Here is a 56334-nt window from a genome sequence, read left to right as displayed (position 1 = left end):
ATCGTTCAAACTATTACTTTAAATGGTACGAATATTGACTTCGAAGAGGCAGGTGGCAGTGGAACTGATAGTGCTTGGGAACTTAATGATGTAATTAGTAAAATTAATGAGTCTACTGAAAATACTGGCGTAACTGCCAGCGCCGACAACGGCAAGCTGAAACTGACTTCGAACGAAAGCTTCGAAGTCAGCGGCGCGAAGGCCTTGGGTATTAGTGGGGATGATAAAGGTAATTATGTTGCTGTAACTGGGCGGGCTAGCGTCACTGCGAGCGATGCCTTTGGTGAGAACGGTATCATTAGCACTACTGCTAACACTATTAACCTTGGTGCTACAGGCTACACCGCAGACAATATCGCTTTCCAAGTTGGTGATGATCTTGATGCCATCGTTACCCGTATCAACGACAAGGCTACTACTACTGGCGTGACTGCTAGTAATGTAGATGGAAAGCTCAAGCTCGAAGCTAAAGGTGATATTACAGTCAACGGCGGCACTGCTCCTACTAATAATGCTGCTTCAGTGCTCGGGCTGACTGCTGACACTACTAAAGCTGATATCTTGGGTGAGGCCAAGATAACTTCGACAGGGTTTACCATGCCTACTGGAAACTCGTCTATTAGTATTAATGGCACGAATATCTCGGTTCTGACTGGTGATACTCTGTCTATCATTAAAGATCGAATTAACAATGCTGGGCTTGGTGTGACTGCTGATAATTCCAGCGGTTCGCTGGTCCTAACCTCCAACTCCAAAATCACCATCGATGGCGAAAGTGCTGGTCTGACTGCCCTGGGCCTTGAGAAAGGTACTACGCAGGTAGCAACCGGCAATGCTGAGAAGAGCTTTACATTTGGTGCTATCGCGGCTGGAAAAATATCCATCAATGGTACGGAAATCGAACTTTCTGCATCTGACACTCAAGACTCGATCATTGACAAGATCAATGCCGCCGGTGTTGGGGTAACTGCTAAAGCTGTCAGCACTACAGGCATTAACCTTTCTTCGGAAAGCGGGTTCTTGATTGATGGTGATGCTGCTGGTCGGACTGCGTTGGGGTTGGGGGCTGACACCGGCGGTGTGGTCAAGGTCAAAGGCGCTGATGCAGTAAATAGCGGCACTATCTCCGGAGATGCCTCCATTCGTCTTAATGGCGAAACCATCAACTTTCAGGATGGCTCGGATCTCGACGATATCACCAACAAACTCAACCAGAGCACTGATTCGACGGGCGTGACCGCCAGTGTCAATAATGGTCGTCTACAGTTGACTTCCTCTGATGGCAAGGCAGTCAAGCTGGAAGATGCTACCGCCGGCTCGCTGTCCAAACTGGGCCTTAGCGCCGGAACCACTGATGCCAAGCTGGTTACCGGCACTTCGCTCAGCCTGAACGGTACCGAAATCAAGCTCGGTGCGGGCAGCAGCCTCGATACCATCGTCACCTCCATCAACACCGCCAGCACTGGCGTTACCGCCGCCAAGAACGACGATGGCTCGCTGAGCCTGAGTTCGAACAAGAACTTCTCCGTCGCCGACGGTGCTGCCGGTACCGGCCTGGCCGCCCTGGGCCTGACCGCTGGCACCAATACTGCTGTCACCCAGGAAACCAGTGTCAGCGATCTGAGCATCACTTCCGCCGAGGGAGCGCAGATCAGCATCCAGACGCTGGACGGCGCCATTCAGCAGATCGACGGCGAGCGGGCCAAGCTGGGTGCGGTGCAGAACCGCTTCGATAACACGGTCGCCAACCTGCAGAGTATCTCGGAGAACGCCACGGCCTCCCGTAGCCGTATCCAGGATGCCGACTTCGCCGCCGAAACCGCCAACCTGACCAAGCAGCAAACCCTGCAACAGGCGTCCACGGCGATTCTGGCACAGGCCAACAAACTGCCACAGTCTGTCCTCAGCCTGCTGCAATAACTGGCCAAGGGGTAAGCCGAAGGGGGAAAGCACTTGACGAGCTTTTCCTCTTTTTCCGTTAGAGGTGGGTTTTTATGAATATCACGGTACAAGCCTTGCAACCCGGCACCTCATCTACCCATACAACTGCAACGACGGCGCAAGGTATGGCGGCTTCCAAGCCTCTGTCTGGCTTGGGCAATACGGACGCTGCTACGCCGCTTGTCGATCCCGCTACGCTGAGCGCCACTCGCACAACGCTCGACTCGGCTGTCGCGAGCATGCAGGACTTCGCTCAATCCATCGGTCGAGACCTGAGCTTTCGCCTTGATGATTCCACAGGGCAGGTCGTGGTTCAGATCATGGCCAGTGGTTCCGGCGAGCTGATTCGCCAGATACCTTCGGAGGAGGCACTGAAATGGGCGGCCAATATGGATGATTTGCGCAGCCTGCTGCTTCGTGACGAAGCGTGAGTGGCCTGTAATTTGCCATAAACGGAGTAGCCGTCAAAAATCAGTCAAGTGAGGAGTGGTCCATGGCTGTCAGTTCAATTACCGGTCTCGGTTCCGGGATGGATATCGATAAGCTGGTCAGTGCGACGGCTGATGCCGAAAAAGCCCCCAAGCAGGCGCAGATCGACCGCCTGACGAACCAGACGAAAACGACGCTGACGGCCGTGGGGACCTTGAAAAGCGCCCTGGAAACCTTTGAAGCGTCGCTCTCCAGCCTCAAGGCGACATCCGGTAGCTTCGCCAGTTTGAGTGCCAGTTCTGCCGATCCCAAGGTCGCGTCGGTAAGCGTTGGCAAAGGCGCGGTAGCCGGTTCCTACAAGCTGGAGGTCACCAGCCTGGCGTCTGGTTCGAAAGTGGCTTCAGCCAGTATGAGCGGCGGTTCTTCGACGACTTTCGCTTCCGGTGGAAGCTTGAACATCGCTATCGGTAATGCTTCTTACGATGTGGCTGTCAATGCGGGAGCTTCCCTCACGGATATTCGCGATACCATCAATGCCCGGTTATCCAGCGCCGCGGGAATCAGCGCCAATATCGTGAACGATGCCAATGGCTCGCGGCTGGTGCTGTCTTCAGAAACGACGGGCGCTGACACTGACCTGTATGTGACGGGATCTGGCGATCTCGCCGCGCTGAATATCAATGTCGATGCGGCGGGCAATCACAGCCTGACGCAACAAAGCGGTACCGGTGCCGGTTATATCACCAAGGCCTCGAATGCGGCGTTTACGCTCGACGGCCTGGCGATGAGCACTGCCACCAACACCACGACCGCGCTCAGTGGCCTCAGTATCAAGCTGGAAGGGACGGGCAGTTCAACCGTATCGGTTGCTGCCAATACCGATGGGTTGAAAACCTCCGTCGAAAGCTTTGTCACGGCCTACAACACGCTGATTACCGTCACGAATGCCTTGACTAAAGTAAGTGCTTCCGACGACGGCAGTTCCACGAATGCGGCGGCACTGGCGGGCGATGCTTCGGTGCGCACGCTGTTGAATTCTGTCCGCAGTGCCTTGGTGCAACCTTCCAGCGATAGCGGCGGTTTGAGCATCCTTTCCCAGCTTGGCGTATCGACGAGCCGAGATGGCACACTGGCTATCGACGATGACAAGCTGTCCAGTTCCCTGGCCGAGCATTATCAGGACGTTCAGGCGTTTTTCTCCGGCGACAAGGGGCTTATCAAGCGGCTGGGCGATGTAACCAGCGTGTATACCGGCTCGGGTGGCTTGATCCAGATGCGCGAGAACAGCCTGGAAACGACGCAAACCAGCCTGACCAAGCAGCAGGAGGATCTCAATCGCCGTATCGACACGCTGACCACCTCGCTTTATAGCAAATACAACAAGATGGATAGCCTGGTCTCTCAGTTGACGGCAACCAGCAACAGCATCATGACCACGCTCAATGCGTTGAACAAAAAGGATGACGATTGATTGCTGGGGGTGTTGGCGTACCATTCAAAGGCTAGTCATTTCTGCTGTGGAGTACGCCATGACAATCCGTGAGGTGGAAGCTGCCCTGGAGCCTTATCCCGATCTTGTACTGGCTTATGTATTCGGCTCTGTTGCCCGTGGCCGGGCTCGGCCCGATAGTGATGTGGATGTGGCGGTACTGGCGGATGCTCCGCTTGATGCAACGTATAAAGCCCGCTTGATCGAGGATATTGCCTCGGCTACCGGACGACCGGTGGATTTGATCGATCTTGCTGGCGTTGGCGAGCCACTGTTGGGGCAGATCCTGCGCTATGGCGTGCGAATCCGCGGCGATGCTGCCCGGCATGCGCAATGGGTAACCCGTCATATTTTCAACAACGAGGACTTTGTGCCCTATATTGAACGCATGCTGGCCGAGCGCAGACAACGATGGATAGGTTGATTATCGAGAAAAAGCTGGATTCGCTCCAACGTTGCCTGGAAAGGATTCGTAGTAAGGCACCCTTGGATGTCGCAAGTCTGATCCGCGATTTGGATCTTCAGGATGTGCTGGTTCTCAATCTGACTCGTGCTGTTCAACTGTGTGTCGATATTGCTGTACATATCCTTACCGAACGCAGGCAGCCGCCGCCTGAAACCATGGGTAGAGCCTTTGAGTTGCTTGCGCAGGAAAATCTGTTGGACCCGGCACTGGCTCAACGATTAAAGAAGTCGGTAGGTTTTCGCAATCTTGCCGTTCATAACTACGAAGCCATCAACTGGGCGATAGTGCATAGCATTGCCACGCGCAATCTCAAGGATTTCGACGACTTTGCAAGGAGTGTGATCGCCACTGCGCTGACAGGCTCCGGCGATCGGGATGGCTGATGTGCTGTCAGGCGGTCTTGCCTGCAGGCCTTTTGATCGTCCTGGGTGTGCATCCTGAGGTACGGCAACAGCAGGCGTTTCCGAATATCCCGTTTTCCTCGTGCACCAGATCACAAAATCGAGCGTTCGACTTTGCTATCAAAATAATGACTCGGGCAGCAAGACTGGCGACCGTTCGAGCAGCGCTATGCTGCCACCGGGTGCGCTCCTAGCGGGCTTGATTAGGCGGTGAGCCGAATAGCCGGCACAATCAGCTCATATAATGAGCCGAATAAAATCGTTAATCGGCTCACCGATGAGCGAATTCCATGAACGAGCCCTTCTGGATCTGGCAGCAGCTCGACTGGCCACACTTCAGTTGGCAAGCCGAACCGCTTGCCCTGTTGCTCCGCACCTGCACCCAGGCTCAGGGGCGCTTGCTCGGCATGCTCGATGCCGTCGGTGGTGATACTGAAGCACAGAGCAGCCTGGATGCCCTGCTGCAGAACATCGTCACCTCATCAGCCATCGAAGGTGAACCGTTGCCGCGGCCAAGTTGGCGGGATAAGCTTCTCCCAAATCGGGAGATATGTGGCGATGAGAATTATTGCGCGAAGTACATTGCGCGCTTTCTGGGAAGGCAGCCCCGCCTATGCAGACGCCATGACACCTCTGGTGGAGTGGTATCGGCACATGGAGAAAGCCACTTACCGCACGCCGCAGGAGGTCAAGGCAGAACTGCGTGCAGCAAGCATCCTGAAAGGTGGCCGTGTGGTTTTTAACATCGCTGGTAACAAGTATCCGGTAATCCTGGCAATTGACTACGAACGACAGCTTGGTTTCGTGAGATTCGTAGGCACTCATGTCCAGTACGACCAGATCAACGCGGAGGCAGTGTGATGAACATCAAGCCGATTCGCTCCGAGGAAGACTTGGCAGCGGCTTTTGCACGCCTGGAAAAACTGTGGGGTGCCGAAATCGGCACGTCGGAGGGCGATGAGCTGGAAGTGCTGGCGATCCTGATCGAGAAATACGAGGATGAACACTATCCGATCCCGCCGTCCGACCCCATCGAGGCCATCAAATTCCGTATGGATCAGCAGGGGCTGACCCCCCGCGACTTGGAGCCGTACATTGGCTCTAGCGGTCGGGTTTCCGAGGTATTGAACCGGAGGCGCAAATTGAGCCTGGCGATGATAAAGCGCCTTCATGATGGGCTGCGCATTCCCTATGAAAGCCTACTGGCTGGTGCTGGGTGATAACACTTTTTCCGGAATACCTGCTATCTCTTGCTCGGCTAGGTGTGCAGTCCCGGAGTGTGATGGTTCATCATCGGTACCTTACTCCCATGCCTTTCAACATCTTCGAGAAGCGCCCGTTATCCGTGGAAAACCGCGGCGCGGATTTTCCACCCTACCTTGAAGTTTGGTTTCCGTAGGGTGGACAACGCTTGGCTTGTCCACCATAAATCTCTGCACGACCCCACCACGCTCAAGGATGAGCCGCTATGTCCCGTTACCGCCGCGCCCGGGTACCAGGCGCTACTTATTTCTTCACAGTCACTCTACGGGATCGTCAAAGCGATCTGCTGACTCGACACATCGATTTATTACGTTCAACAGTCAAGGCCACCAAAGCCCGTCACCCTTTTTATATCGATGCCTGGGTCGTACTTCCTGAACATATGCATTGCCTGTGGACCCTGCCGGCGGGCGATGCCGATTTTGCCCTGCGTTGGAAAGTCATCAAATTCGCCTTTGCCAAACGACTACCGATCACCGAACCCCGCCCTGCGGCGCTTATCAAGCGTGGGGAACGTGGTATCTGGCAACGTCGCTATTGGGAGCATCTGATACGTGATGAGCGCGACTATGAGCGCCATTTCGATTACATCCACTTCAATCCAGTGAAACACGGCTACGTAACACGGGTCGGTGATTGGCCGTACTCCAGTTTTCACCGTGCAATTCGCGAGGGCATTTACCCGGTGGATTGGAGCTCTGACCAGGCAGAGGAACAAAGCGATTGGGGCGAGCCGATATGATGGGTCGGATGTGGTGCCCGGCGGAAAACGCTGCGCGGTTTTCCGCCCTACCTTGAAGTTTGGTTTCCGTAGGGTGGACAACGCCGAAGGCTTGTCCACCGAGCGAGCGGCGAACTGCCGGACCTCCCCGGTGGAAAACCGCTGCGCGGATTTTCCACCCTACCTTGAAGTTTGGTTTCCGTAGGGTGGACAACGCTTGGCTTGTCCACCGAGTGAGCGGCGAACTGCCCGGACCTCCCTGGCGGAAAACGCTGCGCGGTTTTCCGCCCTACAACTTGACTAGAGCATTTTTGATTTAAATATATACGTCATGTAAAGTGACCTCCAGCGTTGACGAGGAGGCGAAGATGCATGCGTATTCGCAAGACCTACGTGATCGAGTTTTGGGTGCCTTGGAGCGAGGCGAAGGCCCGACAGCGATCGCCCAGCGCTACGAAGTAAGCCGCCTATGGGTATACCAGGTGCGCCGGCGCTGGGAGAAGGAAGGCAAACGCCAGAGCTTGCCCGTGGGCGGACATCGACGATCACGGATAGCGCACAAGGAAGCGGTGATTCGCGGGTAGATTGAAACGACGCCGGATCTGACGTTGGCGGAGTTGAGTGATCGTCTGGCCGCGGAAGGCATCGGGATCAAGGTGCCGGCGCTGTGGCACCCACTCAACAAGTGGGGTTTGAGCTTTAAAAAAAACGCTGCACGCCAGCGAGCAGTCGCGCGCGGACGTGCAGCAGGCAAGGGCTGAGTGGAGGTGCGATCAGCCGCGGTGGCATCGAGGCCAGTTGGTTTTTCTCGATGAAACGGCCATGACCACCGGCATGACCCGGTTGCGGGGCCGTTCGCCACGCGGTCAGCGCTGTGTTGCTTGGGCACCGTATGGCCACTGGAAGACCACGACGTTCATTGCCGGCTTGCGTCACGATGCGATTACCGCCCCGCTGGTGCTCGATGGTCCGATGAACGGCGTCGCGTTTCTCGCCTACATCGAAACGTGCCTGTGCCCCACGCTGCGGCTCGGTGACATCGTGGTCGCTGACAACCTGTCCTGCCATAAGGTCGCCGGTGTCAGGGAGGCCATCGAAGCCGTCGGCGCCACGCTTCGCTACCTGCCGCCGTACTCGCCTGACCTCAACCCCATCGAAAAGATGTTCTCCAAGCTCAAGGCTCTGTTGCGCAAGGCGGCCAAACAAACCGTCGAGTCTCTCTGGACCGAAATCGGCAGACTGCTCGACGTGTTTACGCCATGCGAATGTTCCAACTACTTCGCCTCGTGTGGATATGTAAACGTATAAATTGAAAACGCTCTAATATCTACGGGCTGATAACGAAGTGTTTTTTCTGAGATTGAGTGTCCTGTCATTCGCCTTCGGCTAGCGGGAGAAGAGAGCAACTAAAGCCTCTCAAACATTTATCCCGTTTTCCTCGTGCACCAGATCACAAAATCGAGCGTTCGACTTTGCTATCAAAATAATGGCAGCTAAATTTCTTTGGCGTCTTGTGAAATTCTTGTGTCAATTCGTTCACTTATCTCGAAAGGAACTCGAAATATGATCAAACCGTTTTTGCAGGTTGCCGCCCTGGTGTTTTCAGCCAGCTTGTCGGTGATTTCTCTGGCGGCCCAGCCCGCTCCGGCCCACCCGGTTGCCGCCGTGGCTGCACCGGCCAAGCCAGCCCGGGCTGTCGATGTACCGGGGGTCAATCTCAATACCGCTGATGCCGATACCCTGAGCAACTCCCTGGTTGGTATTGGCGCTGTCAAGGCCCAGGCTATCGTTGCCTATCGCGAGGTCCATGGCCCGTTCACTTCCGTGGATCAGCTACTGGAGGTCAATGGTATCGGTGCCGCTACACTGGACAAGAATCGCTCCAGGCTGAAGCTCGATTGATCTTTCCCCGCTGATACTCCTCTCATGACAGATTCTGCCCACAAGCAGGCAGAATCTGTCTGCTACTCCTGTTAACACCCTCTTTTTTGCGAACCATATTTCTTGTTTTTCGTCCAAAAAAAACAGGGTGGAAAGCATTGACAGAATATGGTTATGCACATCCGGCCTTTACTTTTTCCTGTTGCAACACGATTGCAACAGGTTTTCTGTGTGCTTGTAATTGGCTGATTTATCAAGTGTTTATTTTTGGGCAAAAAAGCGTCGATCCGTATGCAGGCCCTATCAGCCGTGCCATTGCCGGATTCATACAGAATCTGTACACATAGATATCCACAGGTTCGGTGGATAAACTTTCCATTCCAGGCACAGCAGAATTTTTGAGAGGTATGTATGAAGGAATTCTGGGGGCTGATTCGTTATCTGCCCATGGCGAGAGCTGTGTTGGCGAAGGGGCGCCTGCCCGCATTGCTGCTGGCGGTTGCCCGTAAGCGTTCATCGAGCAAGGGCATGCTGAGCGGAATGAAGGAGAATCTGCGGCTGTTGCAGGCGCTCTGCGTGGCCTGGTGGCGTGGAGAGTATCGGGCGGTCAGTCCGCAGGCGATGATTGCGGTCGTGGCAGCGCTGATCTATTTCCTTTCACCGCTCGATATTTTGCCCGAAGTGATTCCAGTGCTCGGCTTTATCGATGATTTTGCCGTACTGAGCTGGGTAATGCGCAAATGGTCCGTCGAGCTGGACGCCTTCCGGGCCTGGCAGGAGGCACAGAGTCCAGAGCGCCAGGCGGATCTGGAGCGTCTGCCGCTGCCGGAAGAGCCCAAGGCTTGATCTCTACGGCTGGCAGCTGGGATGAAAGAAAAAGGCCGCTTTTCAGCGGCCTTCGTTTGGCTCAGCGTCTCGCCTCATGCCGGGGCGGGTTGGTGTTGAGCCCAAGGTAATCCAGAAGGATTTTGCCGCTTTCCGAGAGGAAGGCGTCGTCTTCCGGTTTGGTTTTTGGCTCGTCGATACGCGGCAGTGAATCGTCTTCCTGCTCGAGCTTGTCCAGCACTTTTTCCCCTTTGGCGGTCCGCAGGGCGTTTTCCAGAGCCAGCTGGCGTTTTTCCACGTCGGCCTGGTGGGCGCGGCGTTTCGCTTCGTTCAGGGTAACGGTGGTTTCCTTCATCAGCTCTTGGGACAGTGCCATTCGCTCACGCGTGTAGACGAAGTCCGGGTTGTTCTGGGTGCGTGCCTCGTGGCGTGTCTTGAGCTCAGTGAGGAAGGGTTTGAACGGGTCCTTTTCGGGCTCGATCGCCGGACGGATGCTGTCCCACGGCATGGCATGGGGCAGGGCGCTTTCACCGATTTCCTTGGTGTCCATGTTGGCGGGATAAGTGATATCCGGAATCACGCCCTGGTGCTGGGTGCTCTGGCCGGATACCCGGTAGAACTTGGCCAGGGTCAGCTTCAGCTCGCCGTGATTGAGCGGCTGGATGCTTTGCACCGTGCCTTTGCCGAACGTCTGCCCGCCAAGGATCAGCGCGCGATGATAGTCCTGCATGGCTCCGGCGAAAATCTCCGAAGCGGAAGCGGAGAGGCGGTTGACCAGAACGGCCATGGGGCCCTTGTAATAGACTTCTTCGCTTTCGTCGGCCAGAACGTCTACGCGGCCGTCGCTGTTGCGCACCAGGACGGTCGGGCCTTGTTCGATGAACAGGCCGGTCAGTTCGGTGGCTTCCTGCAACGAGCCGCCGCCGTTGTTGCGCAGGTCGATGACCAGGCCGTCGACTTTTTCCTTCTGCAGTTCGTCGATCAGCTTCTTCACGTCGCGAGTGGTGCTCTTGTAATCGCTGGCACCGGCGCGCAGGGCCTTGAAGTCCAGATAGAAGGCGGGGACTTCGATCACGCCCAGCTTGTAGTCGTGACCATTCTGCTGCAGGTGCAGGATGGATTTGTGGGCGGCCTGTTCTTCGAGCTTCACGGCTTCGCGAGTGATCGGGACGATCTTGCTGGTCTGGTCATTCGGTGCATTGCCGGAGGGAATCACTTCCAGGCGCACCACCGAGCCTTTTGGTCCACGGATCAGCTTGACGACTTCATCCAGGCGCCAGCCGACCACGTCGACCATTTCGTCGTTGCCTTGGGCAACGCCGATGATCTTGTCTGCTGGTTTGAGCTGTTTGCTTTTCTCTGCCGGGCCGGCCGGGACGAGGCGGGCGACCTGGACGTATTCGTTGTCGTTCTGGAGCACCGCACCGATGCCTTCCAGCGACAGGCTCATGTTGATGTCGAAGTTTTCCGCGTTTTCCGGCGACAGATACTGGGTATGCGGGTCGTAACTCTGGGCGAAGGCATTGATGTAGGCCTGGAAGACGTCCTCGGAACGCGTCTGGCTGAGGCGGGTGCGCTGGTTCTTGTAGCGCTTGAGCAGCAGCTCCTGGATGGCTTGCGGTTCCTTGCCGGTGATCTTAAGGCGCAGGATTTCGTCCTTGAGGCGCTTGCGCCAGAGGTCGTCCTGTTCAGCAAGGTCCTTGGCCCAGGGGGCTTTTTCCCGATCGATCAGCAGGTCTTCGTCCTTGGTGAAGTCGAGCTGGTCGATACCTTTGTCCAGCATGCCGATGGCGTAATCCAGTCGCTGTTCGAGTCTGTCAAGGTGGCGTTTGTAGATGGTGAAGCCCGGCTCGAGATTGCCGTTTTTCAGGAAATCGTCGAACTGGGTGCGCCATTTTTCGAATTCGGCGATGTCCGATGCGATGAAATAGCTGCGCGAAGGATCGAGCATTTCGATGTAGCCATTGAATATTTCAGCGGAACGGACATCGTTGAGCGGTGGTTTGTTGTAGTGGTGCCGCTTGAGCAGTTCGACGATATTGAGGCTGGCGATAACCTGCTCTCGGTTGGGCTGAAGGTATTCCCAATTCTGGTCGCCGTTGGGCTTGGCCAGCAGGGCGGAAGACTGGAGGCCGATCGTCAAGGCGAGAATGGAGCCGGTCAGCAGGCTTTTCATGGCGGAAGTCTTAAGCATAGTAGGCCATTGGGTCAGGGCGCCGGTACATTATCGGTCCGACGGAGGAGTGAATCGGCTCGATGGTAACAAAGAGCCGACCAAGCCAGTGAGCAATTAGCTCAAGTGTAAGCGAGACTCAATATGGAGGCAGCATGAAGGCATTGCAAGCGATTGACGGACAGTTGGCATGGAGCGAGCGACCGGCGCCAGCCTGTGCTGCAGGGCAGATCCGGATCAAGGTCGCTGCGGCCGGTTTGAACCGGGCCGATTTGTTGCAGCGCGCCGGGCATTATCCGCCACCGCCCGGGGTTACCGATACGCTCGGCCTTGAGTGTGCCGGGGTGATTGTCGAGGCAGGGGCCGGCAGTCGCTGGAGCATGGGGGACCGCGTGTGTGCCTTGTTGGCCGGTGGAGGAATAGCCGAGGAAGTGGTGGTCGATGAGCGGCATGCGCTACCCGTTCCGCAAGGCTTGTCCATGGTTGAGGCAGCGGCGATTCCCGAGGTGTATGCCACGGCCTGGCTGAATCTGTTCGTGCTCGGGGAGCTGCAGCCGGGGGAAAAGGTCTTGCTGCACGCCGGTGCCAGCGGGGTGGGGTCGGCAGGTATCCAATTGTGCAAGGCTTTCGATAACCCGTGTTGGGTGAGTGTCGGCTCGGCCGAGCGTCTGGCCTATTGCGAATCCTTGGGAGCCGAGGGGGGTGTGTTGCGCGGCGACGGGTTGGAGTCCTTGCGCGATTTCGCCCCGTTCGATGTGATTCTCGACCCGGTGGGCGCCAAGTACGCCCAACTCAATCTGCAACTACTGGGGCAGGATGGGCGCTGGATCATGATCGGTCTGATGGGCGGACGTGAGGCTACCTTGGATCTGGCCAAGCTGTTATCCAAGCGCATACGCTTGATTGGCTCCACTTTGCGTAGCCGGAGTGCCGATTCGAAAGCGGCATTGCTGGCCGATCTGGAGAAGAACGTCTGGCCGCTATTCGAAAGTAAGCGTATTGCTCCACGCCTGGAGCGCAGTTTCCCCATCGACGATGTGGAGGCTGCATTCGCTGCTCTGGCAAGCAATACCGTTTCCGGAAAACTTGCACTGGTGATCGACAAGGACCTGAATTGACTGAGGTAGAGATACACAGCGAAGAGGGCCGATAAGTCCGGTTGGGTGGAAAACCGCGCAGCGTTTTCCACCTTTTCGAAAGGGGGGATAAGCCACAAACGGCGTTACCCAACCTTATGCCATGGCGCACCGTCGTACAGATCTGCCTGGCCATTTTAAGCTTCAGGGCAAGCCCCGGCTGTTGTAGAAGGCTGTGAGTACCTTGACCAGGTGGGTCAGGTCGTGACTGCCGGCCAGTTCGCGGATTGAATGCATGGCGAAGGTCGGTAAGCCGATATCCACGGCTCGGACTCCCAACTGACTGGTCGTGATCGGGCCGATGGTCGAGCCGCAACCCATGTCGCTGCGACTGACAAAGCTCTGGACCGGGACCTCTTCGGCAAGACACAGGTGGCGGAAGAAACCGGCAGTCTCGCTGCTGGTGGCATAGCGCTGGTTGCTGTTGATCTTGATTACCGGGCCGGCATTGAGTTTCGAGCCGTGGTTGCTGTCGTGCTTGTCTGCGTAGTTGGGATGTACGGCGTGGGCATTGTCGGCAGAAATCAGCAGCGATCTGCCGATGATGCGAGGGAAGGCATCGCCCTCGGGCAGGCAGCGTCGCAGCACCTGTTCGAGGAAGGGGCCGTCTGCGCCGCAACAGGATACCGAGCCGACTTCTTCGTGATCGTTGCAGACCAGGATGCAGGTTTCTTCGTTGCCGGCCTTGAGCAAGGCCTGTAGTCCGGCATAGCAGGACATCAGATTGTCCAGGCGGGCACCGGCGATGAAGTCACCGTGCAGGCCTACCACGGCGGCGGCCTGGGTGTCGTAGAGACTGAGTTCGTAGTCGAGCACCACATCTGCGACCAGGTCGTGTTCGCGGGCCAGTTGGTCGGCGAGCAGGGCGCGAAAGTCCGGATTTTCCTGGCCGGTGAGCTGCGCGAGGATTGGCGGCAGTTCGTTTTGTGCGTTGATCGCCCAGCCCTGGTTGGCTTCCCGATGCAGATGGATGGCCAGGTGTGGGATAACGGCGATGGGTTGGCGAAAATCGATCAAGCGGCTTTCGATTCTGCCGTCGCGGCTGAAGGTTACGCGCCCGGCCAGGGACAGGTCGCGGCCGAACCAGGGGGCGAGCAGAGCGCCGCCATAGACTTCCACGCCCAGTTGCCAGAAGCCCTGACGTTGCAGTTCCGGTTGTGGCTTGACCCGCAGGCAAGGGCTGTCGGTATGGGCTCCGACCAGGCGGAGGCCGCTATCGAGGACCGGTTTGCTACCCAGTTGAATGGCTATGATCGCCGAGTCGTTGCGTGTGACGTAGTAGCGGCCTCCGCTTTCTACGTGCCAGGGATCGCGCTCATCGAGCCGCTTGAAGCCTGCAACTTGCAAGCTATGTGCCAGGTTTGCCGTGGCATGGAACGGAGTGGGAGAGGCCTTGAGAAAATCGATCAGGCCCTGGTTGAGTTCTTCGCGCATGAGTGGACTCCAGACAGCAATGCCGGGAGTTTATCGAATTCCGCAGGCGTCGGCAGGTTGCTGGCTATGGGGGCGATCATGCTGCGAGCTTTCAGAAGGGAGCCGGGCACTCGAAGCGCAAGCGCTCGCCGCTGCGTGGATGGGTGAAGGCAAGCATGCAGGCATGCAGGCAGAGGCGTTCATGAGCAGCCATCGCCTGCTCATGTGCATAGAGGCGGTCTCCCAGTAGGGGATGGCTGATGGCGAGCATATGTACGCGCAATTGGTGCGAGCGACCGGTAATCGGTGTCAGTTCGACTCGGCTGAACGTTTCGTGACGTTCGAGCAGACGCCAGAAGGTCAACGCGGATCGCCCCTGTTCGTGATCGACCACATGGCGTGGCTTGGTCGGTGGGTCGTAGCGCAAGGGGAGTTCGATGCGACCGCTGGCTTGCTCGGGATGACCCCAGCACAGGGCGGTATAGGTTTTTTCCGTTTCCCGGTCGTGGAATTGGCGAGATAGCTCGCGGTGACTGTCAGGGTCGCGGGCCAGTACGAGCAGGCCGGAGGTTTCCCAATCCAGTCGATGGACGATGCGTGCTTCCGGATAGCCGTTTTCCTGTAGACGGGTGATCAGGCAGTCCCGATTGTCTTCGGCCCGGCCAGGTACCGACAGCAGCAGGCTGGGCTTGTCTACCACGAGTACGGCAGCGTCCTGATGAACGATCCGGATAGTGCTCAAGGGCATTACGAATATCCACAAATGAAAAGCGGCGATTCACCGGGAATTGCCGCTTTCAGGTCTGTTCGATCAACGATCTGGCAGGGTGACGTTGAGTTCCAGGATGGAGTAGTTACCCTGGTTTTCCAGGGCGACTTGTACCTGATCGCTGTCGATATTGACGTATTTGCGAATAACTTCGACCAGTTCCTGCTGCAAGGCTGGCAGGTAGTCCGGCGCCGTGCGTTGGCCGCGTTCGTGCGCGACGATGATTTGCAGGCGCTCTTTCGCGATGGCGGCAGGGGTCTGCTTCTTGCGCTCACGAAAGAACTCTAGAAGATTCATTCACGACCTCCGAATAGTCGTTGCAGGAAGCCTGGCTTCTTCACATCGAGGAAGCGGTGGTCGACTTCCTTGCCAAGCAGGCGGTCGACGGCATCACTGTAGGCCTGGCCGGCATCGCTCTGTTCGTCAAGGATGACGGGAATGCCCTGGTTGGATGCCTTGAGTACGGATTTGGATTCGGGGATGACGCCTAGCAGGCGAATGGCCAGGATTTCCTCGACATCTTCCACGCCGAGCATTTCACCGTTGGTCACCCGTTCGGGGCTATAGCGGGTCAGCAGCAGGTGTTCCTTGATCGGTTCGAGTCCTTGTTCCGCCCGGCGAGACTTGCTGGCCAGCAGCCCGAGCATACGGTCGGAGTCGCGTACCGAGGAAACTTCCGGGTTGGTCACCACGATGGCTTCATCGGCGAAGTACATGGCCAGGTGTGCGCCTTTCTCAATGCCGGCCGGGGAGTCGCAGATGATGTACTCGAAGCTGGCCGACAGTTCGGTAATGACTTTCTCCACGCCTTCCTGGGTCAGGGCATCCTTGTCGCGGGTCTGGCTGGCGGCCAGGACGTAGAGGTTTTCCAGGCGCTTGTCCTTGATCAGTGCTTGGGCAAGCGTGGCATCGCTATGGATGACGTTGACGAAATCGTATACGACGCGGCGTTCGCAACCCATGATCAGGTCCAGATTACGTAAGCCGACATCGAAATCGATGATCACGGTCTTGTGACCGCGGAGCGCGAGTCCGGTGCCGATAGCTGCGCTGGTAGTGGTTTTGCCGACGCCACCTTTGCCGGAGGTGACTACGATAATCTTGGCCAAGGAGATTTACCCTAAATTTTGAGATGGCGAAGATCCCTGCCACTGCGACAGGAACGCTCGATTGGTCTTGAAAATTGCAAAAGTATCCGTTAAAGACGAGTGATATTCAACATTTGGCCAGACAGGCTGATTTGGGTCGCTTCACCCCATAACGGTTCCCGGCGCAAATCTTCCGCAACCTTATATTGCCCTGCAATCGATAGCAGCTCAGCCGCAAGTTGCTGGCAGAAGATGCGGGCGCCGGTATCGCCCTTGATGCCGGCCAGTGCGCGGCCACGCAACGGAGCGTAGACGTGGATATTGCCATCGGCGAGCAATTCTGCCCCGGGGCTCACTGCGGCCATGACGATCAGGTCGCCACCCGGAGCATAGACCTGCTGGCCACCACGAACGGGGGTCGTGATGATCCGGGTGGGGCGGTGGACTGGCCCGACAGGGGGTGACTGTTCTCTGGCGCTCGGGTCGATCTGGCGGGTACGGGCGCCTGATGGCGGCAGTACCGGCAGGTCGAGTTTGCTGGCAGCGGCGATATGAGCCCGCTGAGTCGCGCGTATTGCCAGGGGATGCAAGCCATGCCTGCGACACAATGTCATCAGTTGGTCCAAGTCGAGGTCCGACTCGGTTTCCGGCAATTTGTCGAGGGCTACGACGACTGGCGTATTGCTGAAGAACTGTGGGGCCTGTCCGACCTTGGCCGCCAGTTGGGTATCCAGGCTCTTCAGGTCGTTGTGCTCCAGCTCCAGCACGGTGATAGCCAGCATGCTTCCCTTGAGCTGGAACATGGAATCGAGTTCGAGGCGATCAGCTTGGCTCATGTTCTGCCTGTTCCGGTAAATGCCGAGAACTTATAGCGCTGCAAGCTGCAGGACGCAATCTGAAAAGGCAAGTCGGTCGTGCTGACGATGCGAGGCTCGTCATGAATAAAATGGTGATTTTGTTTCGATCGGTAACCCCGGTGGGGGCGTTATCGTTAGAATTCAGCTCTTTGCCGTTTTGAGCGTATTGATGGATCGACCCCGTTTTCGTCTGGCTTTTCTGCATCCCCGCTTCTGGCTGTTGTGGTTCGGTATAGGTTTGCTCTGGTTGGTGATCCAGTTGCCCTATCGGGTGCTGCTGGTATTGGGTCGCTGGCTTGGTCGGTTGATGTATCGGGTGATTAAATCACGTCGGCACATCGTTATGCGCAACCTGGCGCTCTGTTTCCCTGAATGGTCGGCGAATGAGCGCGAACGTCTGGCGCAGGAAAACTTCGCATCCATGGGAATTGCCTTTTTCGAGATGGCAATCAGTTGGTGGTGGCCAAAACAGCGTCTGTCCCGGCTTGCCCATGTGCAAGGATTGGAACATCTGCGACAAGCCCAGGCCGAAGGGCAGGGCGTGATTCTCCTGGCCCTGCATTTCACTACGCTGGAAATCGGCGCGGCATTGCTTGGCCATTGGCATACCATCGATGGCATGTATCGCGAGCACAAGAATCCGGTGTTCGACTACATCCAGCGCCGTGGCCGGGAACGCCACAACTCGGATGCCACGGCCATCGAACGCGAGGATGTCCGTACGATGCTCAAGGTTTTGCGTGCCGGTCGGGCGATCTGGTATGCCCCGGATCAGGACTACGGCCGTCGGCAGAGTCTGTTCGTGCCGTTTTTCGGGGTGCCGGCTGCAACCATTACCGCCACCACCAAATTTGCCTTGTTGGGCAAGGCCCGGGTCATTCCCTTCACTCAGGAGCGGTTGGCAGATGGTTCGGGATATCGGTTGGTCCTGCATCCTCCGTTGGAGGATTTTCCCGGCGAGACCGAAGTGGCCGATTGCCGACGTATAAACCAATGGACCGAGCAGATAGTGCTTCGATACCCCGAGCAATATCTCTGGGCTCACCGCCGTTTCAAGACACGTCCCGAAGGGGAGCCGAGCCTGTATGGGCATCAGGAACAGGTATGAGTTGTCATGCCTGTTGCCCGATATCTGTTCAGTCTTCAGCTTGCAGCTCCCGGGCCCGGGTATAGATATAGCGAATCTTCTCGTATTCGAACGGTGAATTGAGCTGCCCGTAGCGGAATTCGACGCTGTGCCGCAAATCCACCAGGCGCAGGGCGGTCAAGGCCGGGTACTTGTTGCTGGCCCGGTGATAACCGAGGAAGTTCACTTCGGTTTCCAGGCCGTAGTTCAGTACCAGACCGGTCGTATCCCGCAGGTTGGAAGGGCCAAGCATCGGCAAGATCAGGTAGGGGCCGGGAGGCGTGCCGTAATAGGCCAGCGTTTGGCCGAAATCCTCGACCTGGCGCGGCAGGCCCATGCGAGTCGCCGGGTCCCACAGACCGCCGATCCCGAATACGGTATTGAACAGCAGCCGGGCGGTAATCTGCATACTGCGCTCGATCTTGAGCTGCAACAGGCTGTTGGCCAGGTTGGCGACGTCGCCGAAGTTATTGAAGAAGTTGGTTACGCCGGTGCGCACGAAGCGCGGTGTGACATAGCGATAACCACGGACCACCGGTAACAGCACCCATTGGTCGAGACGATAATTGAAGTGGTACATGCGCCGGTTGAACGGCTCGTAGGGATCGTAGATATCCAGTGCATCAAAGGTGGACCTTTCGAATATGCGCTGGTCGAGTCCGGGATTGAATTCGAGACGGCTCAACGGATAGGCGAAGCCGTCCTCGTCCGCTTCACGTGGCGCCGCCTGGATGCCTATGGCGCCCAGCAGCAACAGGACCGGCAGGAACAGGCTACCTCGGCGTCGCCCGGTGGAGCCTGGGGATGAAAGATAACGAGGCCTAATCACGCAGAAACTCCAGCATATTCTCGACGTTGACCCGGTAGGCAAGGTTGCCGCAATGGCCTCCGTATGGATACAGCGTCAGTCTGTCGCCCAGGGTGCGCCGCAGAAAACCGATGTCTCCCGGCCCCAGGATCATGTCGTCGGCATTGTGCATTACCGCGATCTTGGAGGTCTGGCGCAGGTAATCTTCGACCGCGTAGAGGCTGATCTCGTCGATCATCTGGGTAAGGCTGCCGCCGCCGTAGCGTTCACGCCACAGGGGAATGACCTGTTCCGTGACGTAGCAGTCGAAATTGCACAGCAGGGCCTTCTTGAAGAAAGGTTCGAGGCGCGTACCGTTGTCGATGGGGTATCCGGGGGGCGTGATCAGGCCACGACGGTTGATCAGGTCCGAGGTGAAGGCGATGTCCGCCACGGTCAGTCGGAAGACCGAGCCGATCAGCATGGCCATTTGTTCGTTGCTGAGTTTGAAGGACGATTGCTGAAAGTCGTATAGCAGAGCCTCGTCGAGGTTGATGTAGCCTCGGTAGCGGAAATATTGGCTCAGTTTTTCCAGAATCAGCTCATAGAAGTTGGCATTGCCGGCGATGTTTTCGAGGCGTACCTGCACCAGGCGATCCAGGTTGCGGATCGAGGTATTCATATTCACCGGTGGGTTGAGCATCAGCACCCGCCTGAAGTTGAAGCCATGTCGCTGGTCGTCGAGTTGGCTGACGAATGCGGCGTGCAGCGCGCCGAGGCTGTAGCCGACCAGGTAATAGCCGGTTACCGGCAAATCCTTCTGTTGAGCGCGTACGGCCAGCATGACGCGATACAGATCCTGCGCATCTTCCGCACTCAGGCCGGGGGTCGCCAGGCGTGAGGCGGCGGCCATGAAGTCATAGCTGCTGGGTGACGACAGTTGAACGACGTGGTAACCCGCCGCGTAGAAAACCCTCTTCAGTGATTCCGTCTGGCTGCTGGCGTAGTCGGCACCGGTGCCGGAAATGATGAAGATCAGCGGCGCCGGACCGCTCTGGCGTGCCACGCGGTAATGCAGGCTTTTTACCGCCCAGAAATTATCCGGCAGCGTGAATTCGCGCTCGGGCCGCAGGCGCAGGCTGAAGTCCTGCTGGTCGATATCCTGGTCGGCGGACATCGGTCCGCGCAATTGCAGCGGCGTGGTAGCAATGGTGGATTCAAAAGGATTGGTCAGCGGATAGCCGTAACTTGCCGGATCTATGTCTTTGGCCAGCAGCTGCGAACTGAGGGCGATGGTAACGAACATGCAAAGCAAGCGGAACATGACAAGTTCCTTGTGTGGTGAACAGCGAACCGGTTATGTGACAGCCATGGTATAGGCAAGTGCCTGCGACGTGTCATCGATCATCTATCCGCTCGGTGATAGAAAATGTAGACGCAGACCGTATTACCCGACGCGCATGGTCTCAGACGCAGCATATCCAGTCATGGCAGTACTTTAATACCTTGGTCGCGACTAATACTTTCGTCCATTGGTTTAACTGTCTTGCAGGCATAGAGTGAAATTCCCCTCTCTGCCATAGTTGGGATAAATAAGAAAATGCACGAGAACATCTACCAAAGGATTCAAGAGAATCCGCGTTTCAAGGAGCTGGTTGCCAAGCGCGGGCGTTTTGCCTGGCTGCTGTCAGCCGTGATTCTTGCGGCCTACTTTGCTTTCATTCTCCTGATCGCCTTCAACCCCGGATTGCTTGGAATCCCGCTCAGAGAAGGTTCCGCAACCACTTGGGGTATTCCGCTGGGCGTCGGCATCATCATCCTTTCCTTCGTTCTGACAGGGGTGTATGTGCAGCGTGCCAATGGTGAATTCGATCGCATCACTCAGGAAATTCTCAAAGAGGCCCAACAATGATCGCACGCATCCTGTCGGCTGCCGCTCTGCTGGCTGCCTCACCTGTACTGTTTGCGGACGCTATCACAGGCGAAGTGCAAAAGCAGGCGACCAACTATACCGCCATTGTCATGTTCGTGATCTTCATTGCTTTCACCATGGGGATCACCAAGTGGGCAGCTAAACGCAATACCTCTACTTCCGACTACTATACTGCTGGCGGAAGCATCACCGGTTTCCAGAACGGTATGGCGATTGCCGGTGACTTCATGTCCGCGGCTTCCTTCCTGGGGATTTCTGCTCTCGTGTATACCAGCGGCTACGATGGCCTGATCTATTCGATCGGCTTTCTGGTCGGCTGGCCGTTGATCTTGTTCATGATCGCAGAACGTTTGCGTAACCTGGGCAAGTTCACTTTCTCCGACGTAGCCTCCTACCGCCTCGGTCAGACGCAGATCCGCCTGCTTTCAGCCTTTGGCTCTCTGATCGTGGTGGCTTTCTACCTGATCGCCCAGATGGTCGGTGCCGGCAAGCTTATCCAACTGCTGTTCGGTCTCGATTACATGGTCGCAGTGGTATTGGTCGGTGTACTGATGGTGATGTACGTACTCTTCGGTGGCATGCTGGCCACTACCTGGGTGCAGATCATCAAGGCCATCCTGCTGCTGTCCGGTGCTTCCTTCATGGCCTTCATGGTAATGAAGCATGTGGGCTTCGACTTTGGCGAGCTGTTCGCCCAGGCCGTGAGTATCCATTCCAAAGGCATGGCGATCATGAGCCCCGGTGGTCTGGTTTCCGATCCGATCTCTGCAATTTCCCTTGGCCTGGCGCTGATGTTCGGTACTGCTGGCCTGCCACATATCCTGATGCGCTTCTTCACCGTTTCCGATGCAAAGGAAGCTCGCAAGAGTGTGTTCTACGCCACTGGCTTCATCGGTTACTTCTACATCCTGACGTTCATCATCGGTTTCGGCGCGATCCTGCTGGTCAGTACCAACCCGGCCTTCAAGGACGCCGCAGGTGCCGTCGTCGGTGGGACCAACATGGTAGCCATCCACCTGGCCAGCGCCGTTGGCGGCAACCTGTTCCTGGGCTTCATCTCCGCTGTAGCCTTCGCCACTATCCTGGCGGTGGTTGCCGGCTTGACCCTGGCTGGCGCCTCGGCGGTATCCCATGACCTCTATGCTTGTGTCATCAAGCAAGGCAAGGCCAAGGAAGAAGAAGAAATGCGCGTGACCAAGATCACTACGCTGGCTCTTGGCGTCGTGGCGATCCTGCTGGGCGTTATCTTCGAGAAACAAAACATCGCCTTCATGGTGGGTCTGGCCTTCTCCATCGCGGCCAGCTGTAACTTCCCGGTACTGCTGCTCTCCATGTACTGGAAAGACCTGACCACACGTGGTGCGCTGTTTGGTGGCGCGCTGGGCCTGATCGTCGCCCTGGTGCTGACTATCCTCAGCCCGACGGTATGGGTCGATGTTCTGGGTAATGCCCAGGCGATCTTCCCCTACAAATACCCGGCGTTGTTCTCCATGATCGCGGCCTTTGCCGGTATCTGGATCTTCTCCATCACCGACAAATCCAAATCGGCTGCAGCAGAGCGTGAGCTTTTCCTACCGCAGTTCATCCGTTCCCAGACCGGCCTTGGTGCCACTGGTGCGGTTGCACACTGATCGTTAGTCGGCAAGGTAAAAAGGCAGCCTCCGGGCTGCCTTTTTCGTTTGTTTCGAATGGGTATCCCGAACGCTCAAGCCTCCAGCCATTCCTTGGGGACATCTCGCTTGAGTGCCAGCTGGCATTGCTGGCTGTCGCTGTCGAAGATGATCACGGCTTCTCCGTTTTGCAGGGCCTGGCGGACCCGTTGCACGCGGATGTCGAGTGGGGTCTCGTCGCCGTTGTCGGTTCCATCGCGCGTGACGAAGTCTTCGATAAGACGAGCCAGCGTATCGGCTTCGAGCAGTTCGTGTGGAATCAGCATGGTTATGGCTTGGGTCTTTTTCGATTGATGCCGAGCAGCGTATCGACCGGCGGTACGCGCGTATCGTTTTCCATCTGCGCTTCGTGCTCGATCTGATGGCTGAAGCGTTCGAGCGAAGAACGTTCTGCATGGGCGTCGCTGGCGAATACCGGAGGGCTCAGCAGATAGGCGCAGAGCAATCGGCTGAGCGCGGCGAGGCTGTCGATATGGGTACGCTCGTAACCATGGGTTGCATCGCAACCGAAGGCCAGCAAAGCCGTCCGGATGTCGTGGCCAGCGGTGACTGCCGATTGGGCGTCGCTGTGGTAGTAGCGGAACAGATCGCGGCGCGCCGAAATATCGTGCTGGCTGGCCAGCTTGAGTAGATGGCGAGTCAGATGATAGTCGTAGGGACCACCGGAATCCTGCACGGCGATGCTGACGGCGTGCTCGCTGGATTGCTGTCCCTTGGCCGCCGGGGCGATATCGATGCCAACGAACTCACTGACATCCCAGGGCAGCGCCGCAGCTGCACCCGAGCCGGTTTCCTCGGTAATGGTAAAGAGCGGATGACAATCGATAGGAGGTTCCAGGCCGCTGTCCAGCACGGCCTTGAGGGCGGCCAGGACGGCCGCGACGCCGGCCTTGTCGTCCAAGTGGCGGGCGCTGATATAGCCGTTCTCGGTGAATTCGGGCTGTGGGTCGAAAGCCACGAAATCGCCGACATTGATGCCCAGTGCGGAGGTTTCCTGGCGGCTGGAGGTGAAGGCATCGAGGCGCAGTTCGACATGATCCCAGCTGACGGGCATCTCATCCACAGCGGTATTGAAGGCGTGTCCCGAGGCCAGCAGCGGCAACACGCTACCGCGAATCACACCGGAGTCGGTGAATACGCTGACCCGGCTGCCTTCGGCGAAACGGCTCGACCAGCAGCCTACCGGAGCCAGGCCGAGGCGACCGTTATCGTGGATTTCGCGAACCAGGGCGCCGATGGTATCCAGGTGGGCCGAAATGGCCCGGTCGGGGCTGTAGCGACGGCCCTTGAGCGTGGCGCGGATGGTGCCGCGCCGGGTCAGTTCGAAGGGGATACCCAGCTCGGTCAGGCGCTCGGCGACATAGCGCACAATGGTATCGGTAAAGCCGGTAGGACTGGGGATGGCGAGCATCTCCAGCAGGACACGCTGCAGGTAATTGAGATCGGGTTCGGGGAGTTTCGCGAGCATGCAGACTCCAGAGCATCAGGGCGAAAGTCCGCGAAGAGGGCGGACATTGAAGTAACAAGGCGGCTGGCGGGACACGCATGTCCCGCAGTAACGCAGCGTATCAGGCTGGATTCTTGCTGAGCGGGAACAAGAGGTCGATGAAGCGTTCCGCGGTTGGTTGTGGCTCGTGATTGGCCAGACCCACGCGCTCGTTGGCTTCAATGAAAACATGCTCGGGCTGGTCGGCAGCCGTTACCAGCAGATCCAGACCGACAACCGGGATATCCAGGGCGCGTGCTGCGCGTACGGCAGCTTCCACCAGGGTCGGGTGCAGGCGATCGGTTACATCTTCCAGTATGCCACCGGTGTGCAGGTTGGCCGTCCGTCGCACGGCCAGGCGCTGACCTTCGGGCAAGACGCTAGTGTAGTCGAAGCCGGCATTGTGCAGGCAGCGCAAGGTTTCTCCATCGGTCGGAATGCGGCTTTCGCCGCCGGTCGCGGCAGCGCGGCGGCGGCTCTGGGTTTCGATCAGCTCGCCGATGGTATGGCTGCCGTCACCGATGACGGCAGCCGGATGGCGGATGGCGGCGGCGACTACCGTGAAGCCAATCATCACGATGCGCAGATCGAGCCCTTGGTGAAAGCTTTCCAGCAGGACCCGGCCATCGAACTGGCGCGCCTGCTGAATGGCCTGCTCCACTTCGCTCGCCTCACGCAAATCGACGGCTACGCCCTGGCCTTGCTCGCCATCGACGGGCTTGACCACGATGCTGCCATGTTCGGCCAGAAAGGCTGCATTATCGGCCTCTGTTGCCGCCAGTTGCTGGGCCGGCAATTGCAGGCCGGCCCGGGCGAGGCAGCGATGAGTCAGGCGTTTGTCCTGGCACAAGGTCATGCTGACGGCCGTCGTGAGATCGGACAGTGATTCACGGCAGCGCACCCGGCGTCCGCCATGGGTCAGGGTGAACAAGCCGGCTTCGCCATCCTCGACACTAACTTCGATGCCCCGGCGGCGGGCTTCGTCGACGATGATCCGGGCATAGGGATTGAGTACCGCATCCGGGCCGGGGCCGAGGAACAGCGCCTGGTTGATGCTGTTCTTGCGCTTGACGGTAAAGGTTTGCAGATCACGAAAACCCAGCTTGGCGTAGAGCGCCTTGGCCTGCAGGTTGTCATGCAGGACGGAAAGATCAAGGTAGGCGAGCCCGCGGCTCATGTAGTGCTCGATTAGATGTCGCACCAGTGCTTCGCCGACACCAGGCCGCTGGCAGCTGGGGGATACCGCCAGGCACCACAGACTCGAACCATGTTCCGGGTCGTTGAACGCCTTGCGATGGTCCAGGCCCATGACGCTACCGATGATCTGTTCGGAACTTTCGTCCTCGGCCAGCCAAAATACCGGCCCGCCTTCTTGATGCGGCGTGCAGAGCGTCGGGTCTACCGGCAGCATATGGCGCGACTGGTACAGGCAGTTGATGGCGTTCCAGTCCGACTCGCTCTGTGCGCGGCGCACGATGAAGCCGCGAAAGCTGCGGTGAGCCTGGCGATAGTCGGAAAACCACAGGCGCAGCGTATCGGATGGATCGAGGAAGAGTTGCTGCGGAGCCTGCGCCAGTACCTGCTGCGGTGCTGCCACATACAGGGCGATATCGCGCTCGCCGGGTTGTTCGGCCAGTAGATCAGTGGCCAAACTGGCCGGGTCGGGATATGTATGCCCGACCAGGATACGACCCCAGCCGCAGTGCACCCTTACCGGTGAACCGGAATGATCCTGGCCGTCCTCGGCAAGACGAGCCTGCAGGCGTTCATAACTGGGCGTCTGCCCGCGTAACAGGCGTTGGCCATAGGCTGGCGACTTCTGCATGGTGTTCTCCTAGAGGCCTTGTTCGCTTAGCCAGAGATTGAGTGCGGCCAATTGCCAGAGCTTGGAACCTCGCAGCGGGGTCAACTGGTCTTGCGGGTCGCAAAGCAGCCGGTCGAGCATTTGCGGGTTGTACAGGCCGCGATCCTGGCTCGAATCGGTCAGTAGCTGCTTGATCCATTCCAGCGTCTCACCCTGTAGATGCTTGAGGCCCGGCACCGGGAAATAGCCCTTCGGTCGGTCGATGACTTCAGCCGGAATGACCTGGCGTGCGGCTTCCTTGAGCACGTACTTGCCATCGCCGGGCAACTTGAAATGGGCTGGAATACGCGCCGACAGTTCGGCGACGCGGTAGTCGAGGAACGGGGTGCGCGCTTCCAGGCTCCAGGCCATGGTCATGTTGTCCACGCGCTTGACCGGATCGTCCACCAGCATCACCGTGCTATCCAGGCGCAATGCCTTATCTACGGCGGCAGTGGCGCCAGGCTCGGCGAAATGCCGGCGCACGAAGTCGCCGGAGAAATCACCACGAATCCATTGTTCCTGGACGGTCGCGGCATATTCCTCGTAGGTGCGATCACGAAAGGCGGCCAGGTAGGCGCCGACGGGATCGTCGGCACCGTCCACTTTCGGGTACCAGTGATAACCGGCAAAGAGTTCATCGGCACCCTGGCCGCTCTGCACCACCTTGCAGTGTTTGGCGACTTCCCGCGACAGCAGATAGAAGGCGATGCAGTCGTGACTGACCATCGGCTCGCTCATGGCCCGGAACGCGGCTGGCAGCTGTTGAAGGATTTCGCTTTCCTGGATGCGCAGTTGGTGGTGGCGGGTTCCATAGTGACGGGCGATCAGGTCCGAATAATGAAATTCATCGCCACGCTCGCCCCCTGCATCCTGGAAGCCGATGGAAAAAGTCAGCAGATTGTCTGCGGCACCGGCTTCGCGCAACAGGCCGACCAACAGGCTGGAATCAACCCCACCGGACAGCAGCACACCGACATCCACGGCCGCCCGCTGGCGGATCGCCACGGCTTCGCGCAGGGTCTGCAAGGTGCGCTCCTGCCAGTCTTCGAAGCGGTAATTCTGTTCTTCTTCACGGGCACCGTAGGTCAATTGCCACCAGCGCTGCTGGGTATGCGTACCCTGGCTGTCGCAACGCATCCAGGTGGCCGGAGGCAATTTTTCTATGCCGGCGATCAGTGTATCCGGGGCCGGTACTACCGCATGAAAGCTCATGTAATGGTTGAGTGCGACCGGGTTCAGTTCGTTCCGGATGTCACCGCCTTGCAGTAGCGCCGGCAGGGTAGAGGCAAAGCGCAGGCGTCGGTCGGTGCGCGACAGATACAGCGGTTTGACGCCGAGACGGTCGCGGGCAATGAACAACTGCTGGGTATCACGCTCCCAGATAGCGAAGGCGAACATGCCGTTCAGACGTGGCAACATGGCCTCGCGCCAGGCATGGTAGGCCTTGAGCAGCACTTCGGTATCGCCGTCGGAGAAGAAGCGGTAACCCAGGCCTTCCAGCTCCGTGCGCAATTCGGGGTAGTTATAGATGGCGCCGTTGAACACCATCGACAGACCGAGGCTCGAATCGACCATGGGTTGGCCGGAGGCCTCGTCCAGATCCATGATTTTCAGCCGCCGATGGCCGAGAGCGATGGGGCCCTGACTATGGAAACCGCAGGCGTCTGGGCCACGGGCCGTCATATGGTGGGTAATGCGTTCAACCGCTGCCAGGCTGGCCGGTTGACTATCGAAACGTAGCTCTCCTGCTATACCGCACATGATTACTTACCGGATAACGAATGCATGGGTGTGACTGACAGTCGCAAGGATGAGTTCAGCTTTTTCTGATCGGCGAAGCCGCGCGCAGTAAAAAAAGGCTGCTCATCTCGGGACCTGTCAGCCCATATTCCTTCGATTGCGTTACCGGATAAGGACAGTCTCCAGGTAATGGTCATGCATTCGCTGAAGATTGGCCCTGGCGGTCGTTACCGCGAATGATCCGGCGCAGCAGGAAACGATTTGGATGGCAGGCTTCGGCGACGCTGCGTGGCACGGGTAGCGGCTCGTTTTCCAGCCAGGCGGCCAGGAGTTCGCCAGCCAGCGGGGCGCTGATCAATCCGCGCGAGCCGTGGCCAGTGTTGACGTAGAGGCCGTCGAGCCAAGGGCAGGGGCTGTCCGGGCGCAGGCGGGCATCCTTGCGCAGCGGCGCATAAATCGTGGCAAAAGCTGCGGCGTCGGCCAGCGGGCCGACCAGCGGCAGGTAGTCGGGGCTGGTACAGCGGAAAGCGGCACGGCCGGCAAGTTCGTCCGGCTGCAATTGCCCGGCATCGAAACGTTGATAGAGATCGCTGGAAATCGCTGCCAGCATGTCCAGGTTGTCACCATGTTCGGTGGCGCTGGGCTCCAGGTTTTCAGCATGGAACGCAAAGCTGGCACCGAGCGTGTGTTCATCCCCGCGTGCGGGCGCGACGTAACCTTGCGCACAGACCACCGTGGCGAGTGTACGGCTCGTGGCCGTTGCCGGCAGACGGCTGATCTGACCACGGATGCGCTTCAACGGCAGCCAGGCGCTTTGTGCAAAAGTCAGCGTATCGCCGGCTCCAGCCAGCACCACGACCGGCGCTTCGGCCAGCAGGGTGCCACCGTTCAGGACCTGCCAGCCATCGGCGTTGCGCTGCAGTTCGAGCGCCTGGTGATGGCGCAACAGTTCTATCCCGGGCCGAGTGGCGAGCCAGCGGCACAGGGCCGGGGGATGCAGCCAGCCGGCTTCGGGAAAGAACAGACCGCCGGCGGGCAAGGCGATACCTGCCAAGTGCTCTGCCTGTTGCTGTTCAAGAACATGCAGCAGTGTCGGCGTGAAGGCCTTGGCCAGTTGCTGTTGGCGTTTGGCCTCCCTGGCATCGAAAGCCACTTGCAGCACACCGCAGGCTGACCAGTCCTGGCCTTCCGGCAAATGCCGCAACAGGCGTCGGGTATGTCCGAAGCCGCTCACCACCAATTGCGATAGAGCGGTGCCGTGCGCCGAGAGTTTGAGATAGAGCACGCCTTGCGGGTTGCCCGAGCCTTCCTGGGCCACTTCGCCATGCCGTTCCAGCAGGCGCACCTGCCAACCACGTGCGGCCAGGCTCGCCGCCGTGGCACAACCGGCCAGCCCGGCACCGATCACTACGGCTTCGCGCTTGCCGGGACGAAAGCCTGGGTGGGCATACCAAGGGCTGTCTGTGGTCGAGGGCTTGCCAATGAACTGGCCGCGCAGGATTTCCCGCTTGCGCCCATAGCCAGGCACACGTTGCATCTCGAACCCCGCATCGATCAAGCCGCGGCGGACGAAGCCGGCACTGGTGAAGGTGCCTAGCGTTGCCCCGGGAGCGGAGAGCCGGGCCACTTCACCGAATAACTCCGGCGTCCACATCTGAGGATTCTTCGCCGGGGCGAAACCGTCGAGGAACCAGGCGTCGATCCGCGCATCGAGCTGCGGCAGCAGTTCCAGTGCATCGCCCACCAGTAGGGTAAGCAGCACCCGGCCGTTGGCGAAAACCAGGCGCTGGAAACCCGGGTGGAGTGCCACGTACTGTTCCAGCAATTGCCCGGACCAGGGTGCCAGTTCCGGCCATAACGCCAGCGCACGGTGCAGATCGCCTGGTGCCAGTGGGTATTTTTCCACACTGACGAAATGCAACCGGGCAGTGTCGGGGGCGGTTTGCTCAAACAGTTGCCAGGCGCAGAAAAAATTCATTCCAGTGCCGAAACCGGTTTCGCCGATTGTCAGGCATTCGCCCGCTGCCAGGGCGGCAAAGCGCTTGCCCAGGTCGTTGCCGACCAGAAACACATGGCGGGTTTCGCCAAGGCCATCGTCACGCGAGAAATACACGTCGCCGAATTGCCGCGACAGCGGCTGGCCTTGGGCATCCCAGTCGAGTTGGGCATGAATATCGATCATCAGCGCCTCTCTTGGCAGGTGGTTGAAAAACTCCCTGCATTGCCAATACTGCGTTAAAAATGGGCCTGTTAGAGCCGGGCGGTATTGTAGCGATGGCAAAACGTGCGCACTTCTCGGAAATTCCCCCTGTAGGAGATATCGATGTTCGAATCCGCCGAGCTCGGCCAAACCATCGACAAGCAGACCTTTGAAGAACAGGTGCCAGCCCTGCGTGAAGCGCTGCTGCAGGCGCAGTACGAGCTGAAATCCCAGAGCCGCTTTCCGGTGCTGATTCTGATCAATGGCATAGAGGGCGCCGGTAAGGGTGAGACAGTCAAGCTGCTCAACGAATGGATGGACCCACGGATGATCGTCGTGCGCACCTTCGACTGGCCGAGCGACGAGGAGCTGGCACATCCTCCGGCCTGGCGTTACTGGCGGGAATTACCCCCCAAGGGGAAAATCGGCATCTTCTTCGGCAACTGGTACAGCCAGATGCTGCACCGTCGGGTGGATGGCCAGCTTGACGATACCGAGTTGGACCAGTCCATCGATTATGCCCTGGCCATGGAGCAGATGCTCTGCGACGAGGGTGGCCTGATTTTCAAGTTCTGGTTTCATCTCTCCAAGAAGCGGATGAAGGCACGGCTCAAGGAATTGAAGAACGATCCGCTGCACAGTTGGAAAATCAGCCCGCTCGACTGGCAGCAATCGAAAACCTACGACCGCTTCGTGCGTTATGGTGAACGGGTCGTGCAGCGTTCCAGCCGCAATTTCTCGCCCTGGTATGTCATCGAAGGTTCCGATCATCGTTATCGCAGCCTGACCGTGGGACGCATATTGCTCGATGGCCTGCAGGCGGCGCTGAAGGTCAATACCCGACGCCTGCTGCAGCCGCATGCCGCGCCGCTGGTAGACACCTCGAATAATTGCAAGCTGCTGGAGAGTCTGGATCTGAGCCAGGCCATCGATAAGAAAGCCTATGTGGAGCAGTTGACGGCCGAACAGGCGCGCTTATCGATGTTATTGCGGCACAAGCATATGCGTAAGCACGCCCTGGTCGCGGCGTTCGAAGGCAACGACGCCGCCGGCAAGGGCAGTACCATCCGCCGTGTGGCGGCCGCTCTCGATCCGCGCCAGTATCGGATCGTGCCGATCGGTGTGCCGACCGACGAGGAGCTTGCGCAGCCTTATCTCTGGCGCTTTTGGCGTCATGTTCCGGCGCTCGGTCGTTTTACCATCTTCGACCGTTCCTGGTACGGGCGGGTACTGGTGGAACGCGTCGAAGGCTTCGCCGAGCCTGCCGACTGGTTGCGTGCCTATGCGGAAATCAATGATTTCGAGGAGACCCTCACGCGTTCCGGCATCGTGTTGGTGAAGTTCTGGCTGGCCATCGACAAGCAGACCCAGTACGAGCGCTTCAAGGCGCGCGAAAATACGCCATTCAAGCGCTTCAAGATCACCGAGGACGACTGGCGTAATCGCGAGAAGTGGGATCAGTACGTGGATGCAGTAGGGGATATGGTCGACCGTACCAGCACCAGCTTCGCGCCCTGGACGCTGGTCGAGGCGAACGACAAGCACTTTGCCCGGGTGAAGGTGCTGCGCACCATCAACGATGCGCTGGAAAAGGCCTTCGAGAAGGATTGACGCCGCTGGGGACTGGACGACAAGTCGGTTCTCGTCGTCCAGCCTGCAACGTTTTTATCCGGCCTTGCCGGCTTCCAGCATGTCTTCCGGGCGCACCCACTGGTTGAACTGATCGTCGGTCAGGTACTTCAGCTCCAGGGCCGCTTCGCGCAGGGTCTTGTTTTCCTTGTAGGCTTTCTTGGCGATTTCTGCTGCCTTGTCGTAGCCGATATGCGGGTTTAGTGCGGTAACCAGCATCAGGCCACGCTCCAGGTGCTCGGCCATACGATCGGCATCCGGCTCGAGCCCGGCCACGCAGTGGGTGTTGAAGTTGCTGCAACCATCGGCCAGCAGGCGGATGCTTTGCAGCAGGTTGTGGATGATTACCGGTTTGTAGACGTTCAACTGCAATTGACCCTGACTGGCGGCGAAGGTCAGGGCCACATCGTTGCCGAATACCTGGCAGGCCAGCATGGACAGCGCTTCACACTGGGTCGGATTGACCTTGCCCGGCATGATCGAGCTACCCGGCTCGTTGGCTGGCAGGCGCACTTCGGCAAAACCCGCACGCGGGCCGGAGCCGAGCAGGCGCAGGTCGTTGGCCAGTTTCATCAACGTGGTGGCCAGGGTTTTCAGCGCGCCGGAAAGGTTGGCCAGCGGCTCGTGGCCGGTCAGCGCGGCGAACTTGTTCGGCGCCGAAACAAAAGGTAGGCCGGTCAGCGTGGCGATTTCCGCCGCGATCGCTTCGGCGAAGCCCTGTGGGGCGTTGAGCCCGGTGCCGACGGCCGTGCCACCCTGGGCCAGTTCATAAACGAAGGGCAGGGCCTGGCGAATGGCGCGCTCGGCGTAATCGAGTTGGGCAACGAAGGCGGAAAGCTCCTGGCCGAAGGTGATGGGCGTGGCATCCATCATGTGCGTGCGGCCGGTTTTCACCAGGCTGCCGTAACGCGCGGCCTTTTCCGCCAGACCACCGGACAGCTCGGCGATGGCCGGCAGCAGTTTCTCGGTCACTGCACGTGCGGCGGCGATATGCATGGCGGTAGGAAAACAATCGTTGGAGCTTTGCGAGCGGTTGACATGGTCGTTGGGGTGTACCGGGGTCTTGCCGCCGCGCTGGCCGCCGGACAGTTCATTGGCCCGGCCGGCGATCACTTCGTTGGCGTTCATGTTGCTCTGGGTGCCGCTGCCGGTCTGCCAGACCACCAGCGGGAACTGGTCGTCGTGCTTGCCGGCGAGGATCTCGTCAGCCGATTGCTCGATCAGATTGGTGATGTCGGGCGGCAATGCGCCGATGCGGTTGTTGACCCGGGCGGCGGCCTTCTTGATCAGGACCAGTGCGTGGACGACTTCGAGCGGCATGTGCTGGTCGCCGATGACGAAGTTGAGCAGCGAACGTTGCGTCTGGGCTCCCCAGTAGGCTTGCTCGGGGACTTCGATCGGACCAATGCTATCGGTTTCGGTACGTGTCATTGCGGGTTACCTCTCCATGCTGGTTCAGCGTGAGTGGGATGATGGGGTGAGAATGATTGTTATTTGTTTTTTAGTCCAGTCTGAAATGGTGGTGGCCGGGAAAAGGAAATGCCGACGATGTGCTGTATCGTCGTGCTTTCCTTGAGCCATGGGAGTTGCATGGGCAAAATGGCCGGACCTTAAGTGCAGGATCCAATAATGTCTTTCATCCAGAAATTTTCGAGCGTCATGCTGCTGGCTTTGTTCACTTTGCAGGCCGGTGCTGCGGCCCGGGCGGACAACGCGGAGCGGTTGCTCGAACTGACCCATGCCGACCGCCTGGCCGTACCGGTCTATGCTCAGGTCCAGCAGATGTTTGCCCAGCGTTTCGCCGACGCCAAGGCGCCGCAGAGCCGCAAGGCCGTACTGGAGCGTTACCAGGCCAAGGCCAATACTGTCCTGGATCGGGCCATCGGCTGGAACGAGCTCAAGCCGGAGCTGGTGGCGCTCTATAAGAAGGAGTTCACCGAGCAGGAGCTCAAGGGCATGGTCGAATTCTACGAGTCTGCGCTGGGCAGCAAGATGCTGGCGAAACTGCCGGAGCTGAATCGCCGCTCTGCCCAGATGGCGCAGGCCAGCCTGGAGGCTGCGGTTCCCGAGGTAAACAAGCTCCTGGCCGAAATGACCAACGAGCTCGGCAATACCCCGAAAAAATAATCGCTTGATTGGCTTGTAGCCGGAGGCATGTATGTCCAGACAGGAGCAGATCGTTTCGGCGTTGCAGAACCTGCAACCGCTGCATCTCGACGTGTTGAACGAAAGCCACATGCACAAGCATGGTAACGAATCGCACTACAAGGCCATTGTGGTCAGTGAGGAGTTCGCCGGGCTGAGTGCAGTCAAGCGTCACCAAAAGGTGTACGCCGTGCTGGGCGACATGATGGGGCAGTTGCGCGCCCTGGCGTTGCATACTTATACGCCCGGTGAGTGGACCGAGAAGCAAGGGGTGCCAGCTTCTCCCAATTGCGCAGGTGTCGGCCACTGAGGTCGGCTGTCCGGCATCTGGCTTGGCGTCGGAATTGTTCTTCCTGGTATGGCTGGCCGGTACACCACCGGTTGGTGCCTGCCTGTTTATTTATATTGCTGTTTTCTGTCGAATCGCTTGCATGAGGCTTCGCTTTTCCGGCGCGTCTTGCGTTATCACGTGCCCGGACGAAGCAGCCATTGCCGATTGGTTCGTCGTTCCTGGAGTTCCGGTAACGGCAAGGTATCCCGACGCCAAGGCGTCTCAATTTTCGGGAGAATACCCATGGCATCCCGCCTGGTTTATGTAATGGACCCCATGTGTTCCTGGTGCTGGGGGTTCACGCCGGTTCTGCGCGCTCTGTTGGAGCAGACGGAGTCGGCGGGAGTTGATCTGCATCTGGTGGTGGGCGGGCTGCGCAGCGAACGGGACATTCTGGATGCGACCGGGCGCGAGCGGATCTTCGGTTACTGGCAGGCCGTACAGGCCGCCACTGGCCAGGAATTCGATTTCCAGAACGGCTTGCCGGCCGGGTTTGCCTATGATACCGAGCCGGCCTGTCGGGCCCTGGTGGTGGCGCGCGAGACCGATACCGAATCCGCCTGGCCGCTGGCGCAGCTGATCCAGCGCGCCTTTTACTGCGAAGGCCGCGATGTGACGCGTCCGGCGGTACTGGTGGAGCTGGCCGCGCGAGTGGGGCTCGATCCGAAGATCTTTGCCAGGCGCTTCGATGGTAGGCTGATGCGCGAGGCAACCATGGCCGAAATCTCCTGGGCGCAGAACCTGGGTGTAACCGGCTTTCCTACACTGCTGGCTGAACGCAACGGCTTGCTGTCCCTGTTGACCAACGGCTATCAGCCGCTGGAGAAGCTGGCGCCCTTGCTTGGCCGCTGGCTGGAGAACCTGGCTCATGACTGACCAGCTTGGCTGGGCGGAAATCCGGCGACTGGCGCTGCGTCATCGCAAGGCACTGATCTTTGCCAATCTCGTCGCGGTACTGGCCACCCTGTGCAGTGTGCCGATCCCGTTGCTGCTGCCTTTGCTGGTGGACGAGGTATTGCTGCAAAAAAGTGATACTGCGCTACGGGTCATGGATCGGTTTTTGCCACTGACCTGGCAGAGCGCCATCGGCTATATCGGGCTGATGCTGGTGCTTACCCTGCTGCTGCGCTGCGCGGCGCTCTGGTTCAATGTATTGCAGGCGCGCTTGTTTGCGCGCTTGTCCAAGGATGTGGTCTATCGCATTCGCATACGTTTGATCGAGCGACTCAAGCGTATTGCTATCAGCGAGTACGAGAGCCTGGGCAGTGGTACGGTGGCCGCGCATCTGGTCACCGATCTGGATACGCTGGACAAGTTCATCGGCGATACCCTGAGTCGTTTTCTGGTCGCGCTGCTGTCACTACTCGGCACCTCGGCGATCCTGATTTGGATGCACTGGCAACTCGCGCTGTTGATCCTCTTGTTCAATCCGTTGGTGATTTATTCCACGGTGCAACTGGGCAAGCGCGTCAAGCATCTGAAGAGACTGGAAAACGACAGTACCGCGCACTTTACCCAGGCCCTCACCGAAACCCTCGATGCCATCCAGGAAGTTCGTGCCGGTAATCGCCAGGGCTTCTTTCTCGGCCAGCTTGGTCTGCGCGCCCGGGAGGTACGTGATCGCGCGGTGGCTTCCGAGTGGCGTACCGATGCGGCCAGCCGGGCCAGCGGCATGCTGTTCCAGCTCGGTATCGATTTCTTCCGGGCCGCCGCAATGCTCACGGTGTTGTTTTCCGATCTCTCCATCGGCCAGATGCTGGCGGTGTTCAGCTATCTCTGGTTCATGATTAGCCCGGTGGAGCAATTGCTTAACCTGCAATACGCCTTCTACGCAGCCGGTGGGGCGCTGGGGCGGATCAACCAGCTCCTGTCACGCCGCGACGAACCGCAATATGCGGGCACGCAAGATCCGTTCGAGGGCCAACGGACGGTGGGTATCGAAGTTCGCGACCTGTATTTTTCCTACCATGACGAGCCCGTGCTGGAAGGGCTGGATCTGACCATTGCACCGGGAGAAAAGGTTGCCATCGTTGGTACCAGCGGTGGTGGCAAGAGTACGCTGATCCAGCTATTGCTCGGCCTGTACCAGGCCAGTGCGGGGGAAATCCGTTTCGGCGGTGTGCCCTTGCAGGATATCGGCCTGGAAACCCTGCGCGATCATGTGGCCGTGGTGTTGCAGCATCCGGCATTGTTCAACAATACGGTTCGCGCCAACCTTACCCTGGGCCGCGAGCGTAGCGACGACGAGTGCTGGCGAGCGTTGGAAACCGCTCAGTTGGCGGAGACCATTCGCCAGTTGCCGAACGGGCTGGACAGCGTGGTTGGGCGCTCCGGCGTGCGCCTTTCCGGTGGCCAGCGGCAACGCCTGGCGGTGGCCCGGATGGTCTTGGCTGAACCCAAGGTGGTTATCCTCGATGAGGCGACCTCGGCCCTCGACGCGGCTACCGAGCATAGCCTGCACCGGGCGCTCGACCGTTTTCTCGAAGGTCGTACAACCCTGATCATCGCCCACCGCCTGTCCGCCGTGAAACAGGCCGACCGCGTACTGGTATTCGATGGCGGTTGCATCGTCGAGCAAGGCGAGCATCGGCAGCTGATCGCCGGTGGCGGGGTATATGCCAGCCTCTACGGCCATTTGCAGCATTGATTGGTGAAGAAGCAGAAACTCGAGGGAACCCTGCGAAAACCGAGATTTTCGCAGGGTAAATGAAAAGCCGGTGGGTTTTACAATAGAGGGATGGTGTAACTGATGATCAAACGGTCTTCGTTTATATCAACGCCATTGCCATTGTTTCGCAGGATTCCGTTACGCCATAGCAGGCCGAGATTTTTGAGCGGGCCTGTTTGAATGACGTAGCCAAGGTCCATGTCGCGTGCCCATTCCCGGCCGTTGGAGCCATCGGCCCGTCTAAAGTTGTCCCCTCTGGCGTAGCGGGTCATGAAGGTCAGACCGGGAATACCGACGGCGGCGAAGTTGTAGTCATAACGAAGTTGCCATGATCTTTCATTCGGGCTGGTGAAGTCGGTGGTCAGGAAATAGTTGGGCACATAGGGGTCGCTACCGGCGATAAAGGGGAATCCGGTAGCGCCGGTCAGCTTCTGATAAGCCAGGCCGAAAGCATGTCCTTGGAGGCGATAGGTGAACATGGCGCTCATGGTCCGGTTATCCACGTTGCTGTCACCATCGTCGCTGGAGCGAGAGAAGCGCAGGTCTGTCTTGACGGACTGGCCTTCGGTGATCGGCAATGTATGCGTCAAGGTAAAGAAATGCTGGTGGTAATTGTCATCCAGATTGGCGTAGTTGTAGCCGGTGGTCAGGTTCTTGGTCCATTGATAGGTCATACCGGCAAAATCGAACTTGTCGGTTTCCTTCAGTCCAGTCATGCCCCGGTTGGTTGACGTTATCTTTTCACTGGCGCTCCAGTTCCGTTGGCTGTTACGCGTCAGGCGCCCGATGTTCAGGGTCAGACCCTCTATTTCCTCTGAGGTCAGCTGGGTGCCGCGGAAGATCTGGGTCAGCAGTCGCAGGTCGTGGGTCATGACGGTCGGTATTCGGGGAGTCAAAGTGCCATAGCGCAGGACTGAGTTGGAGAAGCGCATCTTGAAGGTCGGGCCGATCTTGCCGTAGTCGCTGGGAACATCGCCATCATTGTGCACATTGAGCAGGCCAACGCCGGCCCGGCCCCGACCGGTATCGAGCTTGACGCCCAGCAGGCCGATGACATCCAACCCGAATCCTACTGTGCCTTCGGTAAAGCCGGACTCGTAGCGCAGCTTGAAACCTTGGGCCCACTCTTCCGTATAGGACTGAGCTGCAGTGTCTTGACGAAAGTCGCGATTGAAGTAGAAGTTTCGAAGCTCAAGGGTTGCCTTGCTGTCTTCGAAGAAGTCGGCGAAAGAAGGGGTGGGAACGAAAAAAGGTGTACTCAGGCCTGCTAGAAGCAAGCCTCGAGTAATAGAAATTTCGAGCATTTTATACTCCTTATTATTAGATAAATGCTCTGCTGCGAGTTATTACGTCTCGCTGGCTGCAATAAAATTGCAGGTAATTTAAAGATCTAGATTAATATTGAAAATTCCCAGCATGGTCTGAGTTGAACTTGCCTTTATACTGGTTCTATAATGGCTAATATCCAGTACATTGTAATAAGATGTTAATTAACCGTTGCAGCCATCTCCCATGACCATGTATTCCAGAGTATGCCGCTCGCCTGTCGAGTCCTCGTATACCATCCATTTGGGGCCAGGATGACAGGCACTGGGGGTCTCGGAAACGGAAATGACACGTTTGATGTCCAGTTTCATGCCGTATTTGTAGCGCTTGAGGTTTACATGCTCTTCGAATTCATCTTCCGCTATTGGTGTAGATGCAAATACAAAAGCAGGGAGACAGGTGAATATAGCTATAAATATTGCTTTCCTCATGAATACCTCCAAAAGTAAAAACCTTAGATATATTGTGATTGTTCTGGCATTCCCAGGATGAATGGTTGTTGTCTTTTAATGGCGGGATTGATTCTAAGGTAATGTGGTTTTGTTTTTAATGGTTCGGTGGCGATCAATATGTAACATTTGTTTCTTTTGATTGTTGTAAGTAAGTTAAAGAAACAATTTATTGGTTGTCACGATAGTGTTTATAAGTTTTTCGGTAATTTATTTGTATGTGAATGTTTATATGTAGTGCAGCTCGATAAGGTGAACTACGAATGATCCCTGTCCTATCTTATATGAAGTAGCATTATGTAATGGTCTACTGAAAACCTGCCAACGCCGCGCGGGGAGAAATCGGTGAACCGGCAAGTATCTTTATTCGATCACAATGTTTCTGCCTTCAATGATGCAGGTCGGCTGCCCATTCGGTCAGTGGCAATGATTGGTCCTGATTCCAGATTCGTGTCCAGAGCAGCTTCAATCGGAGTGGATCGACGTGTCCAAAGGGCAGGCGTTCGGAGTGTGGGATGAGCTGCCAGTATTCATTGTGGCGATCTGCCAGAGGAAACCGGAAGGGATGGAAGCCGGTCATGCCCAGGCGCAGGTCGGTGACCACCAGTTGGCCCTTGATCTCGTCGTAGCGCAGCAGATCACTGGTGAACCAGCGCAGCTGCGCATGTTGCGGCGAGTCTGCCAGCGCAGCGGCCAGTTGGGTACCTCGGGGAAGGCGCACTGATTGTGGCGGACTGTTGTCGAACCAGCCGATCAGGGCTTCGTGATAATCGTCGCCATCCACCAATACCACGCGCCACAGCAGGCTGTTGAAGGGCGTGGGCGTACTGAAGACCGCCTGGGGGTGGAGGTCGTGGCTGGCCAGCATCTGTTCGACCCGTTGTTCGACCATGAACTTGCCGACGACGGTAAAGGCTAGATACAGGCTGGAGAGCATCAGCGCTACGCTATATAGATGCTGGCGCTGACCCTTGATCAGCCCGATGACCAGCACCGCCAGCAGGGGCAGAGTATAGAGCGGGTCGACGATGAAGAGGGTAGACCAGGCCACTGGCGTCCTGTGCAGTGGCCACAGTAGCTGGGTGCCATAGCCGGTGAAGGCATCCAGCAGGATGTGGGTGACCAGTACCAGCCACAGAGTGGCGAACAGGCGCCAGGCCGAGTAGTCGGGGTGGGGGCGGAAGCGGCGGACCAACCAGGCCAGTACGGCGGCCGCGCCGCTGGTGACCAGCAGTGAGTGACTGAAGCTGCGGTGCAGGGTCATGTTCGCCACCGCGTCGCCGTAATCGATCAATACATCCAGGTCCGGCAGGGTGCCGAGCAGGGCGCCGTAGAGCAGAGCCTTGCGCCCTTGCCAGCGACCGAGCAGTGCACCTTGCACGCAGGCGCCCAGTGCCGCCTGGGTAATCGAATCCATGCTTTGCCTCGCAGAGCCGGCTGTTTGCAGCAGGATGCTGCAAAAACAGCCAGAGAGGCTCAGGCCACCGCTTGCCCAGACAGGCGGCTCTCGGGTTGGGGGCTTTCCAGGGCTGCGAGGAATTCATCGCCCCAACGCCGGATGTCGTTGTAGCTGACAATATCGAAGAGCTCGCGCAGTCGCGTCCGCGCTTCCTGCTTGTGCATGTTCAGCGCCAGGTAGCAGGTTTGGGCGAGGTCGGCCGTGTCGTGCGGATTGGTCAGTAGTGCGCCTTTCAATTCGGCGGCTGCACCGGCGAATTCGGAAAGCACCAGCACACCGCTGCCATCGATCAGGCCCTGGGTCGCCACGAATTCCTTGGCCACCAGGTTCAGTCCGTCGCGCAGCGGCGTGATCCACATGACATCGGCCATGGCATACCAGCCGACCACTTCCTCGAACGGCAGGCTACGGAAGAAGAACTGCACCGGTGTCCAGCCGATCTTGGCAAAGCGTCCGTTGATGCGGCCGACCGCTTGTTCGATCTGCGCCTGCAGTTCGTCATAGATGGTCATCTCCTTGGCGGCCGGCACGCAGATGGTGGCCAGGGTAACCTTGCCGAGCAGATCGGGATTGGTTTCCAGTAGTTTTTCGTAGGCCACCAGCTTTTCCAGCACGCCTTTGGTGTAATCCAGCCGTTCGACCGCAAGGATCAAGCGTACGGAGCCCAGTTCTTTGCGCAGGCGCTGCATCTGTTCCTGAACCTCGTTTTTGGCCAGGGAGGTGCGTACCCGATCGATATCGAGCCCGACCGGATGGGCACCAAGCCGGACCGTACGCATGCCGGTATCCAGGGCAGTGGTCATGGTTTCCAGGCCGACCGCACAGGCATAGGTGACGAAACGGGGCGCGCAATTCTGTCGTTCCAGGGTTTGCAGCGGGAAAACGCCACGCGCGACATCAACGAAATTCTCGACCTGGCGAGGAATATGGAAACCGATGTAGTCGCACTGCAACAGGCTGCCGACGATCTGGCGGCGCCAGGGCACTACGTTGAACACATCCGCCGACGGGAAGTAGGTGTGATGGAAAAAGGCGATCTTCAGGTCAGGGCGCAGCTCGCGCAGATAGGCCGGGACCATCCACAGGTTGTAATCGTGCAGCCAGACGGTGGCGCCTTCGGCTGCTTCCTGGGCGGTACGCAGGGCGAAGTCGCGGTTCACTTTCAGGTACACCTGCCAGTCGTCTTCGTTGAAGATGGCGCGTTCCCAGAATGTATGCAGGGTTGGCCAGAAGGCTTCCTTGGAAAAGCGCTTGTAGAAGATATCGACTTCTTCTTTGGTCAACGGTATGCGGGCGGCAGTCAAGCGCTTGTAGTGTTCGGGATCGACCGCTGTGTGCGTGTCGAACTTCTCGCCTTCCTCGTGCTCGGCCCAGGCGACCCAGGAGCCTTTGCGGCCATCGGCGAAGAAGCTCAGCAGAGTCGGAATGATACCGTTGGGCGAGCGAGGGCGGCGGCGCTGCAACTGGCCGTTCACCCGATGTTCCTCATAGGGTAGGCGATGGTAGACGATGACCAGCTCGGCTTGTCCCGGCTCGGTGGCTTTGCGTGTCTCCGCAGCGAAGCCCTGGCCACCCAGGAAGCCGAAATGCGAGAAGGCCTGGATGATGCCGCCACAACCGGGGCTGTCGGAGTGGAGCACGCGGGCATGCCCACGGGTCTCGTCCAGCAATGCCGGCTCGGACTGGCCGACGCAGACAGCTTTGAATCCGCTGGTCAGCATGCTCAGGTCATTCAGGGTGTCGCCGGCAACCAGTACCTGCTCGGGATCGATACCGAGGGTTTCCACCAGGCGCAGCAGGCTGGAACCTTTGTTCACGCTGCGTGGCAGAAAGTCCAGATAAAGATCGGCGGAATATAGCAAGTCGCAATTCAGCGACTCGGCGATTTTTTTCAGTTCGGGATCGGCAGCACGTTCCGGCGAGCAGAAGTACGAGCAGCGGCGCGCCTGTGGTACATCCTGGCGCTCTATGTCGGGAAAGTCGACCAGGGCGCTGGCAACCTGGGTTTCGCCTGGCCAGAGCATGTCGATTTCATGCTGGATCGACTGGATCGGCTGCAGCGTTTCGCCGTGGTACAGGCTGGCGCCGACATCCGCAATGATGTAGTCCGGCTGCGGCAGCGTCGGATCTGCCAAGAGCGGCATGACGGCTTCCAAGCTACGACCGGTGACATAGGCGAGCTGGATGTCCGGGTGAGCGGTAATAGCTTGATAGAGGCTCAGGCGATCCTGGGGATCGCCGCCAAGAAAGGTTCCATCGAGATCGGTAGCAAGTAGCATGCGCTGTCTTCCTTTTTCTATATGGTTGACGCGCCGACCTGGGCCGACGAGTAAGTTTATTGCCGAACGGGCAAGGGTCCGGTGAATGCAGGCGAACCATGGGCTATAGCTGCGCTTTGGCACAGTCGCCCAGAGCGGATCAGGCTCTTTTCGCCTCCGCCTGGGGTGGTTCGTTTGCTTCTTCGGCCGTTTCCTCTTCTGCATCCACTTCAGTGGATGCCTGCTCCGTTTCCTGTGCATCGGGCATCAGTTCGAGCACCGTATGGCTGGTTCGCAGCATAGGGGTGAAGTGGCCGTGTGGTTCATTGAGCAGATCGATGACGCGATGCGAACGATAAAGAGAGAACGCGGCCAGCAGGATGAATACCGTGGCGAAATACCAAGGCAGGCCTTGCGGACCTACCACGTGCATCGCTGCGCCGGCCGCGAGTGGGCCGATGGCCGATCCCAGGCCGTTGGTCAACAGAAGACCGCTGGAACCGGAAAGAATTTCATCGGGGAGCAACTGATCGACCATCTGCGCCACGGCAACGGAATAGATGGAAAATGCCAGGCCACCCCAGACGAACATCAGACCGAGCTGCAAACCGCTGGCCGACAGTGTGCCGATCAGTACGGCCAGGGCTGCGGCCAATACCACCACCCAGAGCATTACCAAGCGACGGTCGTGGGTATCGGAAAAACGTCCAATCGGCCACTGCAGCAGTGCGCCGCCCAGAATCGTCATGCTCATCATCAGGCCGACGCCGGAGGCGTCGTAGCCGATCTGGCTGGCATAGACTGGCGCCAGTCCCCAGAAACCACCAAGCACCAGTCCGGAAAGGCCGGACGCTGCTAGCGGCAGTGGGGCAATGCGGGCCAACTGCCTGATATCGGTCGAGGGCGCATCGGGTAGAGTCGGCTGGGCCTGGTGGGTCAGCGTGATAGGCATCAACCCGCTGCAGATGAGAATGCCAGCCAGCGCGAAGAGAGTGAACGACAGGGGATCGTCGAGGCGCAGAAGCTGCTGTGCAACGGCCAGCGATCCCAGGTTGACCAGCATGTAGATGGCGAATACCTGGCCCCGCTTGTCACTGCTGACCCGAGCGTTCAACCAGCTTTCGACCACCATGTAGAGGGTGACCAGCGCTACGCCGTAGAGTACGCGCAACAATAGCCATACCCAGGGATTCAGGATCAGCACGTGCAGAAGCGCGGCGATGGCACCCAGGGCTGCGCAGCAGGCGAAGGCGCGGATATGGCCTACCCGGCGGATCAGCGGTGGGGCCGTCCAGGTACCGAATAGGTAGCCGAGAAAATAGCCCGACATCATCAGGCCGATCAGTCCGGTGGAATAGCCTTCGGCGACTCCGCGCAGCGTCAGCAGTGTGTTGAGCAGTCCGTGGCCGAGCAGGAGTAAAGCGACTCCACCCAGCAAAGAAGCGATGGGGGCTAGTAAGGTCCTCATACTCTTTACCCTGCGGGATTTTTGTGCCAATAGCAAGTCAAAAACGTACTTTCCTGTCTTTTGTTTTTATATAAGTATTTGATATTTATTGGTTTATAATGGCGAGGATTTATTCGGGGCCTGCATGCTCGATCAATTGCCGGCAAAGCATTTGCCCAGGCATGATCGTCAGCGCTTGGCGACGCTGGTGGTGGCTTCCTTGCGCCACCGGCGGCCAATATTTTGCGCGCAGAATCCTTTGGCGGTTGTTAATAATCGGCTTGGAGCGGGTTATCCGAGGTTTCGTTCGTGTCGGGATTTTTTCGGTATTTGAAGCATCGTGCGAAGAACACCAGCATATCAACCGTATAGCGGCGCATCAGGCGGCGTGGTTCGTGGCATAGCCGAAATAGCCATTCCAGTCGTATTTTCTGAATGAACTGCGGTGCGCGTGGCTGGTTGCCCGCCCAGAAATCGAAGAGTGCTCCTACGCCAGTGACGATGCCAACGTCCAGCGAATCGCGATGGTTGAGAATCCACTCTTCCTGCAAGGGGTTACCCAGGGCTACCAGTAGTAATTCAGCCCCGGATTGGTTGATACGGGCAATCATCTGCGGATCGTCCAGCCCACTGTAGCCATCGCAATAGCCTACTATGGTCTGCCCCAGCCGCTGTTCGACATGCTCTGCGGCTTTCTCCACGACTTCCGGTTTTGCTCCGAGCATGAACACGCGCAGCGGCCGGGAAGATTCGCAGAACAGATAAGGGGTGAAGTCAGTGCCGTTCAGGTTGGCCTTGAATGCGCCTCCGTGCAGGCATTTCGCAACAATATCGAGCCCGACGCCATCGTTGACGATGAGCACGCTATCGTTGTACATCCGGTTCAAGAGCGATTTGCATTTGACGACGAAGTTGCTGTTAGCAAACAACAGAGAAATTTTTTCGTGCTGGTGTAGCGTGGTTAGTAAATGGATCGCCAGATCCTGGCGCGTGGTTTCGTGAACGGGAAAGCCGGCAATCGGCACAATCTTACCTAGGTTCAAATCGTACCCCCTTGTATTAGTTGTGTTACTAGGGATGGCAATTCGCTTTCACTACGCTAACTATTTGTCAATATTGATGGTTTTGAATACTCCCAAGACTTGAGGTAGGTTTGCTTCCGCCGCTTTTGCGCCGGATTCGGTTATCGCTGTACTTGTGGTCACAATCGAATCCCTGGCACCATTTATGGGCAGGAAGTGCCGCAGGGCTCAAGGAAAATCTTTTAGTACAACATATTTGGATGATGTCGAACACTATTGGATACAGGTCCGGTTATCCTGCGCGAGCAAGGCCGGCATACTGGAGCGATCCCGCACTACGATGATGCTTGCTGTATTTCTGCGTAGCTTTACCGGCTGGCTTTATTTCAGCGCAATCCAGGCTTTTAAGAAGATGTTCTTGTTTTCGGTATTGGCCATCGAAACATCGATGACATTCATAGCCACTGTATTGCAGGGTAGTCAGGCTATCCCAGAGATACAAACAGTTAAGGCTAATCTCCGCGGATAATAAAGCGCGTTACCAGCAAAATTTGCCAAGGCGACGAATGGCTGCAAAAAGCAGAAAGCAGGCAATGGGGGTTATCCCATGAATCGGCTCATATTCGGCAGAATTAAAACCATCACGGTAGCGAGCAGGATCCAGGTAGCTTGGTAAATCTGTTTTTTAGTGAACATGGTTTCAACCTTTTTTGTCTTGTTGTAGGCGTTGGATGGACGCAAACCAACCCTCTGAGAACCTGTTTGCCGAGCATCGGTGTTGCCTTGGGTAATCCAGTTGGCAGCGAATGCTTCAGATAGGCTTGTGGGTGGATATTTCGGTAACGCCGGAACTGTTTTTACTAGCTGTAAAGCAAATATCTTGCCGCTTTTTTATTTTCAGTTGTGCCTTTGCTTGAAGCTATTGTGAGGTTTTCTTGTCCACTATCAGGTGATAGTCAGGAAAGGGAAGTTTTACCCATGAAAGTCAATAGCTTTTTAGTGTGTGCGGCGGCGGCGACCCTGTTGTCAGGGCTGGCTATGGGGGGCGAAGCGGCGGATTCTCGCCACAATGATGGGGATAAACCGCCAGAGCTCATTCAGGAGCGGGATGATATCGACAAGAAAATGGATTCGATCGAGAGGCCGGGGGATTCTCCCGAGAAAATCCAGGATAAAAACGATACAGGTACGGGCTCGAAGGATGCAGGCGAGCACGGCTCCGATTCCCGACGTTCGTTACCTGCCCAGCATACCGATGATCCGGATACTACCTTGCATCCTATAACTCCCGACGTTCCCACTGCGCCTGTCGAGCGTTGATGCTGGACGAGTAGAGGACAAGGAAAAAATATTCGCGTCTTCCTTATCTGTCGTGGGACTGGATCAGAGGGGAGACTCTATGCTGGCTGGTTGCAGTCGATCAACGCTCGTTCGTCATTGGCCAGTTGCTGCGGCAGGTAGTCCCGAAGAAACTCGACCCAAGTCTTGATTTTCGCATCCAGATACTGTCGTGATGGGTAGAGCGCGTAGACGCCGAGTGGATAGAGCGTGTAGCTCGGAAAAACCCGAACCAGGCTGCCATCCCTAAGACTCTGATAGGCCGAATAGATCGGCAATGAACCTATGCCCATGCCGAGCTTGAGCGCTTCGGTCATTGCTTCGACGGTATTCGCTTGGAAATGCGTGTGGCTGATGCTGACTTCTTCTTGCCCGTCAGGGCCGTCGAGCACCCATTTGTCGAGGCTCATTGTCGAGTAGACCAGGCGCAGGCAACGATGCTTGTCCAGCTCGGCAGGGGTATCCGGCAAGCCGTATTTCGCGATGTAAGTCGGTGATGCGCACAGTACGCTGTAGACTTGGCCCAGATGCTTGGAGATGTAGCCCGAGTCCGGTAGCTGCCGGGCTGCCACGACGGAAATGTCATAGCCTTCTTCAATGATGTCGATGGTCCGGTTGGCCAGTGTCAGGTCAAAGCTGACATCGGGATATTTTTCATTATAGTCCGCCACAGCCTTGACCAGATAACGATGACCTATACCGGTCATGGAGTGGATCTTCAAATTGCCGGCAGGGCGTGCGTGGGCTTGGCCTGCTTCGGCTTCGGCTTCTTCGATATAGTTGAGAATCTGCTCGCAGCGTAACAGGTAGCGCTGGCCGGCTTCGGTCAATGCGATGCGGCGTGTAGTGCGGTGTAGCAGGCGCGTTCGCAAATGGTCCTCAAGACTGGATACGGCGCGGGATACATAGGATGTCGTCAGATCCAGGCGTAGCGCGGCGGCGGTGAAGCTACCGGTTTCCGCTACGCAGACGAAGGCACGCATGAGGAAAAAGGTGTCCATTTAAGCTTCTCTGGCGAAAACAAAGGACTAACAAGTTTGCATGAGGGGCTGTTAAAAGATTGTCAATTATAAACACTAAAACTTTGGTAACAGAATATTAACCATTAATCGTGCCACTGATTAAGTACTTATGGTACACAATAAATCGCCTAATTTTGCTCTTATCTCTTACCTTTACCCGCTTCTAGAATCGCCGCTAAAGCGCTTCATTTGCCTTGCTTCCCCAAATCAGGATTACGATTGTGGTTCACAATCTACGGTCAGGTTTCTACCTGTCCTCTTTGCTTGCCGTGGTCACAAGCCTCGCAGGCTGCATAGACAGCCGAGGTATTGTTCCACAGGCTAACCGCTTGAACGATACGGAATTGGTCACCGATAAAGCGATCCAGAACGCCGCAGAGGAGGCGGCCTGGCCTAGTCAGCAATGGTGGAAGGCCTATGGCGATCCCCAATTGGATGCCTGGATCGAACAAGCCATGGTCGATAGCCCCAGTCTGGCTCAGGCGCGGGCACGGGTTCGCCAGGCACAGGCCATGGCTGGTATTGCCGAGGCCATGGAAGAGCCGCAGATAAATTTAGATGTCCAACTTCAGCGCAAGCGTTGGCCAGACGACTTCTTCTATGGCCCTTCTACACTCAATCGCAATACCACCTGGAACAACCTGAGCAACCTCCAGTTCAGTTATGACCTGGATCTCTGGGGGCGCTTGCGCAACAACCAGGAGCGTGCACTGGATCTGGCCCGGATCGTGGCGACCGAAGAGCGCGCCGCAGAGCTGGAGCTGGCAAGTAATATCGTGCGCACTTATATCCAACTGGCTTTACATTACGAAGAGTTGGCAATCGTCGAGGCTTCGCTGAAGCAGCGTGAAGAGTTGCTGCATCTGGCCGAGCGGAATCTGCGAATGGGGCTTGGTACTCATTTGGAAGTCACTGAGGCTGAAGCGCCGATCCCGAACGTTCATCGGCAGCTCGATATTGTTCACGAGGATATTGCCCTGGCGTGTAACCAATTGGCAGCCCTGGCGGGGAAAGGGCCGGGGGAGGGCGCCCGGCTCAAGCGACCGAAGCTGTCGTTGCACGCGGAACCGGCGCTGCCTTCGAGCCTGCCACTGGAATTGCTGGGGCGCCGTCCGGACGTCGTGGCCAGTCGTTGGCAAGTAGCTGCCGAGGCTCGTGGTATTGAAGTAGCCAAGGCCGAGTTCTACCCGAATGTGAACTTGCTAGCCAGTGTGGGTTCGATGGCGGTGGAAGGCGGCATGCTGCATTTCCTTCAATACGCCAATCTCGTCACCACTTTCGGCTCGGCGATAAGCTTGCCGGTTTACGATGGAGGTCGCCGACGGGGCAATCTGAGCGCTACCACTGCCGGTTATGACATAGCCGTCGAGCAGTACAACCAGACTCTGGTCATGGCGCTCAAAAACATATCCGACTTGCTTATCCGTATGCACTCGTTGCATGAACAGGGTGAATTTATCAAGCATGGCCTGGAAACTGCGGAACGCCGCTATGAGTTGGCACAGAATGCCTATGAGCGTGGCCTGGTCGACTACCGCCGGGTACTGGAGGCACAAACCGAGTTATTCAAACAGCAACGCTTGCGCGAGCAGGTGCACGCTTCTCAGTTGAGCACCCAGGCCGGGCTTTGGGTGGCACTCGGCGGTGGCGTGCTCGACGCAGAGAACAACCCAGCCGATGAGAAGCTGAAAGCCCGGGATGTTACTCTGCGCAATTTCTTCGACTAGCCTTGAGTACAGCCATGGAAACCGCAACCGTTGCATCGCCTTCGGCTTTTCGGCGAGCCCTTATCGAATGGTGGCAGAGCGAAGGCGTACTGTGGGTTTTTGTTTTCAAAGCTCTGTTGAGTGTATTTGTTGCGCTCTGGCTGGCCTATCGGTTGGAGCTGCCGCAACCCTCGACGGTTATCGCTACCGTATTTATCGTCCTGCAGAGACAAAGTGGCGATGTGCTGGCGAAGAGTTTCTATCGGATCATCGGTACCATGGTGGGTTTGACGGTAACGGTGACGTTGATAGCCTTGTTCAATCAGGAGCGGGTGCTGTTTCTGCTCTTTTTGTCCGTCTGGCTTGGCTTCTGTGTGGCGGGTAGCGCCCGTTTCCGGGATTTTCGCGGATATGCCTGTGTATTGGCCGGCTATACGGCGGTCATGATCGGCGTTCCAGCCACCTTGCAGCCAGATAATGCCTTCATGAATGCATTGTGGCGGGTGATCGAAATCGTTGTCGGCATTCTTTGCGCCGGTTTGGTCAGTGGTTTGATTCTGCCATTGACCAGCAGCAGCAATATGCGCGCCACACAGTACAATCGATTCCGTGATTTTATTGGATTTGCCATGGACGGCCTGAACGGAAAGCTGGATCTGACCCAGGTGGAGCAGATCAACGCGCGTTTCGCCGCCCTGGCCGTAGGACTGGAGAACCTGCGCAGCGCCAGCGCCTTCGAAGATCCACGGATTCGCCTGCGCCAAGGACGTCTGGCGCGTCTGAACAATGAGTTCATGGTGTTATCAACGCGTTTTCATGCGTTGCACCGACTACTTCAGCGCCTGCAGGACGATAACGAAGAAGATGTGCTGGAAGCCTTGCAGCCCTGTCTGGACGAGGCGGTTCTGATTTTGGAGCCGCTGCGTGGGCATCTGCTCGTCGATGCCGAAGCTGCACAGCAGGCCGAGCGGCTGGATTCAAGCAAGCAGGAGCTCATGCAACGCATTCGTCTGGCGCGCCAGCAACTGGCGATAAAGCTTCCCGATGAAGCGCAATCGCTGGATTTTGATACAGCCGCCGAGTTGCTATTTCGGTTCGCCGATGACCTGCATGGCTATCTGCTGACCCAGGCCTCGCTGATCTCTACCCATCACGAGCGTGAACAGTGGAAAGATAACTTCACCCCGCGTTCCAATGGTCTGGCCGCCGTCATTTCCGGCATGCGTTGTGCCTTGCTGGTATTGTTGATCAGCAGCTTCTGGATTGCTACAGCCTGGTCCAGCGGCAGTACTGCCGTACTGACCGTAGGGTTGGTGTCGGGGCTGATTTCCATGACCAGCCGGCCTGGACCCTTTGCCACGCAAATATTGATAGGTGCCTTTGGCAGCGGAGCCGTGGGGTTTTTTCTGTATTTCTGGGTTTACCCTGTGATAGACGGCTTTGCCATACTGTTTTGCGTCTTGGGACCGGTGCTGGCGTTCGGTGCCTTTTTGCTGGTACGGCCGGTGACGGCGGGCTATGGGGTAGGCTGGCTGGTGTGGTTTTGTATTCTCTCGTTGCCGGTGGATCTGACACAGTATGACCCCTCACATTTTCTCAACGAATGGATCGCTTCCTTGATTGCCATTGGCGCTGCCGCCGTGGCTGCGAGTTTCATCCTGCCGCCCAACCGTCCCTGGTTGTGGCGTGGCCTGGAGCAGGATCTGCGCATGCGTCTGGTCTTTGCCGTCACAGCCAAGCTCAAGGGGCTGGTCGCAGGTTTCGAGAGCAGCACACGCGATCTGCTCAATCAGGCTTATATACAGGCAGCCGGGCATCCTGATATGCAGCGCCACCTGATGCATTGGATGTTCGCTGTGCTGGAAGTCGGCCATGCAGTGATCGAGTTGCGGCAAGAGCAGGCAGCTCTGCCGCGCGAGCCTTGGTATGCCAAGAGTATGGAATGGCGTGCCTGTGTCCGGATCATGGAACAGGCACTGGTGGACCTGTTCATGCAGGTCGATGAAGATAACCGCCAGCGCGCCCTGATTGCAGTGGAGCAAGCTATCGAGGCGGTGCGCAACACCCCCGAGCCACGTCCGCCGCAGTTCGATACTTCGCCGTTACGTCGTGTGCTCAGTCATTTGCACTTTATCCGCACGTCGTTGCTTGATCCGCATTCGCCCTTGGCGAAAACATCATCTGTTGTAATCGAGAGTGCTTCCCTTGCCACTGCCACGTGAAATCGATTTGCTTGGTATCTACATGCCAACCGTGACTCTGCTCTTCCTGGTGACCTTGGCCATCGGTTGGGGCATCGATCGAGTGATCGCCTGGTTTGGTTTGTATACCTATGCTTGGCATCCCATTTTATTGCGGGTCAGCCTGTTCACCTGCTTCTATGGCGTTGTTGCATTGTATTTCTACCAGTAAGGCTCGAAATACCTTTGCCGGATCAATAGAGACTGGATATGTCTTGGAAAAAAGTTATCAGCGTCCTGTTCACGCTGCTGGTTTTCAGTGCCGCAGCGATTATCGTACGCATGCTGTGGGTGCATTATATGGACTCGCCCTGGACGCGTGACGGTCGTGTGCGAGCCGATGTGGTCAATATCGCCCCGGATGTTTCCGGCCTGGTCGTCGAGATGCTGGTACGCGACAACCAGCAAGTGAAGAAAGGCGATTTGCTGATGCGAGTGGATCCTGACCACTATCACCTGGCAGTCAAGCAGGCGGAGGCCGAGGTCGCCCAGCAGAAATCCGTGATGGTCATGCGTGAAGATGACGCAAGGCGACGCCTGGATATGGATGAACTGGTCGTTTCACGCGAGGCCCGCGAGAACTCCAGGCACGCAGTTGCCGAAGCGCAGGCCGCTTACCGGATGGCACTGGCCAAGCTGGATGCGACCCGGCTGAATCTTGCGCGCACCGAGGTACGGGCTCCGGTCGATGGCTATATCACCAACCTGGAAACCTTCGAAGGCGATTTTGCCGAGCGGGGCAAGGCCGTCATGGCTCTGGTCGACAGCCATTCCTACTATGTTTACGGCTATTTCGAGGAAACTCGTCTACCGCTGATCAGCATCGGTGACAAAGCTGATTTGCGCCTGATGAGTGGTGAACGTTTGACCGGGACAGTAGATAGTATTGCCCGCGGCATCTACGACCGTAGCAACCCGCAGAGCCGTGACTTGATCGCGGACGTCAACCCGACCTTCAACTGGGTGCGCCTGGCTCAAAGGATACCGGTACGCATTCATCTCGATGATGTTCCGGAAAACGTCATGCTGTCGGCCGGGCTTACCTGCACTATCACCATCAAGTCCAGCGTTGATCCTGCTACTGCACCCAAGCCGGATCGCTGGTAAGGCCGGGTCGGCTAGGCCTGCTTGCCAGCGACGGTTCTGTGGGCCAGTATCACGCCGACCACGATCAGTACACAGCCGAGCTGGCCGATACACCTTGTATCTCTAGCTGCCGAGTGCTGGGTATTGCACGGAAAAACATTGATGAACGATCAAGAAAATCCAGTTGCCAGTCACTGTATCGATGTGCGGGATGCGTTGGATACGGATATGGCAAAAATCCAGGAAATCTATGCCCACCATGTACTGCATGGTCTGGCAACCTTCGAGGAAGTTCCGCCATCTTGCGCAGAAATGTCGGCGCGGCGCATGGAGGTGCTGGCGCTCGGCCTGCCTTATTTGGTCGCCGAACGTGATGGCCGCGTGGTCGGTTATTGCTATGCCACACTTTACCGTACCCGGTCGGCTTATCGATATTCGATCGAGGATTCCATTTATATTGAACAGGGATTCGATGGTCAGGGAATCGGCACGGCCTTACTCGGTACCTTGATCGACCGTTGCGGGACCGGACCTTGGCGGCAAATGCTGGCAGTGATCGGCGATAGCGGTAACATGGGTTCGATCGCACTCCATCGTCGCTTGGGGTTCGTAGCGGTTGGGTCCTTCAAGTCCGTTGGTTTCAAGCTTGGCCGATGGGTTGACACCGTTCTGATGCAGCGCTCCCTGGAAGCGGGAGAGCATACTCTGTTCGAAGCTGTAGATTGATCAAGGCCAGGCTTGTACGCGACATGGGTATTGGCCCGTATGATTGTGCTGGTGGCCGTTACTCCTTTTTCCAGCAGAGTTGTAGAGATATGGCCAAATACCGGTCTGGTAGGCGAGGCGGTGGGGACTTTAGTGCAGGCTTTTCAGGGTTCGAGGCCGGCGAATGAATCCGATGCCGCGCCGCCGGCTGATGCCGGCAGCGGGTGAGGAGAGTCTGGGTTGTTTGATCATTCGCAATGCGGTCGACTGGTAGCTTGATTCAGGCTCCGTTTGCCCGCTCTGGTGAGATACCGCAAACACTGCTGCTCGCGGTCATAACCCAGCAAGGTGCCGATCATGAAATCCTGCTCGGGCGTCAGCTCGTACAGGGGCTTGGTCACGATGGCACGCACTGTCTTGACGCAAGGTCCGCGGCCGAAGAACACATTGACCTTCGTTATACTGACTTCTTGCACATAACAATCGATGAACTGTTTTTCCAGCCTCTTCTGGAGCGCCATCGCTTCATGCGGAGTCATGGTCAGCAGGAAAAGCTGACGTACCCCCTTTTGGTACTCGGAGACGTATTGACCAAAGCACACGCTTACGTGAGCTGAGCGAGCCATGCCGCAATCCGCGCATTGGTTTCGGAGGACTGGTTGTCATCGTCCAGGGCAAGCCCGACGAAACGGCCATCGCGCACAGCTGTCGATCCGGTGAAGTCGTAACCTTCGGTATCGGTGAACCCCACCACGTTGGCGCCTTTTTCTATCACGACGTCGTACAGAGTACCAATCGCATCGACGAAAGAGCCGGGATAGTTCTCCTGATCGCCAGTGCCGAACAGAGCCACTGTCTTGCCGCTCAGGTCAGCGTTTTCTAGCACTTCGAGATTTTCATCCCAATCTGTTTGTAGATCGCCGTCACCATAGGTGGGGCAACCCAGGATCAACAGTGAGCAGTCCTCGAAATCGGAGGATTGAGCCTTCTTGATATCCAGGGTGCGACCATTGATTTTGCTGGCGATTCGCGATGCGATTTTCTTGGTACATCCGCCGTCAGATCCATAAACAATAGTTACGCTCATATTTCAACTCACTCCAGATTAGGTTGGGATTCTGCGGCGAGCCCGGAATGGCTATCACTGGGCTCGCAGCGTCTGGATACGATAGTGATAATGAGAAGTGATTTCAATTTATAGCGGAAAATTTCTCATCGGCGGCTCGAAAAGACTATTTCTTTCTTCGTGAGCTTGGCTGCCTGCCTGGTTAGTGCAACAACTCTTTATCATTGGTTGAGAGCGACAATTTGGCGCACTTGTATTGGTTTAGTCTGCTTTGGCGTGTTTGGCAAGTGAAGTAACGACTGTCTTGGTCCTCTGATGCTGCTGACTGCATCGAGGTATTGGTAATTTCTTGCTTTCTGTTTTTATACACAGTGTTTTCGGGGACACCAACCATGGCCTATGAGTTAGGCCGCGTTTTGGGGATGTCTATCAAGTTATGTATCGCCTCGATCACCAAGCACTACACTACGACCATCGGAACAAACCTTTACCTCGTTCAAGACCGCAGCCAAAAGTTGTAATCTGCCGGACGCATAAAAACGAATGGGAGGATCTGTATGCGGCCGCACATCAGATCATTGCAGAACCGAATTTCCGAATCAGCGCGCAAGATCGACACCAATCGCGAACAGGTCGCCAGCCATATCGAAACCGTATCCATGGCCACAGGCGTCGCTTCCGGAATCGCGACAGTAGCAGCGACGCTCGCGGCACCCACGGGGCTCGCCGCCATTGGAGTCTGGCTTGGCATCGCCGATACGCCGCTTGTGGTTCAGGCAGCGCCCGCTCTGGCGATAACCGCGACCATCGCCGGTATTGTTTCCGGAATCGCCTACTTCTACTGCCGCTGGCGTCGCCGCCAGCAGCCCCAATCCTGAGTGTTCGATCCCTCATTGTCATTGCGTGAGAGCGGTCGATCTCAGCTACTGGGCGGTGTGCTGGCAATCACTGCGCGATTTTTCACCCTGTCTATTGGAACAGCACAAGGCCCGAACCCATGCCCACCGGAAATCTCTTCGCCAATGCCGCTCCGCCACAAAACGGCGAATGTTTCGAAACGCTCTTGAGCCATAAAAACCTCGTGGTCGAACGCATTCTCAGTTCATCGGCTATCACGCCCTGCGAATACATTCAGGCGCAGGATGAATGGGTAGCCCTGCTTCAGGGCGAGGCGGTTTTGCGGGTGGCAGGTGAGTCGGTTGCCCTCAAATCCGGCGATTATCTGTTTCTACCGGCCGGCACCCCACACACCGTTGAGCGTGTGTCCGAGGGAGCCATCTGGCTAGCCGTACATTTGCATCCCGAACAGATAACGCCAGCATGACGTACAAGGGCTATACAGCTCGCATTGAGTTTGATGAACGTGGCGATATTTTTGTCGGGCGTGTGCTTGATCTACGCGACATCATCAGCTTTCACGCTGATTCAGTAGTCCGCCAGATCATCAATCTGGTCGATTTCAGCACGCGGTGTCATGATCGAGCGAATCGGAGGCTCCGCCAGTTGTAGAACACCGCTGATCATGACCGCTTCCGTCGTTTGAAGACCACATGGGTATGGCTGTCTTCCAGCATCTCAGCGCTATCCTCGCCGACCTCATCAGTGCCTAACGTTCGACCACTCAACGGACGCATGACAGCATGGGCCGCACGCTCACGTATCGGGCGATGTCCTTGCAAGGTTGTTTTATTTCACGCTGACTCCAGCACCGAAGTGCGCTGGTCTTCAGCGTTTTGCGCAAGATATTCAATACGGCCGAGGTGTAGGGCTAAGGAAGGTGGCGATCGCCTCGGCAATTTCCGAGGCATGGGTTTCGAGTGCGAAGTGACCGGTGTCGAGAAAACGGATCTTGGCATTGGGAATGTCGCGCTTGTAGGCCTCGGCTCCCGGAGGCAGGAAGAACGGATCGTGCTTGCCCCAGATCGCCAGCAGCTTCGGCTGGTGTTCGCGGAAATACGTTTGGAACGCTGGGTAGAGCGCGACGTTGCTCGCATAGTCGAGGAACAGGTCGAGTTGCACTTCGTCCGCACCTGGCCGGGTCATGTACCACGCATCAAGTGTGCTGCCGTCGGGCGAAATGATCGCTTGGTCGGGCGTGCCATGCGTGTACTGCCAGCGAATGGACTCCGGCGTCAGGAAGTCGCGCAGCGCTTGCCGATTGGAGTTGCTGGGATCGAGCCAGTAGCGCTGGATTGGGTTCCAGCCCTCGCTAAGACCTTCTTCGTAGGCGTTGCCGTTTTGCGAGACGATGCCGGTGATTCGCTCCGGGTGAGCCAATGCCAGGCGGAAACCGGTTGGCGCGCCGTAGTCGAAGACATAGATCGCGAATCGGTCCAAACCGATCACTTCGGTGAAACGACCGGTCACGCGCGCCAGATTGTCGAAGCTATACGTGAACTGGTCGCGTGGTGGCAACGCGGAACGGCCAAAGCCAGGCAGATCTGGCGCGACGAGGTGAAAGCGGTCGGCCAGCAGCGGGATCAGGTCGCGGAACATGTGGCTGGACGAGGGAAAGCCGTGCAGCAACAGCAGGGTCGGATTCGAGCGACTACCGGCCTCCCGGTAGAAGATGTCGAAGCCATCGACGTTGGCGTTGCGATATGCGGTATTCATGAGCGTGCTCCTTCGATACGGGTTGAACCGTCGATTCTTAAGTGCATCATGCCTTTGCTTGTTTTTTTATTTAATCCATTAGAATCGAGTTTCACTTGCTCGGAAATCGGTTAAATGGACCGTCTCGAAGCTATGGCCATGCTGCTTACAGCCGTCGAGAAAGGCAGTCTGTCGGCGGCTGCGC

Annotated in this window: 52 protein-coding genes and 3 pseudogenes (2 of these 55 running past the window's edge); 30 read left to right on the top strand and 25 right to left on the bottom strand. The window is 57.4% G+C overall.

All coding sequences use genetic code 11. The features are described from left to right. The 12 genes and pseudogenes from FHR87_RS19730 to FHR87_RS12325 form a co-directional block, all read left to right on the top strand. A protein-coding gene (locus FHR87_RS19730) for a flagellin N-terminal helical domain-containing protein (RefSeq protein ID WP_183167035.1) crosses the window boundary here: on the top strand, positions 1 to 1920 show its 3' portion. Its footprint begins 684 nt before the window's first position; only the last 1920 of its 2604 coding nucleotides appear in the window; its start codon lies off the left edge, out of view; its stop codon occupies positions 1918 to 1920. Between the two features lie 74 nt (positions 1921 to 1994). Beyond that, positions 1995 to 2372, top strand: coding sequence for a flagellar protein FlaG (locus FHR87_RS12375; protein ID WP_183167034.1), 378 nt, complete (start codon positions 1995 to 1997; stop codon positions 2370 to 2372). 62 nt (positions 2373 to 2434) lie between these two features. After that, entirely contained in the window at positions 2435 to 3841 is a 1407-nt protein-coding gene (gene fliD / locus FHR87_RS12370) for a flagellar filament capping protein FliD (protein WP_183167033.1), read from the top strand. Positions 3842 to 3899: 58 nt separating this feature from the next. Next, on the top strand, positions 3900 to 4283 hold the full coding sequence (gene mntA, locus FHR87_RS12365; RefSeq protein WP_183167032.1) for a type VII toxin-antitoxin system MntA family adenylyltransferase antitoxin: 384 nt from the start codon (positions 3900 to 3902) through the stop codon (positions 4281 to 4283). Further along, complete coding sequence (gene hepT / locus FHR87_RS12360; RefSeq protein ID WP_183167031.1) at positions 4271 to 4708, top strand: type VII toxin-antitoxin system HepT family RNase toxin; 438 nt, start codon at positions 4271 to 4273, stop codon at positions 4706 to 4708. Before mntA ends, hepT begins: the two co-directional genes overlap by 13 nt. Before the next feature lie 308 nt (positions 4709 to 5016). Further along, positions 5017 to 5259 (top strand): annotated as a pseudogene (locus FHR87_RS12355) (DUF4172 domain-containing protein); the annotation flags it as partial. A gap of 25 nt (positions 5260 to 5284) precedes the next feature. Next, positions 5285 to 5587, top strand: coding sequence for a type II toxin-antitoxin system HigB family toxin (locus FHR87_RS12350; RefSeq protein WP_183167030.1), 303 nt, complete (start codon positions 5285 to 5287; stop codon positions 5585 to 5587). Beyond that, positions 5587 to 5946, top strand: coding sequence for a helix-turn-helix domain-containing protein (locus FHR87_RS12345; protein ID WP_183167029.1), 360 nt, complete (start codon positions 5587 to 5589; stop codon positions 5944 to 5946). The genes FHR87_RS12350 and FHR87_RS12345 overlap by 1 nt, the downstream gene beginning before the upstream one ends. 248 nt (positions 5947 to 6194) lie before the next feature. Then, positions 6195 to 6731, top strand: coding sequence for an REP-associated tyrosine transposase (locus FHR87_RS12340; RefSeq protein WP_183167028.1), 537 nt, complete (start codon positions 6195 to 6197; stop codon positions 6729 to 6731). A 347-nt stretch (positions 6732 to 7078) separates the two neighbouring features. Further along, a pseudogene (locus FHR87_RS12335) lies at positions 7079 to 8018 on the top strand (IS630 family transposase). 255 nt (positions 8019 to 8273) lie between these two features. After that, the gene (locus FHR87_RS12330; protein WP_183167027.1) at positions 8274 to 8612 is read left to right on the top strand and encodes a ComEA family DNA-binding protein; all 339 of its coding nucleotides are present in this window, start codon (positions 8274 to 8276) and stop codon (positions 8610 to 8612) included. Positions 8613 to 9002: 390 nt separating this feature from the next. Further along, positions 9003 to 9437, top strand: a complete 435-nt coding sequence (locus tag FHR87_RS12325) for a YkvA family protein (RefSeq protein WP_183167026.1) — start codon at positions 9003 to 9005, stop codon at positions 9435 to 9437. A 61-nt stretch (positions 9438 to 9498) separates the two neighbouring features. Here FHR87_RS12325 and FHR87_RS12320 read toward each other — a convergent pair whose 3' ends face one another. Next, complete coding sequence (locus FHR87_RS12320) at positions 9499 to 11592, bottom strand: carboxy terminal-processing peptidase (protein ID WP_183167025.1); 2094 nt, start codon at positions 11590 to 11592, stop codon at positions 9499 to 9501. 152 nt (positions 11593 to 11744) lie between these two features. On the opposite strand from FHR87_RS12320, the gene FHR87_RS12315 reads away from it, so the two are divergent. Further along, a complete protein-coding gene (locus FHR87_RS12315) occupies positions 11745 to 12707 on the top strand; it encodes an NAD(P)H-quinone oxidoreductase (RefSeq protein WP_183167024.1) in 963 nt (320 codons plus the stop codon). A 162-nt stretch (positions 12708 to 12869) separates the two neighbouring features. Here FHR87_RS12315 and FHR87_RS12310 read toward each other — a convergent pair whose 3' ends face one another. From FHR87_RS12310 to minC, 5 genes are all read right to left on the bottom strand, one after another. After that, complete coding sequence (locus FHR87_RS12310) at positions 12870 to 14159, bottom strand: M18 family aminopeptidase (protein ID WP_183167023.1); 1290 nt, start codon at positions 14157 to 14159, stop codon at positions 12870 to 12872. 91 nt (positions 14160 to 14250) lie between these two features. Further along, positions 14251 to 14886, bottom strand: coding sequence for an RluA family pseudouridine synthase (locus FHR87_RS12305; protein ID WP_183167022.1), 636 nt, complete (start codon positions 14884 to 14886; stop codon positions 14251 to 14253). A 63-nt stretch (positions 14887 to 14949) separates the two neighbouring features. Next, the gene (gene minE / locus FHR87_RS12300; RefSeq protein ID WP_183167021.1) at positions 14950 to 15204 is read right to left on the bottom strand and encodes a cell division topological specificity factor MinE; all 255 of its coding nucleotides are present in this window, start codon (positions 15202 to 15204) and stop codon (positions 14950 to 14952) included. Next, the gene (minD, locus tag FHR87_RS12295; RefSeq protein WP_183167020.1) at positions 15201 to 16016 is read right to left on the bottom strand and encodes a septum site-determining protein MinD; all 816 of its coding nucleotides are present in this window, start codon (positions 16014 to 16016) and stop codon (positions 15201 to 15203) included. The genes minE and minD overlap by 4 nt, the downstream gene beginning before the upstream one ends. A gap of 89 nt (positions 16017 to 16105) precedes the next feature. Further along, positions 16106 to 16831 carry a septum site-determining protein MinC gene (gene minC, locus FHR87_RS12290; protein ID WP_183167019.1) on the bottom strand — a complete coding sequence of 242 codons (726 nt, stop codon included), beginning with the start codon at positions 16829 to 16831 and terminating at the stop codon, positions 16106 to 16108. Positions 16832 to 17021: 190 nt separating this feature from the next. Here minC and FHR87_RS12285 point away from each other — a divergent pair, with 190 nt between their 5' ends. Continuing rightward, on the top strand, positions 17022 to 17960 hold the full coding sequence (locus tag FHR87_RS12285; RefSeq protein WP_183167018.1) for a lipid A biosynthesis lauroyl acyltransferase: 939 nt from the start codon (positions 17022 to 17024) through the stop codon (positions 17958 to 17960). Positions 17961 to 17988: 28 nt separating this feature from the next. On the opposite strand, the gene FHR87_RS12280 is transcribed toward FHR87_RS12285, so the two are convergent. Both FHR87_RS12280 and FHR87_RS12275 read right to left on the bottom strand, forming a co-directional pair. Further along, on the bottom strand, positions 17989 to 18744 hold the full coding sequence (locus FHR87_RS12280; protein ID WP_420826740.1) for an MlaA family lipoprotein: 756 nt from the start codon (positions 18742 to 18744) through the stop codon (positions 17989 to 17991). Between the two features lie 55 nt (positions 18745 to 18799). Beyond that, positions 18800 to 20089, bottom strand: a complete 1290-nt coding sequence (locus tag FHR87_RS12275) for an alpha/beta fold hydrolase (protein ID WP_183167016.1) — start codon at positions 20087 to 20089, stop codon at positions 18800 to 18802. Positions 20090 to 20365: 276 nt separating this feature from the next. On the opposite strand from FHR87_RS12275, the gene FHR87_RS12270 reads away from it, so the two are divergent. Both FHR87_RS12270 and FHR87_RS12265 read left to right on the top strand, forming a co-directional pair. Beyond that, entirely contained in the window at positions 20366 to 20677 is a 312-nt protein-coding gene (locus FHR87_RS12270; protein WP_183167015.1) for a DUF485 domain-containing protein, read from the top strand. Beyond that, positions 20674 to 22329 carry a cation acetate symporter gene (locus FHR87_RS12265; protein ID WP_183167014.1) on the top strand — a complete coding sequence of 552 codons (1656 nt, stop codon included), beginning with the start codon at positions 20674 to 20676 and terminating at the stop codon, positions 22327 to 22329. Before FHR87_RS12270 ends, FHR87_RS12265 begins: the two co-directional genes overlap by 4 nt. A 74-nt stretch (positions 22330 to 22403) precedes the next feature. On the opposite strand, the gene FHR87_RS12260 is transcribed toward FHR87_RS12265, so the two are convergent. The 5 genes from FHR87_RS12260 to mnmC all read right to left on the bottom strand — a co-directional run bounded on the left by FHR87_RS12260 (position 22404) and on the right by mnmC (position 29622). Next, complete coding sequence (locus FHR87_RS12260; protein ID WP_183167013.1) at positions 22404 to 22634, bottom strand: YheU family protein; 231 nt, start codon at positions 22632 to 22634, stop codon at positions 22404 to 22406. A 2-nt stretch (positions 22635 to 22636) separates the two neighbouring features. After that, on the bottom strand, positions 22637 to 23836 hold the full coding sequence (locus FHR87_RS12255; protein ID WP_183167012.1) for an osmoprotectant NAGGN system M42 family peptidase: 1200 nt from the start codon (positions 23834 to 23836) through the stop codon (positions 22637 to 22639). A 100-nt stretch (positions 23837 to 23936) separates the two neighbouring features. Continuing rightward, entirely contained in the window at positions 23937 to 25679 is a 1743-nt protein-coding gene (gene ngg, locus FHR87_RS12250) for an N-acetylglutaminylglutamine synthetase (protein ID WP_183167011.1), read from the bottom strand. A gap of 9 nt (positions 25680 to 25688) precedes the next feature. Then, complete coding sequence (locus tag FHR87_RS12245; RefSeq protein ID WP_183167010.1) at positions 25689 to 27461, bottom strand: N-acetylglutaminylglutamine amidotransferase; 1773 nt, start codon at positions 27459 to 27461, stop codon at positions 25689 to 25691. 172 nt (positions 27462 to 27633) lie between these two features. Further along, complete coding sequence (gene mnmC, locus FHR87_RS12240; protein WP_183167009.1) at positions 27634 to 29622, bottom strand: bifunctional tRNA (5-methylaminomethyl-2-thiouridine)(34)-methyltransferase MnmC2/FAD-dependent 5-carboxymethylaminomethyl-2-thiouridine(34) oxidoreductase MnmC1; 1989 nt, start codon at positions 29620 to 29622, stop codon at positions 27634 to 27636. A gap of 141 nt (positions 29623 to 29763) precedes the next feature. On the opposite strand from mnmC, the gene pap reads away from it, so the two are divergent. Beyond that, positions 29764 to 31251, top strand: coding sequence for a polyphosphate:AMP phosphotransferase (gene pap / locus FHR87_RS12235; protein WP_183167008.1), 1488 nt, complete (start codon positions 29764 to 29766; stop codon positions 31249 to 31251). 54 nt (positions 31252 to 31305) lie between these two features. Here pap and FHR87_RS12230 read toward each other — a convergent pair whose 3' ends face one another. After that, complete coding sequence (locus tag FHR87_RS12230) at positions 31306 to 32700, bottom strand: class II fumarate hydratase (RefSeq protein WP_183167007.1); 1395 nt, start codon at positions 32698 to 32700, stop codon at positions 31306 to 31308. Positions 32701 to 32898: 198 nt separating this feature from the next. On the opposite strand from FHR87_RS12230, the gene FHR87_RS12225 reads away from it, so the two are divergent. The 4 genes from FHR87_RS12225 (at position 32899) to FHR87_RS12210 (ending at position 36392) form a co-directional block, all read left to right on the top strand. Beyond that, entirely contained in the window at positions 32899 to 33396 is a 498-nt protein-coding gene (locus FHR87_RS12225; protein WP_183167006.1) for a DUF2059 domain-containing protein, read from the top strand. A 31-nt stretch (positions 33397 to 33427) separates the two neighbouring features. Beyond that, on the top strand, positions 33428 to 33724 hold the full coding sequence (locus FHR87_RS12220; RefSeq protein ID WP_183167005.1) for a BolA family protein: 297 nt from the start codon (positions 33428 to 33430) through the stop codon (positions 33722 to 33724). A 264-nt stretch (positions 33725 to 33988) separates the two neighbouring features. Next, the gene (locus tag FHR87_RS12215; protein WP_183167004.1) at positions 33989 to 34621 is read left to right on the top strand and encodes a DsbA family protein; all 633 of its coding nucleotides are present in this window, start codon (positions 33989 to 33991) and stop codon (positions 34619 to 34621) included. Further along, positions 34614 to 36392 (top strand): ABC transporter ATP-binding protein, encoded by a 1779-nt coding sequence (locus FHR87_RS12210; RefSeq protein WP_183167003.1) that lies wholly within the window; start codon positions 34614 to 34616, stop codon positions 36390 to 36392. Before FHR87_RS12215 ends, FHR87_RS12210 begins: the two co-directional genes overlap by 8 nt. A gap of 77 nt (positions 36393 to 36469) precedes the next feature. Here the strand turns inward: FHR87_RS12210 and FHR87_RS12205 are convergent, their stop codons facing one another. From FHR87_RS12205 to FHR87_RS12180, 6 genes are all read right to left on the bottom strand, one after another. After that, entirely contained in the window at positions 36470 to 37717 is a 1248-nt protein-coding gene (locus FHR87_RS12205) for an OprD family porin (RefSeq protein WP_183167002.1), read from the bottom strand. A 186-nt stretch (positions 37718 to 37903) separates the two neighbouring features. Then, positions 37904 to 38170 carry a DUF2790 domain-containing protein gene (locus tag FHR87_RS12200; RefSeq protein ID WP_183167001.1) on the bottom strand — a complete coding sequence of 89 codons (267 nt, stop codon included), beginning with the start codon at positions 38168 to 38170 and terminating at the stop codon, positions 37904 to 37906. A 406-nt stretch (positions 38171 to 38576) separates the two neighbouring features. Next, positions 38577 to 39605 (bottom strand): metal-dependent hydrolase, encoded by a 1029-nt coding sequence (locus FHR87_RS12195; protein ID WP_183167000.1) that lies wholly within the window; start codon positions 39603 to 39605, stop codon positions 38577 to 38579. 59 nt (positions 39606 to 39664) lie between these two features. Then, positions 39665 to 41926, bottom strand: coding sequence for a glucosylglycerol-phosphate synthase (gene ggpS, locus FHR87_RS12190; protein ID WP_183166999.1), 2262 nt, complete (start codon positions 41924 to 41926; stop codon positions 39665 to 39667). A 139-nt stretch (positions 41927 to 42065) separates the two neighbouring features. After that, the gene (locus FHR87_RS12185) at positions 42066 to 43373 is read right to left on the bottom strand and encodes an MFS transporter (RefSeq protein WP_183166998.1); all 1308 of its coding nucleotides are present in this window, start codon (positions 43371 to 43373) and stop codon (positions 42066 to 42068) included. A 248-nt stretch (positions 43374 to 43621) separates the two neighbouring features. Further along, a complete protein-coding gene (locus FHR87_RS12180) occupies positions 43622 to 44395 on the bottom strand; it encodes a WecB/TagA/CpsF family glycosyltransferase (RefSeq protein ID WP_183166997.1) in 774 nt (257 codons plus the stop codon). A 957-nt stretch (positions 44396 to 45352) separates the two neighbouring features. Here FHR87_RS12180 and FHR87_RS12175 point away from each other — a divergent pair. After that, positions 45353 to 45694: a hypothetical protein gene (locus tag FHR87_RS12175; RefSeq protein WP_183166996.1), complete on the top strand. Its 342-nt coding sequence runs from the start codon at positions 45353 to 45355 to the stop codon at positions 45692 to 45694. Between the two features lie 77 nt (positions 45695 to 45771). On the opposite strand, the gene FHR87_RS12170 is transcribed toward FHR87_RS12175, so the two are convergent. Continuing rightward, positions 45772 to 46713 (bottom strand): LysR family transcriptional regulator, encoded by a 942-nt coding sequence (locus FHR87_RS12170; protein WP_183166995.1) that lies wholly within the window; start codon positions 46711 to 46713, stop codon positions 45772 to 45774. Between the two features lie 242 nt (positions 46714 to 46955). Here FHR87_RS12170 and FHR87_RS12165 point away from each other — a divergent pair, with 242 nt between their 5' ends. From FHR87_RS12165 to FHR87_RS12145, 5 genes are all read left to right on the top strand, one after another. After that, entirely contained in the window at positions 46956 to 48461 is a 1506-nt protein-coding gene (locus FHR87_RS12165; RefSeq protein ID WP_183166994.1) for an efflux transporter outer membrane subunit, read from the top strand. 14 nt (positions 48462 to 48475) lie between these two features. Next, on the top strand, positions 48476 to 50662 hold the full coding sequence (locus FHR87_RS12160) for an FUSC family protein (protein ID WP_183166993.1): 2187 nt from the start codon (positions 48476 to 48478) through the stop codon (positions 50660 to 50662). Then, positions 50652 to 50852 (top strand): DUF1656 domain-containing protein, encoded by a 201-nt coding sequence (locus FHR87_RS12155; protein WP_183167041.1) that lies wholly within the window; start codon positions 50652 to 50654, stop codon positions 50850 to 50852. Before FHR87_RS12160 ends, FHR87_RS12155 begins: the two co-directional genes overlap by 11 nt. Before the next feature lie 38 nt (positions 50853 to 50890). Then, positions 50891 to 51787: an efflux RND transporter periplasmic adaptor subunit gene (locus FHR87_RS12150; protein ID WP_183166992.1), complete on the top strand. Its 897-nt coding sequence runs from the start codon at positions 50891 to 50893 to the stop codon at positions 51785 to 51787. Positions 51788 to 51928: 141 nt separating this feature from the next. Next, complete coding sequence (locus tag FHR87_RS12145; RefSeq protein WP_183166991.1) at positions 51929 to 52492, top strand: GNAT family N-acetyltransferase; 564 nt, start codon at positions 51929 to 51931, stop codon at positions 52490 to 52492. A 227-nt stretch (positions 52493 to 52719) separates the two neighbouring features. On the opposite strand, the gene FHR87_RS12140 is transcribed toward FHR87_RS12145, so the two are convergent. Next, on the bottom strand, positions 52720 to 53097 hold the full coding sequence (locus FHR87_RS12140) for a DUF2023 family protein (RefSeq protein WP_183166990.1): 378 nt from the start codon (positions 53095 to 53097) through the stop codon (positions 52720 to 52722). Further along, positions 53076 to 53558 (bottom strand): flavodoxin FldA, encoded by a 483-nt coding sequence (gene fldA / locus FHR87_RS12135; protein WP_183166989.1) that lies wholly within the window; start codon positions 53556 to 53558, stop codon positions 53076 to 53078. The genes FHR87_RS12140 and fldA overlap by 22 nt, the downstream gene beginning before the upstream one ends. 536 nt (positions 53559 to 54094) lie before the next feature. On the opposite strand from fldA, the gene FHR87_RS12130 reads away from it, so the two are divergent. Together FHR87_RS12130 and FHR87_RS12125 are read left to right on the top strand one after the other, a co-directional pair. After that, positions 54095 to 54415, top strand: a complete 321-nt coding sequence (locus tag FHR87_RS12130; RefSeq protein ID WP_221189827.1) for a hypothetical protein — start codon at positions 54095 to 54097, stop codon at positions 54413 to 54415. A 119-nt stretch (positions 54416 to 54534) separates the two neighbouring features. Next, entirely contained in the window at positions 54535 to 54861 is a 327-nt protein-coding gene (locus FHR87_RS12125; RefSeq protein ID WP_183166988.1) for a cupin domain-containing protein, read from the top strand. A 119-nt stretch (positions 54862 to 54980) separates the two neighbouring features. Here the strand turns inward: FHR87_RS12125 and FHR87_RS19235 are convergent. Together FHR87_RS19235 and FHR87_RS12120 are read right to left on the bottom strand one after the other, a co-directional pair. Further along, positions 54981 to 55225, bottom strand: a pseudogene (locus tag FHR87_RS19235) (hypothetical protein); the annotation flags it as partial. A gap of 58 nt (positions 55226 to 55283) precedes the next feature. Then, positions 55284 to 56150, bottom strand: coding sequence for an alpha/beta fold hydrolase (locus FHR87_RS12120; RefSeq protein WP_183166987.1), 867 nt, complete (start codon positions 56148 to 56150; stop codon positions 55284 to 55286). A 114-nt stretch (positions 56151 to 56264) separates the two neighbouring features. Between FHR87_RS12120 and FHR87_RS12115 the strand changes: the two genes are divergently transcribed. Continuing rightward, positions 56265 to 56334: the 5' portion of a LysR family transcriptional regulator gene (locus FHR87_RS12115; protein ID WP_183166986.1), read on the top strand. It continues 848 nt past the right edge of the window; the window shows 70 of its 918 coding nt (coding positions 1-70); it begins with the start codon at positions 56265 to 56267; the stop codon falls past the right edge of the window.

It is taken from the genome of Azomonas macrocytogenes (assembly GCF_014191985.1).
In the GTDB taxonomy this organism is placed as follows: Bacteria; Pseudomonadota; Gammaproteobacteria; order Pseudomonadales; family Pseudomonadaceae; genus Azomonas; species Azomonas macrocytogenes.
This window is presented reverse-complemented; position numbering and strand designations above follow the sequence as displayed.

Excerpts from the sequence above, each read along its gene's own strand:
- FHR87_RS12255 (WP_183167012.1), bottom strand. The coding sequence starts at position 23,836 with ATGCTCGCGAAACTCCCCGAACCCGATCTCAATTACCTGCAGCGTGTC.
- FHR87_RS12215 (WP_183167004.1), top strand. The coding sequence starts at position 33,989 with ATGGCATCCCGCCTGGTTTATGTAATGGACCCCATGTGTTCCTGGTGC.
- FHR87_RS12340 (WP_183167028.1), top strand. The coding sequence starts at position 6,195 with ATGTCCCGTTACCGCCGCGCCCGGGTACCAGGCGCTACTTATTTCTTC.
- FHR87_RS12140 (WP_183166990.1), bottom strand. The coding sequence starts at position 53,097 with ATGGCTCGCTCAGCTCACGTAAGCGTGTGCTTTGGTCAATACGTCTCC.
- fldA (WP_183166989.1), bottom strand. The coding sequence starts at position 53,558 with ATGAGCGTAACTATTGTTTATGGATCTGACGGCGGATGTACCAAGAAA.
- FHR87_RS12320 (WP_183167025.1), bottom strand. The coding sequence starts at position 11,592 with ATGAAAAGCCTGCTGACCGGCTCCATTCTCGCCTTGACGATCGGCCTC.
- FHR87_RS12260 (WP_183167013.1), bottom strand. The coding sequence starts at position 22,634 with ATGCTGATTCCACACGAACTGCTCGAAGCCGATACGCTGGCTCGTCTT.
- FHR87_RS12200 (WP_183167001.1), bottom strand. The coding sequence starts at position 38,170 with ATGAGGAAAGCAATATTTATAGCTATATTCACCTGTCTCCCTGCTTTT.
- FHR87_RS12270 (WP_183167015.1), top strand. The coding sequence starts at position 20,366 with ATGCACGAGAACATCTACCAAAGGATTCAAGAGAATCCGCGTTTCAAG.
- FHR87_RS12125 (WP_183166988.1), top strand. The coding sequence starts at position 54,535 with ATGCCCACCGGAAATCTCTTCGCCAATGCCGCTCCGCCACAAAACGGC.
- FHR87_RS12210 (WP_183167003.1), top strand. The coding sequence starts at position 34,614 with ATGACTGACCAGCTTGGCTGGGCGGAAATCCGGCGACTGGCGCTGCGT.
- mntA (WP_183167032.1), top strand. The coding sequence starts at position 3,900 with ATGACAATCCGTGAGGTGGAAGCTGCCCTGGAGCCTTATCCCGATCTT.
- hepT (WP_183167031.1), top strand. The coding sequence starts at position 4,271 with ATGGATAGGTTGATTATCGAGAAAAAGCTGGATTCGCTCCAACGTTGC.
- FHR87_RS12160 (WP_183166993.1), top strand. The coding sequence starts at position 48,476 with ATGGAAACCGCAACCGTTGCATCGCCTTCGGCTTTTCGGCGAGCCCTT.
- FHR87_RS12220 (WP_183167005.1), top strand. The coding sequence starts at position 33,428 with ATGTCCAGACAGGAGCAGATCGTTTCGGCGTTGCAGAACCTGCAACCG.
- FHR87_RS12330 (WP_183167027.1), top strand. The coding sequence starts at position 8,274 with ATGATCAAACCGTTTTTGCAGGTTGCCGCCCTGGTGTTTTCAGCCAGC.
- FHR87_RS12120 (WP_183166987.1), bottom strand. The coding sequence starts at position 56,150 with ATGAATACCGCATATCGCAACGCCAACGTCGATGGCTTCGACATCTTC.
- FHR87_RS12230 (WP_183167007.1), bottom strand. The coding sequence starts at position 32,700 with ATGACACGTACCGAAACCGATAGCATTGGTCCGATCGAAGTCCCCGAG.
- FHR87_RS12130 (WP_221189827.1), top strand. The coding sequence starts at position 54,095 with ATGCGGCCGCACATCAGATCATTGCAGAACCGAATTTCCGAATCAGCG.
- FHR87_RS12305 (WP_183167022.1), bottom strand. The coding sequence starts at position 14,886 with ATGCCCTTGAGCACTATCCGGATCGTTCATCAGGACGCTGCCGTACTC.
- FHR87_RS12350 (WP_183167030.1), top strand. The coding sequence starts at position 5,285 with ATGAGAATTATTGCGCGAAGTACATTGCGCGCTTTCTGGGAAGGCAGC.
- FHR87_RS12245 (WP_183167010.1), bottom strand. The coding sequence starts at position 27,461 with ATGTGCGGTATAGCAGGAGAGCTACGTTTCGATAGTCAACCGGCCAGC.
- FHR87_RS12195 (WP_183167000.1), bottom strand. The coding sequence starts at position 39,605 with ATGGATTCGATTACCCAGGCGGCACTGGGCGCCTGCGTGCAAGGTGCA.
- fliD (WP_183167033.1), top strand. The coding sequence starts at position 2,435 with ATGGCTGTCAGTTCAATTACCGGTCTCGGTTCCGGGATGGATATCGAT.
- FHR87_RS12145 (WP_183166991.1), top strand. The coding sequence starts at position 51,929 with ATGAACGATCAAGAAAATCCAGTTGCCAGTCACTGTATCGATGTGCGG.
- FHR87_RS12345 (WP_183167029.1), top strand. The coding sequence starts at position 5,587 with ATGAACATCAAGCCGATTCGCTCCGAGGAAGACTTGGCAGCGGCTTTT.
- FHR87_RS12375 (WP_183167034.1), top strand. The coding sequence starts at position 1,995 with ATGAATATCACGGTACAAGCCTTGCAACCCGGCACCTCATCTACCCAT.
- FHR87_RS12170 (WP_183166995.1), bottom strand. The coding sequence starts at position 46,713 with ATGGACACCTTTTTCCTCATGCGTGCCTTCGTCTGCGTAGCGGAAACC.
- FHR87_RS12325 (WP_183167026.1), top strand. The coding sequence starts at position 9,003 with ATGAAGGAATTCTGGGGGCTGATTCGTTATCTGCCCATGGCGAGAGCT.
- minC (WP_183167019.1), bottom strand. The coding sequence starts at position 16,831 with ATGAGCCAAGCTGATCGCCTCGAACTCGATTCCATGTTCCAGCTCAAG.
- FHR87_RS12205 (WP_183167002.1), bottom strand. The coding sequence starts at position 37,717 with ATGCTCGAAATTTCTATTACTCGAGGCTTGCTTCTAGCAGGCCTGAGT.
- FHR87_RS12185 (WP_183166998.1), bottom strand. The coding sequence starts at position 43,373 with ATGAGGACCTTACTAGCCCCCATCGCTTCTTTGCTGGGTGGAGTCGCT.
- ngg (WP_183167011.1), bottom strand. The coding sequence starts at position 25,679 with ATGCAGAAGTCGCCAGCCTATGGCCAACGCCTGTTACGCGGGCAGACG.
- FHR87_RS12310 (WP_183167023.1), bottom strand. The coding sequence starts at position 14,159 with ATGCGCGAAGAACTCAACCAGGGCCTGATCGATTTTCTCAAGGCCTCT.
- FHR87_RS12225 (WP_183167006.1), top strand. The coding sequence starts at position 32,899 with ATGTCTTTCATCCAGAAATTTTCGAGCGTCATGCTGCTGGCTTTGTTC.
- mnmC (WP_183167009.1), bottom strand. The coding sequence starts at position 29,622 with ATGATCGATATTCATGCCCAACTCGACTGGGATGCCCAAGGCCAGCCG.
- FHR87_RS12265 (WP_183167014.1), top strand. The coding sequence starts at position 20,674 with ATGATCGCACGCATCCTGTCGGCTGCCGCTCTGCTGGCTGCCTCACCT.
- FHR87_RS12175 (WP_183166996.1), top strand. The coding sequence starts at position 45,353 with ATGAAAGTCAATAGCTTTTTAGTGTGTGCGGCGGCGGCGACCCTGTTG.
- FHR87_RS12275 (WP_183167016.1), bottom strand. The coding sequence starts at position 20,089 with ATGTTCCGCTTGCTTTGCATGTTCGTTACCATCGCCCTCAGTTCGCAG.
- minE (WP_183167021.1), bottom strand. The coding sequence starts at position 15,204 with ATGAATCTTCTAGAGTTCTTTCGTGAGCGCAAGAAGCAGACCCCTGCC.
- ggpS (WP_183166999.1), bottom strand. The coding sequence starts at position 41,926 with ATGCTACTTGCTACCGATCTCGATGGAACCTTTCTTGGCGGCGATCCC.
- FHR87_RS12285 (WP_183167018.1), top strand. The coding sequence starts at position 17,022 with ATGGATCGACCCCGTTTTCGTCTGGCTTTTCTGCATCCCCGCTTCTGG.
- pap (WP_183167008.1), top strand. The coding sequence starts at position 29,764 with ATGTTCGAATCCGCCGAGCTCGGCCAAACCATCGACAAGCAGACCTTT.
- FHR87_RS12315 (WP_183167024.1), top strand. The coding sequence starts at position 11,745 with ATGAAGGCATTGCAAGCGATTGACGGACAGTTGGCATGGAGCGAGCGA.
- FHR87_RS12150 (WP_183166992.1), top strand. The coding sequence starts at position 50,891 with ATGTCTTGGAAAAAAGTTATCAGCGTCCTGTTCACGCTGCTGGTTTTC.